Source organism: Flavobacterium sp. PL12, assembly GCF_039123485.1.
GTDB classification, from domain to species: Bacteria; Bacteroidota; Bacteroidia; order Flavobacteriales; family Flavobacteriaceae; genus Flavobacterium; species Flavobacterium weaverense.
Genome location: NZ_JBANDI010000001.1, coordinates 173,015 through 230,685, shown reverse-complemented (window position 1 = coordinate 230,685; position 57,671 = coordinate 173,015). Strand labels below are relative to the sequence as shown.

The window sequence follows — 57,671 nt, the reverse complement described above, 5'->3', positions numbered from 1 at the left end:
GTATTGCTTTCTCCAGCATGTGCTAGTTTTGATTTATTTGAAAGCTACGAAGACAGAGGAAATCAGTTTAAGCAAGCAATTAAGAATTTATAGATTGATTTTAATCTCGAGATATTAAAGTGAATTAGCTTTAAATTTTTCGATGATAAAACGTTAAACAAACAGCATTATGAAACAATTGATAGGTAATTTAAAAGGAGATAAAGGAATATGGTCATTCGTGGCTTTATTAGCCTTGTTTTCGTTTATGCCTGTTTTTAGTGCAAGTAGTAATTTAGCGTATATCGGCCATGGTACAGGAAATACTCTAGGATATCTCTTAAAACATTTAGGTCATATTCTATTTGGTTTTTTGATTATCTTTTTAGTTCATAATGTCCCTTATCTCTATTTTAGATCTATATCGAAATGGTTGTTACCATTGGTGTGGGCAGTCTTAGCTTTGGCAATGATTAAAGGAACGATTGTAGGTGGAGCAAATGCTAGTAGATGGATTCAAATACCTTTTGTGGGAATCTCATTTCAACCTTCGACATTTGCAGCACTAGTTTTGTTCGTTTTTGTGGCTCGTTATTTATCAAAGACAAGAGAACATCCAATTGATTTTGTCGAGTCTTTAAAAGAACTTTGGTTACCTGTTTTTATCACATTAATTCTGATCCTTCCTTCCAATTTTTCTACAACAGCATTGATTTTTTCGATGATTGTAATGTTAACATTTATTGGAAAATATCCAGTAAAATACATAGGAATTATTGTTGGTTCAGGCATACTATTTCTAATGTTCTTTATTTTAGTTTCTAAGGCGTTTCCAGATGCAAAGATGTTTAGTAGAGTTCGTACATGGGAAAGTAGAATTGAAAATTTCAGTACTGATAAACCAGATGAGGACGATTACCAAATTGAGAAAGCAAAAATAGCAATTGCGTCAGGAATGATTTACGGATTAGGTCCAGGAAAGAGTATTCAAAAAAACTTTTTACCACAATCCTCTTCCGATTTTATATTCGCAATTATTATTGAAGAATACGGATTAATAGGTGGTTTAGGAGTCTTATCACTGTATTTATTATTGCTTTTCCGTTTTGTTATTGCTTCTCACAAAGCAAATACACTCTTTGGAAAACTGGTGGTCATTGGATTGGGTTTCCCCATGATTTTTCAAGCCATGATTAACATGGCAGTTGCAGTAGAATTGTTACCGGTAACAGGTCAGACTTTACCATTAATTAGTAGCGGAGGAACATCGATTTGGATGACGTGTATCGCTCTAGGAATCATTATTGGTGTTACTAAAAAAGAAGAGGAAATCACTCAGGAATTGAAAAATGCTGCTAAAAGAGAAGAAGCGCTTCAAAAGCTAATCGATAGAGAATTAGAAGATGAAGATAATGTTGAAGAAGGATATTCAATAGAAGATAAAGCTTCAAATTCTATGAATGCTGTTCTAAACAAATAATAAAAGTTTTAAAATAAAATTAGAAAATGAAACCATACAAATTCATATTAAGCGGCGGCGGAACTGGAGGACATATCTATCCAGCGATTGCTATTGCTAATGAATTAAAGTCTCGTTTTCCAGATGCAGAATTCCTTTTTGTTGGTGCAGAAGATAAAATGGAAATGCAAAAAGTACCGCAGTCCGGATATAAAATTATTGGACTTTGGATTGCAGGAATACAAAGAAGAATGACATTTGATAATGCTTTGTTTCCAATAAAATTACTAAGCAGCTTATTAAAAGCCAGAAAAATTATAAGAGAATTCAAACCGGATGTAGTTATTGGTACAGGAGGTTTTGCTAGTGGACCGCTATTACAAATTGCAGGTTTTGCGGGTATTCCAACTGTTATACAGGAGCAAAATTCATATCCTGGAATTACTAATAAGTTATTGAGTAAAAAGGCTAGCAAAATTTGTGTGGCCTACGAAAATTTAGAAAGGTTTTTTCCAAAAGAGAAAATGATTTTAACTGGTAATCCGGTGCGTCAAGATGTACTAGATATTGATTCTAAAAGAAGTGAAGCGATTTCCTATTTTAATCTAGATGACAATAAAAAAACATTATTGATTTTAGGTGGTAGTTTAGGATCAAGAAGAATCAATCAATTAATTGAAAAAGAGTTGGATTTTTTATTAGCGTTGGGTGTTCAAATATTCTGGCAGTGTGGAAATTTTTATATGGCTGAATATAAAAATTTTTCAGAGCGAGAAGATGTACAAGTAGTTTCATTTATTGATCGTATGGACTTGATTTACGCAGCTGCTGACTTTGTGATTTCTCGTGCAGGAGCATCATCGGTTTCAGAATTATGTTTAGTTGGAAAGCCAACTATTTTCATACCGTCTCCAAATGTTGCTGAAGATCACCAAACGAAAAATGGAAAAGCAATTGTAGATAAAAAAGGTGCTTTACTTATTAAAGAAAGCGAATTAGAGGAAAAATTTGAATCTGTTTTTAATAAGTTGTTATATGATGAAAACTTACAGCGTAATTTAAGTTTAAACATGAAAAAATTGGCTAAGCCAAATGCAACAAAAGACATTGTTGAAGAGATAATAAAATTAATAAAATAGTAATAGTGGTAACAAAATTCGATTTCGAAAAGAACTATAATTTTTGAAATTAGAATACGTAAGTGCTATCAGAAATTCAAACTAAGAATGAACTTAAGTCAAATAAATAACGTCTATTTTATAGGTATCGGAGGAATCGGTATGAGCAACCTTGCGCGCTATTTTAAAAATTTAGGAAAGCAAGTTTGTGGGTACGACAAAACTCCATCTGTTTTGACAAGTGAATTGATTGAAAGTGGAATTTCTATTCATTTTGAAGATGCTATTGATTTAATACCAAAGGATTTTTATACAGAGAATACATTAGTAATAATTACTCCTGCAGTTCCAAGCACGCATTCGCAATGGAATTTTTTCTTAGAAAGAGATTATGTTATTAAAAAGAGAGCAGAAGTACTAGGATTAATAACTAAGGATACGTTTTGTTTTGCTGTTGCAGGAACGCATGGTAAAACTACAACATCAGGGATTTTAGGACATATTTTAAATGAAAGTGGTGCTGATGTAACTGCTTTTATTGGAGGAATAGTAGAGAATTATAACTCAAATTTAATAGGGAGCGGTAAGACAATTACCGTTGTAGAGGCAGATGAATTTGATCGTTCTTTCCTTCACTTATATCCTAATATTGCTTGCATCACCTCTATGGATGCTGATCATCTAGATATCTATGGAACGAGTGAAGCAATCGAGAAATCATTTTTAGAATTTGCTGATAAAATTATTGATAAGCGCAATTTGTTTATTACAAAAGAGTTAGCAATTGAAGGAGTTGTTTGCGCAGTAAATGAGGATGCAATTTATAAAGCATTCAATGTAAGAGTAGGAAATGGTAGTTATATTTTTGATGTGCAAACTCCAAAATTAGTTCTTAAAGATTTACATTTTGGTTTACCAGGAAGACATAATTTAATGAATGCTTTAATGGCTATTGCAATGGCTGACTTATTCGGCACCCCAAACGATGCTATTGCAAAAGCTATCGCATCATTCAAAGGAATAAAACGAAGATTTTCGTACCAAATTAAAACAAACGACAAGGTTTATATTGATGACTACGCACATCATCCTACAGAGATTAACGCAGTGCATCAAGCAGTCACTGAATTATACCCTGGAGAAAAGGTTTTAGCGATTTTTCAACCGCATTTATTTAGTAGAACTAGAGATTTTGCAGAAGATTTTGCTGCTAGCTTATCACAATTTGACGAAGTGATTTTACTTGATATATATCCTGCTCGTGAGCAACCTATGGAAGGAATAACGTCCCAATGGTTGATGGATAAAATGACTAATAATTGTAAAAAATTAGTTTTAAAAAATGATTTGGTTGCAGCGATTTTACAAAGTGATGCAAAGGTTGTTGTTACAATAGGCGCTGGAGATATTGGAGAGTTAGTACCAACTATTAAAAAAGCGATAAATGAAAATCTTTAATCTCACAAATATTCGATTAGTACTGATGTTTGTATTAGTGATTTTTCTATTTTCTTTTACATCAAAGCGAAATGGTAATAGAAAATTAACTAAAACCAACGTTGTATTTGTAGGAGATAACGCTCCTTTTGTACGACAAGAAACGGTTAATAAATTGTTAATAGATTATAATAGAGAGGCCTCTAGCATTCAAAAACTTAATTTAGATTTGAATAAGTTGGAAAAAAGGCTCAATGCACAAGAGATGATTGAAAAATCAGACGTTTTTGTGAGCATTGATGGCGTGTTGAAAGCAGTGGTTAAACAAAAGACTCCTATTGCTAGAATATTTGATAATGGAAGTTCCTTCTATATTGATTACGAAGGAAATAGAATGCCTTTGTCAAGTAATTTTACGGCTAGAGTTCCGCTTGTTTCAGGAGGTGTAAATAAGGATAATAACGAAGATTTATCTGCATTATTTCGTACAATTCATGATGATTCATTTTTGAAAAAAAATATCATTGGAATTGAAATTATGACTGATGGTAGCTTAAAAATGCTCAATAGAAATTTTGATTATCAAATAGATTTTGGTAAATTGAATGATGTGGAGCGTAAGTTTCAAAATTATAAAGCTTTTTTTCAAAAAGCAGTTTTAGATAGTTCGTTGTATAAATATAAAAAAATCGACCTCCGTTTTACGGAACAAGTAGTTTGCACTAAATAATAGATAATGGAAAAAGATAATATTGCAGTAGGTCTAGATATAGGGACAACTAAAATAGTTGCCATGATAGGCAAGAAGAATGAGTATGGCAAACTTGAAATTTTAGGAATTGGAAAATCCAAAAGTTTAGGAGTGTCTCGTGGCGTAGTGAATAATATCACTAAAACCATATTGTCGATACAACAAGCAGTTCAAGAAGCAGAAAATAATTCCGGTTATAAAATTAAAGATGTTGTTGTTGGAATAGCAGGACAACACATTCGCAGTATTCAACATACAGATTATATCAGTAGACATAATCCAGAAGAAGTAATAGGTGGAAATGACATCCAGCTATTGATTGACCAAGTCAATAAGTTAGCAATGTTACCTGGTGAGGAAATAATCCACGTTTTGCCACAAGAATTTAAAATCGATGGGCAATCTGAAATTAAAGAACCGATAGGAATGTATGGCGGAAGACTAGAAGCTAGTTTTCACGTTGTAGTAGGTCAAGCAGCGTCGATTCGCAATGTAGGTAGGTGTATCCAAAGTTCAGGAATTGAATTATCAGGATTAACATTAGAGCCATTATCATCTGCAGATGCAGTTCTAAGTCAAGAAGAAAAAGAGGCAGGAGTTGCTTTAATAGATATAGGTGGTGGAACTACTGATTTAGCAATTTTCAAAGATGGTATTATTCGTCACACGGCAGTAATCCCTTTTGGAGGAAATGTGATTACAGATGATATTAAAGAAGGTTGTTCTATAATCGAAAAACAAGCTGAATTATTAAAAGTAAAATTTGGTTCAGCATGGCCAGGAGAGAATAGAGATAATGAAATAGTTTCTATTCCGGGATTAAGAGGAAGAGAGCCTAAAGAGATTTCTTTAAAGAATCTTTCAAAAATAATTCACGCTAGAGTAGTAGAGATTGTGGACTTGGTTTTTACAGAAGTAAAAGCATACGGTCATGAAGATCCACGTAAAAAATTAATAGCTGGAATTGTGCTTACCGGCGGTGGAGCAGAATTGAAGCACATCAAGCAGTTAGTAGAATATATTACTGGAATGGATACAAGAATTGGTTATCCAAACGAACATTTAGCTGGAAATTCAGACGAAGAAATTTCTAGTCCTTTATATGCTACAGTTGTTGGTTTAGTAATGAAGAGTATAGAGAATAAATCTCAAAGCGCCGTGAGAATGGATCTTGTTGAGAAACCGAAAGCTCCTGTTTACAGAGCGCCAATAGCTCAAGAAACTGCTCAAGAAGTATTTGAGGAAGTGCAAGCAAATAATGATAAAAGCGCGCATGATAAACAAGATTCGACAGTGAATAGAATACAAAGAAATTTCTTTGATCGTTATGTGGACAAGATTAAAGATTTCTTAGATAATGCAGAATAAAAGGCTAGGCCTAAAAAATATAAGAATTAATAATATAACAATTTCAAAAACCAAATAAAATGATGAGCGACTCAGAATTTGGAAGTATTTCATTTGATTTACCAAAGAATCAATCAAATGTGATAAAAGTTATAGGAGTAGGTGGGGGCGGAAGTAACGCCATTAATCACATGTTCAAGCAAGGGATCAAAGGCGTAGATTTTATCGTATGTAATACGGATTCTCAAGCTTTACAGAGTAGTTCTGTTCCTAATAAAATTCAGTTAGGAGTTAATCTTACAGAAGGATTAGGTGCTGGAGCAAACCCTGATGTAGGACAGCAGTCAGCTATTGAAAGTATTGCTGATATTGAGAAAATGTTAGATCGCAATACAAAGATGGTTTTTATCACTGCAGGAATGGGTGGTGGAACTGGAACTGGTGCTGCACCAGTAATTGCACAATTAGCTAAAGAAAGAGATATTCTTACTGTAGGAATTGTAACATTACCTTTCTTATTTGAAGGTAAAGTTCGTCAAGAGCAAGCGCAAATTGGTATTGAAAAATTGCGTAAGCAAGTCGATTCCTTAATCGTTATCAATAATAACAAGTTAAGAGAAGTATACGGAAATCTTGGTTTCAAAGCTGGATTTTCAAAAGCAGATGAAGTTTTGGCAACAGCCTCAAGAGGAATTGCTGAAGTAATTACGCATCACTATACTCAAAACATCGATTTAAGAGATGCTAAAACAGTATTGTTTAATAGTGGAACTGCTATAATGGGTTCTTCTATCTCTTCTGGCGAGAATAGAGCTAAGGAAGCTATTGTTGCAGCTTTAGATTCTCCATTGTTAAATGACAACAAGATTACAGGTGCTAAAAACGTATTGTTGCTTATCGTTTCTGGAACAAATGAAATTACAATCGACGAGATTGGAGAAATCAATGATCATATCCAAGTTGAAGCAGGTCACAACGCAAACATCATTATGGGTGTTGGTGAGGATGAATCACTTGGAGATTCTATTGCAGTAACTATTATTGCAACAGGATTTGATATTGAGCAACAAAATGAAATCGTAAATACAGAGCCAAAAAAAATAATTCATACGCTTGAAGACGAACAAAGAAGTTTTCATAATTTAAGTAGTAAGCCAGTTACGGCTTTTGATTTGAATACTGAATCGCAAGTTTCTAATTCAAATGAAAGAGTAGTTTTTGATTTATTAGAAGATACAGTAGTAACTCCTGAACCAGTTGTCGTTCCTGAATTAGTAGTTGCAGCGCCAGTAAAACATAATGATGAATTGATGGTTATTTCAGAGTATGTTAAAAACTTAGATGTAACTTTCGAAATAGTTTCTCCTATAAGTGATGTTGATTTTACGATCACTTCAGCTGCAGTTGAAACAGTAATCGCTCAACCAAAAGCAATAGAGAAACAAGAGCAAACAGCTTTTTCTTTTGACTTACCGCTTTTTAAAGCAGAGCCAGTAGAGCAAGTTCAAGATAAGAAAGTTGTTTTTGAATTAGCAAATGAAGTGCGTGATATCAAAGTTAATGACGCTATACAGTTTGTTCCTGTTACGGAATTAAGTGATAACGGAATTATTAAATATTCTCTTGAGGAGTTTATGGAACAAGAGCCAGAATTTATGGCTAAACCAGTTGCTAAAGTTCCTGAAGTTGTTATTCCAGCAGAACTTAATATTACAATGAAGCAGGTTGAAAAATCAGCAGATTTACATAATGATTTTGAGCCAATTTCTCCAATGGAAATGACTATTGAAGAGTCAGTGAGAATGAGAGCGGATGAAAGAAGAAAGAAGTTAAAAGAATTCAATTATAAGTTTCATAATAATGTTTCTAAAATTGATGAATATGAAAAAGAGCCAGCTTATAAAAGATTAGGTATCGACATTTCAAATAATCATTCTAATAACACTAATTCAAGAATATCTGTTGGAACAGACAGTAATAATGATTTACAGCTACGTTCAAACAATTCGTATTTACATGATAATGTAGATTAAGTAAATCAAATTAAAGATGAGATAGCCCGAAAATCAAATTGAATTTTCGGGTTATTTTTTTAGTTATGTAGCAGGAGCCGATTTATTGTTATTTCAGTTAATTTTTTTAAATTTGCTGAGCCTTAATCCAGCTATCATTTCAAGCTTTTTATCAAAACAACTTTTTTCTAAAAATTTAAAAGAGCTTCTAAAGTCGCTTTTTAAATTCAAGAAAAAAACGTTGGTTTTTCTTAAAAAGGCTTTTCACTTTTATCTGGGGCAGGAATCAAAATCAAAAAACAGTAGTCATTTTAGCTACTATTAAATAAGAACATTATGAGTTTATCATTACTAATCATGGACGATTTAAAAACAGCCATGAGAGCAAAAGATACAGTAGCACTAGAAGCGCTAAGAGCGATCAAATCTGAAATATTATTAGCGCAAACAGCATCAGGTTCAAAAGAAGAAATTTCAGCTGATGATGAAGTTAAGTTATTGCAGAGATTGGTAAAAACACGCAAGGAAAGCGCAAGAATCTTTACAGAACAAAATCGTATGGATTTGGCTGAACCAGAACTAGCTCAAATTGCGGTGATCGAAAAATTCTTACCAGCGCAATTAACTGAAACTGAAGTTGAAGCAATCATTGCTGAGATCATCGCAGAAACTGGAGCCTCAGGAATAGCATCAATGGGTAAAGTGATGGGATTAGCAGCTGCAAAATTAGGTGGTACTGCAGAAGGAAAAACTATTTCTACTATTGTCAAAAAATTATTGGTTTAAATGATAGTGTTGATAAATAATTTTAAATTATAAATCTAAAATTGTTAATTATCTATCTAAATCAAACGGCTGCGTAGTTCAACTGGATAGAATATCAGATTTCGACTCTGAGGGTTGCAGGTTCGAACCCTGTCGCGGCCACCACTTCTCAATAAGTTTAATCAAAACACTGTAAATTTAATGTTTACAGTTTTTTTTTTTGGATTTATGTATCAAAATGCACAATTATTATCCTTCTTAAGGTGTCCAATTCGGCAGCATTTTTCTAGTTTTTTATGGATGAGTTAGAATTCTTATTCAAACTTGGTTTATAAACATTTTGCATTTTTTTTACAATTACGTTTGTCACGCTGGAAGCGTCTCACTTATATGTGTATTCCAATATTCAAGATAGACGTTTCGCTCAAATAACTCCAAAAAAAAGCCTTTAGATTTCTCTAAAGGCTTTTCTAATTCGAAAACAATTTAATTATGCTTCAACTTCAAATGGAAGTATAGATACATAAGATTTGTTATCTCTTTTCTTTTGGAACATAACAACTCCATCTACTCTTGCGTGTAGCGTGTGATCTTTACTGATGTAAACATTTTCACCTGGATTGTGTTTTGAACCTCTTTGTCTTACGATGATGTTCCCAGCAATAGCAGCTTGACCACCAAAAATCTTAACGCCTAAACGTTTTGATTCTGATTCTCTACCATTCTTCGAACTACCGACACCTTTCTTGTGAGCCATGACGTATTAGTTTATTTTGTTAGTAATTAATTAAACAGCTTTACCACCGTTTAATTCATCTTGTAATTTTTTTAATTCATCCATTTTACCATCTGCAGCTAATTGTGCTTGTTGAGCCCAAGTAGTAGGATCTAAATGAGACAAAGTTGAGCTAGCAGTAGTTAAAATTTCTTTAACTGAATCAGCAGACGCTTTAGCTAATTTAGCAAAAGTGTCAACTCCTGCAGCAACTAATGCTTCAGCAGCTTTTGGTCCAATTCCTTCAATAAGTTTTAAATCATCTGCTTTCTTAGATGCTTTTGGAGCTTTTGCTTCTGTAACTTTTTCAGCTTTTGGAGCCGCTTTTTTTGCACCTACACCAGTAATTCCTTCGATTACAATTTGAGTAAGATATTGTCTATGACCGTTTCTCTTTTTGTATCCTTTTCTTCTTTTCTTTTTGAAAACGATAACTTTATCTCCTTTTAAGTGTTGTAACACTTTAGCTTCTACTGAAGCACCTTCTATAGCTGGGGCGCCTAAAGTGATTGTTCCATTATCATCTAATAAAAGAACTTTGTCAAATGAAACACTTGAACCTTCTTCATTAGTCAAACGGTGAACATAAACCTTTAAGTCTTTGCTTACTTTGAACTGTTGCCCTGCTATCTCTACGATTGCATACATACTGATTGGTTTTAATAATTTTTAAGGTTGCAAATATACAAATATATTTTTAACTCGCAATCTGTGTCGTAAAAAATATCACTACTTAATAGGAGATCACTTTTTCTTGTTCGAAAATACTATTTTAAAATATAAATCAACAATTGTTAAAGTCTATTTTTTCCTATTTAAAATGTAACATTTACGAGGGAAACACTACTTACTATTCATATTAACAAAATTATTAACCCTATGAAAAAATCATTAATGGCTTTAAGCGCTTTGTTTATGCTAGGAGGAGTGGCATCTGCTCAAAAAGTAGCATTTGAAGAATACACATTAGACAATGGCTTACATGTAATTTTACACAATGATCCATCGGCTCCCACTGTAATCACATCTGTAATGTACCATGTAGGTGCTAAAGACGAAAATCCAGAGAGAACCGGTTTTGCACATTTTTTTGAACATTTATTATTTGAAGGTACTGAGAATATTAAACGTGGTGAATGGTTTAAAATTGTAACTAGTAACGGTGGTGTTAACAATGCAAACACGACTGATGATAGAACGTATTACTACGAAGTTTTCCCATCGAACAACCTTGAACTAGGTCTTTGGATGGAAGCTGAAAGAATGTTGCATCCTATTATTAACCAAATAGGTGTAGACACGCAAAATGAAGTTGTTAAGGAAGAGAAAAGACTCCGTGTTGACAATCAGCCTTACGGAAACTTTCTTGCAGAAGTAAAAAAGAATATATTTAAGAAACACCCTTATCGTTGGGCAACTATTGGATCAATGGATCATTTAGATGCGGCTACTTTAGAAGAGTTCCAAGCTTTCAACAAGAAATTTTATGTTCCAAACAATGCTGTGCTAGTTGTGGCAGGTGATTTCAAAAAGGATCAAGCTAAAGAATGGATTCAAAAATATTTTGGACCTATTAATAAAGGAGCAGAAGTTAAAAGAGAAACTTTTGTTGAAGATCCTATCACGCAAACTATCAAAGCTAAATTTGAGGATTCAAACATTCAAATTCCTGCAATAGTTGCTGCTTATAGAACGCCTTCAATGAAAACGAGAGACGCAAGAGTATTAGATATGATTTCGTCAATTCTGACTGATGGCAAAAGCTCTAGATTATACAAGAAAATTGTAGACGAAAAGAAAATGGCATTACAAATAGGTGCTTTTAGTAATAGTCAAGAGGATTACGGAAGTTACATTATTTACGGATTGCCTCAAGCGCCAAATACTCCTCAAGACATCCTTACTGCAATCGATGCTGAAATTGTAGCGCTTCAAACAGAATTAATTTCTGAAAAAGATTTACAAAAACTACAAAACAAATTCGAAAATCAATATGTGGATAGTAATTCAACTATTGATGGTATTGCAGATAATCTTGCTTCCTTTTATTTATTATATGGTGACGTAAACTTAATCAACACTGAGATTGATATCTATAATTCAATCACTCGTGAAGAGATTAGAGACGTTGCTAAAAAATATTTAAATCCAAATCAAAGATTAGTCTTGGATTACGTTCCATCTAAAGAGAAAGCTCAAAACTAAGATATATCATTATGAAAAAATCAATATTAATTTTATCAAGCTTGTTCTTGACTATAATTATGCAAGGACAAATCATCCCTCAACCTAAACCAGGTGTAGCACCTACTGTAAAAATTGGAAAACCTCAAACCTTTGAGCTTAAAAATGGCTTGAAAGTTATGGTTGTTGAAAACCACAAGTTGCCTCGTGTAGCATTCAGTCTTACTTTGGACAACGATCCATATACTGAAGCTGATAAAAAAGGAGTTTCTGATATGACAAGTACTTTGATGGGAAGTGGTACTACTAAAATTTCTAAAAATGCTTTTAATGAAGAAGTAGATTTTCTAGGAGCTAATGTTAGATTTAGTTCGAACGGAGCTGCAGCAAGTACTTTGTCTAAATATTCAAGTAGAATATTAGAACTTATGGCTGACGGAGCACTTAATCCTAATTTTACTCAAGAAGAATTTGATAAGGAAAAAACTAAACTTATCGAAGGCTTAAAAGCGAATGAAAAAAGTGTTTCAGCTGTTGCTAGAAGAGTGGAAAGTGTTTTAGCTTACGGTAAAGATCATCCTGCGGGAGAATTTGTAAGTGAAGCGACTTTGAAAAACGTAACATTAGAAGATGTTAAGGCAAATTACAATACTTATTTTGTACCAAGTAATGCGTACTTGATTATTGTAGGTGACGTAAAATTGAAGGAAACTAAAAAAATGGTTGAGAAGTTTTTTGGCTCATGGAAAAAAGCGACTGCCCCTTCTGTCAAATTTAATGATCCAAAAGATGTTGCAAACACGCAAATCAATTTTATCGATATGCCAAATGCAGTTCAGTCTGAAGTTTCAGTTATAAATATGTCTAATCTAAAAATGACCGATCCTGATTATTTTGCAGTATTAATTGCTAATCAAATTTTAGGTGGTGATTTTAATAGTTATATCAATATGAATTTGAGAGAAGCTCATGGTTGGACTTATGGTGCTAGAACTGCTATTAGCGGAGATAAGCGCATCGGTACATTTAATGCATCTACTCAAGTAAGAAACTCTGTAACAGATAGCACTGTTGTGGAAATCATGAGAGAATATAAAAAGATCAGAACTGAAAAAGTGAGTGAAGATATGTTAGCAAGCGTAAAAGCAGGTTACATTGGTCGATTTGTAATGCAAATTGAAAAGCCACAAACAGTTGCTGGTTATGCTTTAAGAATTCAGTCACAAGGTTTGCCTGCTGATTTCTATGAGAACTATATTAAAAATGTAAGTGCTGTAACGGCTGATGATGTTTTGAGAGTAGCTAATAAATATTTTAAAATTGACAACAGTAGAATTGTAATCGTAGGTAAAGCTTCAGATGTAGCTCCTGGATTAGAAAAATTAAATATGCCTGTTTTCTACTTTGATAAGTACGGAAATCCAACAGCAAAACCGGAACTCAAAAAACCAGTACCAGCAGGAGTAACGGCAAAAAGTGTCATTGATGCGTACATAAAAGCCATAGGAGGAGAAAAAGCAGCTTCAGCAGTGAAAACAATTGTGATGAATGGAACTACTACAATTCCTCAAGCACCATCTCCATTAACTTTTACGTCAAAAATTGATGTTAAAGGAAAGCTTATGGTTGAACTAGCTATGGGGACAATGAGTTTGATGAAGCAAGTTTTGAACGAAAAAGGAGCTTACATAATGCAACAAGGACAACGCCAAAATGTTGAAGGCGAAATGCTTTCTGAAATGAGAGCATCTGCAGTTCCTTTTGAGGAGTTATCTCTTTTTAAAAAATCTGGATTGATTTTAGAAAACATTGAGTCAGTTAATGGAAAAGATGCATATGCAGTTAAAAACGGTAAAACGACTTTATTTTACGACGTAACTTCAGGATTGAAAATTGCTGAATCTAAAGTAATGGAGCAAGGTGGAAAAACGATGACGCAAACTACTTCTTATGGTGATTACAAAGAAGTGAAAGGTGTTAAAGTGCCATTTAATGTTATACACAATGCAGGATTTGAACTAGATGTAAAAATGTCAGAAGTAAAAATCAATGAAGGTGTAACAGATGCTGATTTTAAATAATAGTTACTGATAAGTAATCAAGGCTGTCTTTAAATAGACAGCCTTTTTTTTACCATATTTCGAAAAGTTAAAACTACTAAAAATTTTATCTTTTAGCAGATAAATAAACACCGATTAAAATTATAAAGGCACCGAAAAACTGAATAGGAGTGAGCATTTCATTGTCGAATAATCCCCATCCAAAAGCAACGACCGGAATTAAGTACGTTACCGAAGTGGCGAAAACGGGAGAAGATATTTGAATTAATTTGAAAAATAAAATATTAGCAATACCAGTTCCTACTACTCCGAGAATCATTATAAACAAAACCGACTGCTGCACATTTGCTTCTTGGATCACTTCAAAAAATCCAGAAAAAAATAATATCATAAATGCAGGTATAAATAGAATTGTAAAATTACCTGTGGTTATGCTAAGAGGCGTTAAATCATGTAAATATTTTTTTATCAAGTTGACGTTTACTGCGTAACATATTGATGCGATCAAAACTAAAATAGCGTAGTAATAATTTTGTTCGGGATGATTAGCAGCACCGTTTAAAACTAATAATGCACTTCCCGCTAAACCAATTAGAATACCAAATACCTGATTTCTCTTAAATTGTAATCCAAAAACTAATGCTCCTAAAATCAAAGTATTTAGCGGCGTGAGTGAATTTAAAATGGAACTAACAGAGCTGTCGATTTCAGTTTGCGCAATGGCAAATAGATAAGCAGGAAAAAAGGTTCCAAACATAGATGTCAACGCAATGTATTTCCACTTTTTAGCTGGAATTTTAGCTAAACTTTTATGTCCAATTAGTAATAAAAAAACAGATGCAAAAATAATTCTTAATGACCCTAATTGAAAGGCAGTTAATCCGATAAGTCCTTTTTTTATAAGTATAAAAGAACTTCCCCAAACTAAGGCAAGAGCTAATAAATAGAACCATTTAATCTGCGTGCTTTTCATAGAAATAATTTTGGTTCAAAATTGTAAATATTTTATGAATTAGTCCCTCTTTTTTTGATTAATTTTGCACTATAAAATTTTGCTACTAATCTTTAAATTATAATATAATGAATTTCAAAAAATCAATACTGACTTTAGCGGTTGCAAGTATATTATTTGTAGGTTGTAAAGAGAAATCTAACGAAACAGATTTGAAGGAAACAGCTGTAAATACTGAAGTTGTTGCTCCAAAAGTTAAAAAAGAGATTGCTGCGGCAAATCTACAAACAACAAGTTTTTCTATTGATGGAATGACTTGCGCTATAGGTTGTGCTAAAACTATCCAAGAGGATTTAACGGCACTAGATGGCGTTCAAGATGCTAAAGTTGATTTTGATACAAAATTAGCTACGGTGACTTTCGATAAAACAGTTCAGAACCAGGAAAAATTGACTAAGGTAGTGGAATCAGCTGCTGACGGTAAATCGTACACTGTATCTAATGTGAAGTCGTAAGAATTACTTTTAAATTATAATAAAAGCATTCGTAAGTTTCGAATGCTTTTATTATGTCTTTTTATTTCCATTTTAAAGTTTCCATTAAACGTTGCATGTCGTTTTTTATATAACTTGCGGCGGGCATAATGGAATCGTAATTCGGTTTTGCATAAAAATAAACAGATGCAGTTACAAAATTTTTAGTACTGTCTGTTGCGTAAAATTGAGCATTAGTTGCTGCATTTCCTTCCACTTGATAGAACATACCGTATACTTTTTTATTAGGATTTAAGTAAGGTTGTTCAAGTATATCATCAGCTTTTATTACATGTCCGTACGTTAACTTTTGTGCGTCCTTTAATAATTTTTCTATATTGTTAGTCACGGGTTTGTACGTTAAATAAATAGTGGCCTTCATTTTAGGATAAGTAATCGCGAAGTCACACTCTTTTTCCTTTTTAATTATCGCATCTGAATTTATTTCGAAAGAATACGCGCACTCGTTTTCAAAATTCACATATTTAGCCTCAGGATAATCTAATCTTAAATAGCTAGATGGCTTTGGTAACGCATCGTCCTTGCAGCTAATAGTTAGTAATGAAAGGAAGAGTAATAGTAAAAAAGCGATTTTCTTTTTTGTCATTATAAATTTAAATTATTTAATCTTACTATTTAAAGAATTAGCTTTTTTACAAACTAGTTAAGATTTGGTAAGAGTTAATGCTTATTCAATCGTTACTTTTATTTGTTTGATTCTTTTTTGATCCACTGTTTCAATTGTGAACAAACAATTTTCAAATGAAACTTTTTGATTCTTTTTTGGAAAGTTGCCTAAAATCTCTAGAATGAATCCAGCAAGTGTTTCTGCTTCTCCTTTTCTATTCTCAAACACTTCTTCGTCGACATCGATAATACGGTAGAAATCTTTGAGGTTTATTTTACCTTCAAAAAGAAAATTCTTTTCATCAATTTGTGAGAAGTTTAAATGTTCGTCGTCAAACTCGTCACTGATATCACCTACAATTTCTTCAATAACATCCTCTAGTGACACAAGTCCTGAAGTTCCTCCATATTCATCTACTACAATTGCTAAATGGCTTTTCATGCCTTGGAAATCTTTCAACAAATTGTCTAATTTCTTGTTTTCAGGGACAAAAAATGGCTCTCTCAGCAATAATTTCCAATCAAATTCATTCGTATTAATATGTGGTAGTAAGTCTTTCACATATAGAACGCCTTCTATCTGATCAATATTGTCTCGGTACACTGGAATTCTAGAATACCCCTTATCTATAATTTTCGGACAAATATCAGCGAATGTTTCTGTTATTTCTAAAGCAAAAATATCAATACGCGGACTCATAACCTGTCTGGTATCAGTGTTTCCAAAACTAACGATTCCTTCTAGGATTTTTTGCTCTTCGGTTGATGAGTCTTCTGAAGTTGTAAGTTCAAGCGCTTGTGACAATTGATCCACAGAGAAATTAGTTTTTTGCTTTCCTAACTTATTGTGTAAATAGATTGTAATTGCACGCATTGGAATACTAATAGGAGAAAGTAATTTATCTAAAAAAGCAATAGGGTAGGCAGCTAGCTTAGCAAATTTTATGTTTTTTCTACTAGCATATACTTTTGGTACCACTTCGCCAAAAAGCAATATCAAGAACGTGATTGTTATAATTTCTACAATGAATTTCAAAGTTGGGTTAACTATTGCTGCAAATAAGTTATCGCCAATGAACGAGAAAAATAGTATTATAGTAATATTGACAAAATTATTAGCAATCATAAGCGTTGCTAATAGTTTTTTTGGTTTTTCTAAAAGTTTGGATATTATTTTTCCTTTCGAATTGTTATCTTGATTTATCTCATCGATATCTTTTTCTGAAAGAGAGAATAAAGCTACTGCTGCACCTGAAAGTAATGCAGAACAAAATAGTAAAGCAACTATTGCTAAAAGTCCAAATGCTAGATCAGTATCGATAGCATTTATAAACGGCAAACTGGGCTCTGGGTCCAAATTAAAAAAGATTAGTTAAACATTTAAAATGGCAAGTCGTTAATTGGCAAGTCATTTTTTTCTGGCTCAAAATTAGTGTTTTTTGTATTATCAGTTGCAGGAAATTGTTTGTTACTTTCACTCTCCTTTTTAGTGGTTAGAAAAGTAAATTCAGTGACTTGAATTTCACTAGTATGTTTAGTGCTTCCGTCCTCACCTTGCCATTGTCTTGACTTGATGCGTCCCTCAACATAAATTTTGTCTCCCTTAGAAAGATATTTTTCGCAAAGTTCAGCAGCTTTATTGCGCACCACTAGATTATGCCACTCCGTAGAAGTGATTTTTTCATTAGTAGTTTTGTTGATGTAAACTTCGTTTGTAGCTAACTGAAATCTACCGATACAATTACCTCCTTCAAAGTAATGCATCTTAATGTCATCGCCAAGGAAACCTATTAGCATCACTTTATTTAATGTTCCGTTCATTGTAAATTGGGGTGTTTAATCAAAGATACATTTTTTTAGAATTATTTAATTTAATTCCTTTTCAATAAAATTATGAATAACTATTGGAAAAGGCAAAGTCTTTAAGGTTTCTTGATTTATTCCGTCTTTAATTAATCCTTCAACATTTACCTTCCAGAATTTAATATGTAAGTGTTGATGTGATAATTTGTGAAGGATGCTTTTTTCATGTGTTTCTGATATACTTGAAATAGTATTTTCTTTAAAATATTCGCTTTGTATTTGCTCAGCAACAAAGTTAAAATCTTCTTCTTGATCGGTCTCAAGTAATGGAAACTCATATAAATTATGCCAAATCCCTTTAGAAGTTCGTTTTTGAATTATAGTGTTTTCACTTTCATCAGATGCTACTATATAATTAAAGTAGCGATTTCGGACTTTTATCTTTTTAGACTTTACAGGTAATTGATCTACTTTCTTCTTCTGCAAAGCCGCGCAACTTCCGTTAAAAACGCAAATAGTACAATTAGGACTTTTAGGAACGCACTGTAAAGCGCCAAACTCCATAATAGCTTGATTAAAAATTGCTGGATTATCTTTTGGCATTAGTTCGAAAGCTAAAGAAGCAAATTCTTTTTTGGCGGAAGCCTGAGTAATATCAGTTTCAATGTCAAAGTAGCGTGATAGTACTCTAAATACATTACCGTCAACAACAGGAACCACTTCATTGTAGGAGAAGGAAGCTATTGCGGCAGCCGTATATTCTCCAATTCCTTTCAATTTAAGTAACTCATCATAGTTATCAGGGAAAATTCCGTTTAAATCAGATGCGATATATTGCGCGGTTTTATGTAAATTTCGAGCTCTGGAGTAATAGCCCAAACCTTGCCAGAGTTTTAACACTTGTTCTTCACTTGCCTTTGCAAGGTCAAAAACAGTTGGAAAAGCAGTTGTGAAAGATAAAAAATAAGGCATTCCTTGTGCAACTCGCGTCTGTTGAAGCATGATTTCAGAGAGCCAAATAGGGTAAGGGTCGGTGGTGTTTCGCCATGGTAAATCCCGCTTATTTTGTAAGTACCATTTTATCAGTAAGTTAGAAAAATTCATGTTTAAATATTAGACTGCAAAAGTAAAAGTTTATGTGATTAAAATTTAATGAATTAGCTTGAATAATTGTTTTTTAAATTCATATATTTGCAACCTCAAAAAAATAGTACAACATAATATAATAGGAAAGAAAATGACGAAAGCAGATATCGTAGCAAAAATTTCAGAGAAACTAGGTCTTGAAAAAGGAGATGTTCAGGCAACTGTAGAGACTTTTATGAATGAAGTAAAAAATTCATTAGAGACTGGGGACAATGTGTATTTAAGAGGTTTTGGAAGTTTTATTGTGAAAACTAGAGCTGAAAAGACAGGTAGAAATATCTCAAAAAATACAACAATAAAAATTCCTGCACACAATATCCCTGCATTTAAACCTGCAAAAGTTTTCGTAGAAGGAGTTAAGACAAATAACGAAGCAAAATAATAATATTAATTAATCATAAAATCGACAAGATATGCCAAGTGGTAAAAAAAGAAAGAGACATAAGGTAGCAACTCACAAACGTAAAAAAAGAGCGAGAGCTAACCGTCACAAAAAGAAAAAGTAGTTTATAACTACTTTTTTCTTTTTAAAAGTTCATTGAAATCGAAAATTAGTATTCAGTCTCCAGTAATTAGTGTTCAGTTTACTGGCCACTTACAGCTGCTTACTGCTAGCTAGTTTTCTCCGGGTACAATGCCTGTTAAAATATTGTTTAATCCATCCTTACAATTCAGTTTTAGCTTCAAGCTGTAAGCCATAAGCCATGTTTTGCTTATCGCCTAGTGCTTATTGCCTATTGCCAAAAAGTTCGGATAAAAATTTACAGATGAATAAAGAATTAATCATTAGATCTAGTTCTGAAGCCGTAGATTTTGCCTTATTAAAAGATGGAAAACTAATTGAATTACACAAAGAAGAAGAAGAAAGCAACTTCCAAGTTGGTGATATTTTTATCGCTAAAATAAGGAAGCCAGTTGCTGGACTTAACGCTGCTTTTGTAAATGTTGGCTATGAAAAAGATGCCTTTTTACATTATCACGATTTAGGTCCTAATTTAGCTTCCCAATTGAAATTCATAAAACTTGTAAGCGCAGGTAAATTAAAAGATTTCTCCCTAAAAACCTTTCAGTTTGAAAAAGAAATAGACAAAGATGGTACCATTACTGATGTATTGAGTTCCAATCAATCTGTTTTAGTACAAGTTGTCAAAGAACCTATATCTACAAAAGGACCAAGAATTAGCGCTGAGCTTTCTCTTGCCGGAAGATTTATAGTTTTGGTTCCGTTTTCTGACCGCGTTTCTATTTCACAAAAAATAGAAGACAAAAAAGAAAAGGATCGTTTGAAACGTCTTGTACAATCCATCAAACCAAAAGGATTTGGTGTTATTGTTCGCACAGTAGCCGAAGGCAAAAGTACAGTAGAATTAGAAAAAGATTTGCAGAACCTGCTAAGCAGATGGACTGCAATGTGTAAAAAATTACCAACTGCTCATCATCCGTCTAAAGTATTAGGAGAGCTTAATAGAGCATCTTCAATATTGAGAGACGTTTTTAATGATACCTTTAGTGGTATTCAAATTGATGATGAAGAGTTGTACAACCAAACAAAGGATTACTTGCAAGAAATTGCACCATCCAAACAATCAATTGTTAAGTTTTATCAATCTAAAGACACTCCAATTTTCGAGAAATATAACATAGAGAGACAAATCAAGACTTCTTTTGGAAAAACAGTATCCATGAGCAAGGGAGCGTATCTTATTATTGAACATACTGAAGCGTTACACGTTATCGACGTGAACAGCGGAAACCGTTCTAATAAGGCAACCAATCAGGAAGATACAGCAATGGAAGTGAATATGATTGCAGCTGCTGAAATCGCTAGACAATTGCGTCTACGTGATATGGGTGGTATAATTGTAGTTGATTTTATCGACATGTCTAATCCCGAAAATCGTAAAGTCTTGTTCGATTTCTTGAAAGAAGAAATGAGCGATGATAAAGCAAAACACAAAATCTTACCTCCTAGTAAATTTGGATTGGTCCAAATTACAAGACAAAGAGTAAGACCAGAAGTAAATATTAAAACTAGAGAGGAAGATCCTAACAATGAGAGTGGCGAAATTGAAGCGCCAATTCAAATCATTGATAAAATCAATTTTGATCTAGAAAGAGTATTAAAGAACCATAAAGATGTTGTGCTTAATGTACATCCATTTGTGGCCGCATACCTTACCAAAGGTTTTCCATCATTACGTTCAAAATGGTTTCTTGAACATAAAAAGTGGGTGAAAATCATACCTCGTGATGCTTACACGTATTTAGAATATCATTTCTATGACAAAAAAGAAAATGCTGTTATAGATTAAAACAAAACCGCCTCTCGCAAGATTGGCGGTTTTTTTGTGTCTTGTTGTCACTACTTTTTTTCAACCTTTCAACCTATCGAATGCTATTTCTAAGTTTCTAAAATAAATTATTAGTGCTGTAATTTTTATTTTTAGGAGCTATTTCCAGCTATACACTATATCTTTTCCTTCTCCTAATGAGGCGATGGAAAAGGATGCCGCTTCTATCTGGGCTAGGGCCTAAATTACGCAAAATAAAACTTTTTCTGTATGACGATAATATTTATGCAGAGGTAGCTAACTATTAAGCAAGTTAACAACTGTTGTAAACTAAAAATGGCGCTATAAGCGCCATTTTCTAGAAACTAGTAAGTTCTTTTAAATCGTGTATGGTTTGCGTTGGATTTTCGGCTTTAAATACAAAACTTCCAGCAACTAGAACATCAGCTCCAGCTTCAACGAGTTGTTTTGCATTTTTATTAGTAACACCACCGTCAACTTCTATAAGTGTAGTAGCTCCTGTTCTATTGATTAATGCTTTTAGCTTTTTAACTTTAGCATAAGTATTTTCGATAAAAGATTGCCCTCCAAAACCTGGATTTACGCTCATGATGCAAACCAAGTCAATATCATTTATTACATCCTCTAGTAAATCAATATTAGTATGTGGATTGATAGCAACTCCTGCTTTCATTCTTTCTGCTTTGATTGCTTGTAAGGTTCTATGAAGGTGAGTGCAAGCTTCATAATGTACGCTTAATATATTTGCACCTAATTCAGCAAATGTTTTGATATAACGATCAGGATCAATTATCATTAAATGAACATCAATGGTTTTAGTAGCATGTTTAGTAATTGCTTCTAAAACTGGCATTCCGTAAGAAATATTAGGAACAAAAACACCGTCCATGATGTCGATATGAAACCAGTCAGCTTCAGACTTATTAATCATTTCAATGTCACGTTGTAAATTTCCAAAATCAGCTGCTAATACCGAAGGTGCAATAAGAGTATTTTTCATTTGTGTTGTTGTTTAATCTGTAGTTGAATCAGATTATTAAGTTGTAGTTTCTGCAAAATTAGTTTATTTAAAACGATTGCGAAAGTTTTTTTGTAAAGACAAAAATTTCCTTTATTATAAAAGCTCAATGTTAGTAAGTAATGGCTGATAGGTGCGAAAATTGTTTGTTTTTATCCCAATCAATTAGTATTCGAGGGTTTACCCGAAAGGCCAAGAAATCGTTACAAAAGAGAGCAACAAATGAAGATTCTTCCTTCGTCAGAATGACAAAGTTGGAGAGCTATGATTGCCATAATTACATGGTTTGCGATCCATATTATATTTTCTTGAATCAACTTGATTTTAATAGCAATGTGTTCATAATTCCACCTTCGGGGGCTAGGGGGATAAAAAAGCAAAACTCCGGTAATCAGCCGGAGTTTCAATCATCAATCAAAAAACGAACAGTCAATCAAACTGTTGTTCACTGTAAAAATCATAACATTTAAAATTCCAAATCCCATTAATTAGAATTTGGAATTTAAAAATTTTGATTTTATATTTTTATCCTAAATAAGTTTTAAGAATTTTACTTCTTGAAGTATGTTTCAATCTGCGAATTGCTTTTTCTTTAATTTGACGAACACGCTCACGAGTCAGGTCAAAAGTTTCTCCAATTTCCTCTAAAGTCATTGGGTGTTGATCACCTAAACCAAAGTATAAACGAACAACATCAGCTTCTCTTGGAGTTAATGTCTCTAATGAACGCTCAATTTCAGTACGTAACGATTCGTGGATTAATTCTCTATCTGGATTTGGAGACTCACCTGAACGTAAAACGTCATAAAGGTTAGAATCTTCTCCTTCTACAAGAGGTGCATCCATTGATAAATGACGGCCAGAGTTTTTCATTGACTCTTTTACGTCATTTACAGTCATGTCAAGTTCTTTTGCAATTTCCTCAGCAGACGGTGGACGTTCATTAGATTGCTCTAACAAAGCGTACATCTTGTTGATTTTATTGATAGAACCAATTTTGTTCAAAGGCAAACGAACGATACGAGATTGCTCAGCAAGAGCTTGTAAAATCGATTGACGAATCCACCAAACTGCATACGAAATGAATTTGAAACCACGTGTTTCATCAAAACGTTGTGCTGCTTTAATCAATCCTAAGTTTCCTTCGTTAATTAAATCAGGAAGAGTTAATCCTTGATTTTGGTATTGTTTAGCCACCGAAACAACGAAACGTAAATTAGCTTTTGTCAATTTTTCTAGGGCTTTTTGATCCCCAGCCTTAATTTTTTGAGCTAATTCTACTTCCTCGTCAGCTGTAATAAGATCAACTTTTCCAATTTCTTGTAAATATTTGTCTAATGATGCAGTTTCACGATTCGTTACCTGCTTGGTGATTTTAAGTTGTCTCATGTTTTTGTGTCCTCAATTTTTAAGTGTACAAATAGTTATACGTACAGAGTTGCAAAAAAGTTACAATAATTTGAAAAGAATTTTTTAATTTTTAATTGTAGTGAGTTTAAGTATGGGCATTACCTGCGGCCCGGGCTATGCGCACTCGCTTTATTGTTTCGCTGCGCTTCACAATAAGAGCTCAAACAATTGCTTCTATCCCTAATGCAAAATAGAGATGTGATCATGTTTTTTTTTATTCGAAGTCTTGCCGGTATTTTTTAAATCTTTTAAATGTGAGAATGCTTCTTGTTACCGACAGTTTTATTTCAAAAATACCATCTTGCTATTGTTCTTTTTCCTCAATTAAATTATGGTCTAAAAGTTTTTTTGCTGATAAAGCACTCACTACTTTTTTGCCTGTTCTAGATTCTAATTCTTTTAAAGCTACTTTAGCGACATTACCGCCTTGTTGGGCTACTTTTTTGCTTTCGCCAAAAGTTTCTGGATTTACTGCTTGGGAAATATCTTTGGTTGAAGCTTCGGCTAGCATGTTTAAGATCAATTCAGTGTTGGTCATATTATCACGAAGATTCTCTTTTTTCAAACCTTTAAGGATTTTATATTCTTTGGTTGTTTTATCTGACCAAGCTTTGGTAATAATATCAGTTAGAATGGCAAATTGAGCTCCTTCTTTTAATCCTTTACTTTTCCATTCATCAGTTAATTCTTTTCGAATTTCAATACTCTTTAAGCGTTGATTAATCCAGTTTTCAGAATAACCTAATTGTAGATAATACTCTAAAGCACGATCTATTGAAAGTTCCGGGTCTTGCATTTCGTCTAATCTTTCGCTGCCGACTTTTGCTAACCAAAGCTTAAATGGCTCTGCTTTAGGAGATGGAATGGACTGTATTAGTCTTAATAGATTTGTAGTATCAATACAATCAGTTGCATATTTTTTCCCATCTTTCGCTGCAAATTTCAGTTGTACGATATTTTCGTACAACTGACTTCCTTCTTTAGTAAGTTTCTTTTTTAAATCTGTCCAGTATCTTTTTGGGATAGTACTTTCGGTCAATATTTCTACAACATCCACAATAGAAAAATACCATTTTTCATCCTCTTCATTCCATATTGAACGTATTTGTTTCTCTTCAAATAATTTCAAGGCAGTTTCTTTTGTCATGTTGTTGCAATTTTGAATAGTAAATATAATAAATTATCATGCAGTTTTATACATAAACGAAAACCCCAATTCAACTAAATGAATTGGGGTTTTCTATAAATAAACCTTTAGTAAACTTAAGATCTGATTACTCTTTTCTTTCCTCACGTGGAGGTCTTGGTAAAAGTGCTTTTCTTGACACTTTTTCTTTTCTAGTTTTTGGATCCATACCTAAGTACTTCACTTGGAAAACATCGCCCATATTTACAACATCAGCAACATTTTCTGTGCGTTCCCACGCTAGCTCAGATACGTGTAACAAAACTTCATTTCCTGGAGCTGAAGTATATTCTACAACTGCACCAAAATCTAACATTTTGATTACTTTCACTTCGTAAGACTCATTCATTTGAGGTTTGAAAGTGATTGATTTAATTTTAGCTAATACTGCTTCAATTCCAGCAGGATCAGTTCCTAAAATTTCAATAACTCCTTCTTCAGTAATTGGATCTTCGTTGATAACAATAGTAGTTCCAGTAGCTTTTTGTAATTCTTGAATTACTTTTCCACCAGGTCCGATCAATGCACCAATGAAAGCATTAGGAATTCTTCTTGTAATAATTTTTGGAGCGTAAGCTTTAACATCTGCTTTAGGAGATGCTAAAGTTTCGATTAATTTTCCAAGGATATGCAAACGACCATCACGAGCTTGCGCTAATGCTGCTTCCATAATCTCATATTTCAATCCGTCAATCTTGATGTCCATTTGACAAGCAGTGATACCTACAGAAGTTCCAGTTACTTTAAAGTCCATATCTCCTAAGTGATCTTCATCACCAAGAATATCAGACAATACAGCATAACGATCTCCGTCAGTAATCAATCCCATTGCAATTCCAGAAACTGGACGTATCATTTGAATACCAGCATCCATTAATGACAATGTTCCAGCACAAACAGTTGCCATTGAAGAAGAACCATTAGATTCTAATACTTCAGAAACAACACGAATAGTATAAGGACAATCAGCAGGAATCATATTTTTTAACGCTCTTTGCGCTAAATTTCCGTGACCAACTTCTCTTCTTGAAGTTCCTCTTAGTGGACGAGCTTCTCCTGTTGAAAATGGCGGAAAGTTATAATGCAAGTAGAATTTTTCTTCTCCTTGTTGAGATGGTGAATCAATTTGGTTTGCTTCTCTAGAAGTTCCTAAAGTTGCTGTTGCCAATGCTTGAGTTTCTCCACGAGTAAACAAAGCTGAACCGTGAACAGATGGTAAGTAATCTACTTCACACCAGATATCTCTAATCTCAGTAGTTTTTCTTCCGTCTAAACGAGTTCCTAAATCTAAAGTTACATTACGAACTGCTTCTTTGTTAGTTTTGTAAAAGTATTTAGAAACTAAATCGCCATCAACTGCTAATTCTTCTTCTGTGAACAATGCTTTTACTTCTTCTTTCACTTCTGCAAATGCAGCAGTACGTTCTTGTTTAGAAGAACCTTTGCTTGCAATAGCATAAATTTTATCGTAAGATGCTGCTTTTACTTTAGCGTACACTGCTTCATCTTCCCTTTCTCCTTCGTAAGTACGAACTTCTTTTTTACCAAAAGCACCTTGCAAACGCATTTGTGCTGAAATTTGGTTTTTAATGTGTTCGTGTGCAAATTTAATTGCTTCTAACATTTCAGCTTCTGAAATTTCTTTCATTTCTCCTTCTACCATTGCGATAGAATCCATAGAAGCTCCAATCATCATATCGATGTCAGATAATTCTAATTGAGCGCGACTTGGATTGATGATGAATTTTCCATCAACTCTTCCAACTCTAGCTTCAGAAATTAAAGTTTCAAAAGGAATGTCAGATAATGCTAAAGCTGCTGATGCTGCTAATCCTGCTAATGCATCTGGCATAACATCGTCGTCATGAGACATTAATTGAATCATAACTTGTACTTCAGCGTGGTAATCACTAGGGAAAAGTGGACGTAAAACACGGTCAACTAATCTCATTGTTAATACTTCGCTATCACTAGGTCTTGCTTCTCTTTTGAAAAAACCACCTGGAAAACGACCAGCTGCAGCAAATTTTTCACGATAATCTACCGTTAAAGGTAAAAAATCAATTCCTGGACTTGCTTTTCTTGAAGAAACTACTGTTCCTAGAATAACTGTTTTTCCAATTCTAATTACTACAGATCCATCAGCTTGTTTTGCTAAACGACCTGTCTCGATTGTGATGTTTCTGCCATCACCTAAATCGATACTTTCTACAAATAATTGTGGAATCATAAATTTTAATTATTAGTTAAACATGGGTTTTAGTTGTGTTGTAGTTGTTGTTTTGCGTAGTTAATGCCTAAAACCCAATGAAAAACCAAACTTTTTTTTATTTGTCACTTCTGTAAAGATAATGACTTTGCGGATGAGCCTGAAATATAATCCCTTTTGTGTCAGGACTTAAATTGTATTATTCGACTCTAAATTTTAAAATAAAAAAGAGGCACTTACGCACCTCTTTTTTTATTGATTATTTTCTGATATTCAATACTTTGATAATTTCACGATATCTGTTGATTTCAGTCTTTTTCAAGTAATCCAACAAAGATCTTCTTTTACCTACTAGCAATACTAACGAACGCTCTGTATTATAATCGTGACGATTTTTTTTCAAGTGCTCAGTTAAGTGGCTAATTCTGTAAGTAAACAAAGCTATTTGAGCTTCTGATTTTCCAGTGTTTGTTTTTTCTCCGTGTTTAGCGAAGATCTCTTCTTTAATCTCTTTAGTTAAATACATTCCAATATTTGTTTAATGATTTTTATGTATGTCATACAGCTATTGTAAGACGGATGCAAAAGTAATACAAAATTTTGAATTGACAATTACAATTAAAGAGTTTTACTTGGTTTTTCTAATTAGATGCTGTTACAGTAATTGGTAAGCTGTGTTCTATTGCTGTGGGTATGCCTCTAATTTTTGCAGGAATCCAAGAGCCACAGTTTTTTAATACGTTTAGAACCTCCTTGTCAATATTTTTATCAAGTCCCTTGAGAACTTTTAAGTTGCTCAAACTTCCGTCCTTTTCAACTGTAAATGAACAGTAAATATTACCTGAGATTTTATTTACTTTCAGAGCTTGTGTTTTCATCAATGCTTTATAAATAGCATTCTGAAAATCTTGTTTTCCTTTTTTTGGTTTCGCTTGTTCAAGCAATAGCTTATACGATACTGATTTTCCAGTTGAGTCAACTATTTTACCAGAAATAAATTTATCATTCTTGTATGAATCACTAAACTTTAAGCCATCGTACTGCGCAGAACCAGTCCATTCGCCATCTTTTAGTCCGTTTTTAACTTGTCCTATTATATGAATTCCTGTTATGTCAAAGGTTTGGTATTCCCCATTTCCATCAATTACTTTATGTTGACGCTCTTTATTCCAAAATTGAACTATCTTATAATCTTGTTCAAAACCTCCGCCATTGTCAATATGTTCAATTTCAGATTCAATAGTTCCGTCGTCAAAAAATCGAAATTCTTTTCCAATTATTCTATTGCTTTTGTAATTTGAAATTGATTTTCTAGAACCATTTTCGTAATAACTTATCGATGTTCCGTCTATTTGAAGCGTGTTTTTACTACTAGAGGAGCATTTCATTTTGATGTTTCCAGATTTGTAGTAATCATTTATTTCATAATGATCGCTGTCAGAGGAGTAGTTTCTAATAATTCTATACGAAGTATGATGATCCTCTACTGTTTCGTTTCCAGATGAATCGAGGAAGATTTTTTTACTTAAAATTTTAGGTGCTTGCGAGAATGCTAAAATTGTACTGAACATTAGTATAAATATATAGAGCTTTTTTTTCATATTCAGTTATCAAAAGGACTATAACAAGTTAATAAAGCTCTGCGATCTCTTGATTAACAAATTCTAAGAAACGCTCATCTTCTTCTGTGAAAGGATTTATAACATGGCTATCAATATCGATTTGCCCTATATTTTCACCATTTACAAATAATGGAACCACAATTTCAGACTTTACCGTAAAACTACACGCTATATAATTGTCTTGAGCAGCCACATCCGGCACAACAAAGTTATTGTTAGAAATTGCCACTTGTCCGCATATTCCTTTTCCAAAGGGAATCACAGTATGATCTGTTTCTGCTCCTACATATGGTCCTAGATGCAATGTTTTTGTTTCGTGATTAGCAAAATAGAATCCCACCCAGTTATAATAGGAGATAGAATCACTTAATAGTTGGCAAATGTTTAGAAGCTTTTCGTCACGTGAAAGGCTGGTGTTTAAAGTTATTTCGGTTACTTTTGGTTGTAATTCTTGAAATGTCATCGTTTTGTTTTTATTTTGTAAAAGTATTTAAAGTAATTTCAAATAATAAATAAATTCGTTTAAAATAACAGCCTTTGAAAAAATATTTTATTCAATATAAACCTTTTTTAATTTTTCTCTTTAGCTTTTTTTTGACTTACATCATTCTCACTGCTATTTATCAAAAGTATCTAAATAGTTTTGACGAAAATCAAACAGATTCTATTACTAGTATTGTCGGAAAAAATACGGAGCAAGTGTTATTGTTTTTTGTAGCTGATTCTTCAGTAGAGCAAAGCATTGGAAATCCGTATATGAAGTTGTTTTTTAAACAAAAGTATGTCGCTAGAATAGTAGAGGGTTGTAATGCCGTAAGTGTTATTATTTTATTTATCTCTTTTGTGATTGCTTTTTCAGGAAAAATAATTCAAACTGCGCTTTTCGTTTTTGGCGGAAGTCTTCTCATTTATATTTTAAATGTAATTCGAATAGCCGCATTAAGTGCTCTCATTTTTTATTACCCTGAACATAAATCGGTGCTGCATGAAGTGCTTTTTCCGTTGTACATTTATGGTGTAGTTTTTATTCTGTGGCTTATTTGGGTCCGTAACTTTTCTAAATATGCTTCAAAAAATAATAAATAACAAATTCAGAATTCTACAACTCCTGGCTCTGGTTTTTTTATTAGTGCTTGTTCGCGCTTTTGAAAACGAATTGTTTTACGATCCCCTTTTAAATTTTTTCAAGAAAGATTTTACAAATTTAGATTTACCACAATTTGATTTCGCCTTATTGATGGTAAACGTATTGTTTCGATATGCGCTTAACACCGTTTTCTCACTTGGTGTCATTTACATTCTATTCAAAGATATTTCGATGATAAAGTTTGCGCTTTTTGTTTATGTTTTTTTCTTTGTCATTTTTGCGATTGGTTTTTTCTACATCGTATATTTTAGTGGTGAAAACCAGAATTGGATTTTGTTCTATATTCGAAGGTTTCTCATTCAGCCTATTTTTCTACTATTGTTTATTGCAGGATTTTATTATCAAAAACAGAGATAAGCAGCTTTTAAATTGTATCTTTATTCCGTATAATTTGCTTATTATCAAATTTATAAAAGTATGAAGATAGTTAAACATTCAGGTCTCATTGTCGAGTTCAATCCATCAAAACTTAAAAAATCGCTCTTAAAATCTGGCGCTAATTCAAAAGTAGTGGACGGTATCATGAAACAAATTGAAGGCGAGATTTATGAGGGAATTTCCACAAAGCAAATTTATAAAATGGCATTTGCCTTGCTAAAGAAAACAGCTAATTCGCATGCAGCACGTTATAATCTTAGAGAAGCAATACGATTATTAGGTCCGGCCGGTTTTTTTTTCGAAAAGTATACAGCGCGACTTTTTGCCTCTGAAAATTATAAAACTTTGACTAATATGACCTTGTTTGGTAAATGTGTTTCGCATGAAATAGATGTCGTTGTTAAAAAAAGTGACATCATTTCTATGGTAGAATGCAAATTCCATATGGGAAGGGAAGCTGCTTCTGATGTAAAAGTTCCTATGTACATCTTGTCTCGATTTAACGACTTGAAAGATAGACATCATCCTATTTTTACAGAAAGAGATATGATTTCAAAATGCTGGATTGTTACTAATAATCGATTTACTAAAGATGCTCTAGATTTTGGTAAATGTTCAGGATTAAATTTATTAAGTTGGGACTATCCGCCTGATGATAATTTAAAAACTAAGAACGATTCTAATGCTCTTTATCCTATCACGTGCTTGACTACATTGACGCTCGCTGAAAAAGATAAGCTTCTTGTGTTAGACATTATTTTAGTTCGAGAAATAGTTGCTAATTCTCAATATTTGGATAAAATAGGGTTAAGCCCTAACCGAATTAAAAACGTTTTACGTGAAGCTTCAGAGTTATGTCGATACATTTAAAAAAAAAGTAAATACTAATTTGTTTTAATAAAGTCAATACTATGAAAGTTACATTTATAGGTGGTGCAGGAACTGTAACCGGTTCAAAAACGTTAATAGAAAGTAAAGGAGTTCGTATTTTAATCGATTGTGGACTATTTCAAGGAATAAAACCATTGCGAGAAATGAATTGGGATCCGTTACCTGTTTTACCATCTACAATAGATTTTGTCTTATTGACACATGGTCATTTAGATCATTGTGGTTGGCTGCCAAGGTTAGTTCATCAAGGTTTTAAGGGGAAAATTTATTGTACCAGTCCTACTAAAGATATAACCAAACTTATTCTTCTTGACAGTGCTAAAATTCAAGAGGAAGAAGCTGAGAAAGCTAATAAAGGAAAGTATTCTAAACACGAAACTGCTGAAGCTTTATATACCGTAGACCAAGCAGAGAAAGTATTTCCTCTTATTAAAATAGCGAAACTGAATGAGCCAATTCCTTTAGACGCAGAAATTGAAGCAACATTTACTACTGCAGGACATATTCTAGGTGCATGTACGATTGCATTGACGCTCGAAAATAAAACACTAGTTTTTTCAGGAGATGTAGGTCGAGATGATGACGTTCTTATGTTTGCGCCAACTAAGCCAAAAAAAGCCGATTATGTTTTTCTCGAAAGTACGTATGGTAATAGACTTCACCCACATTCAGATACTAAATTAGAATTAGAAAAGTATATTAATAACGCAATCGATAGAGGCGGAACTGTTATTATTCCAAGTTTTGCAGTAGAGCGTGCGCAAACAATTATGTTTTTACTATGGCAACTAAAACAAGAAAATAGAATTCCTAATGTTCCCTACATTATAGATACTCCTATGGGAATTAGTGCATTGGAGATTTTCAGAGATAATCCAACTTGGCATAAATTGTCTCCTGCTGAATGTGATAAAGTGGGTAAAATGTTTTTATTAGTTTCTGATTACAAGGAAACAGATGAAATAATTTTAGACAACCGACCAAAGGTTGTTATTGCGGCGAGTGGTATGATTACTGGAGGTAGAGTTTTAAGCTACTTGACTCATTACATCGTAATTCCAGAAACAACTATAATTATGGTTGGTTATCAAGCAGAAGGAACGCGAGGAAGAAAGTTACTAGATGGAGCAGAGGAAATAAAAATTTACGGTCAGTACTATCCTGTAAAAGCCAATATTGTAGAAATTGGAGGATTATCAGCACATGGAGATCAAAAGGATTTACTGAATTGGTTGTCTAAATTAGAAAATAAGCCAACTAAAGTTTTTCTTGTTCATGGCGAAAATCAACCTGCAGATGAATTGCGTATAAAAATTCAAGAAAAATATGGCTTTGAGTGTAAAATACCTTTAATAGGCCAGGAATTTGAATTGTAATTTTTAACAATGTTTTTAGTTTTGGAAATCACTTAAATGATTAATTTTGTAAAATGAAGTTTAAAAAATGCACTAGTTTATTTTTAGCTTTCCTACTATTGGTTTCCAATATAGGACTAGCTTTTAATGTGCATTATTGTGGTGGAGAAATTGAATCCATTTCGGTAAAAACCGCCATTCTTCATAAAGCTAAAAAATCGTGCTGTGTAGAGAAAGCTATTGAAGACGAAAGTTGCTGCAAGGACAAAGTAGTAAATTTTCAAAAAAAGTCGGATAACACTATTCTAAAAGTCTTTTCATTTGACGCTCCTTTTACTTTTCTATTTAGGGAATCACAGCTTGTTGGTTTTGCTTTTGTAGAAGATAGTAAAATTGCTAAAGTTACCTCTTACTTTTTTGAGGCTAATGCACCACCACTTTTTAAGTTGTATAGCCAATATATTTTTTACGCCTGATTTTAATGTTTTTAAAAGCTAAATCACCAATTGTGGTTTAAATCTACTTTTTATAAACATTAAATAATTTTAAAATGAATAAAATAGCAATGCTTTTCATTGTGATTTGTGTGTCTATTCCTGCGTTCTCTCAAGAAAACTTGAAAGAGGTAAAAATCACAAAAAAGCGAAAAGGAATTCAAAAATCATTTACCGTAACAGGCAATACTACAATTATAACAAGTAAGGAATTGCTGAAAGCAGCTTGTTGCAACCTAGCCGAAAGCTTCGAGACAAATCCGTCGATTGATGTCAACTTCACAGATGCATTGACGGGAACTAAGCAAATTAAAATGCTTGGACTTACAAGTCCTTATTTGATGATAACGGAAGAAAATGTTCCCGCAGTTCGTGGAGCATCTCAGGCCTATGGATTGTCATTTACGCCCGGAACGTGGGTGGAAAGTATCCAAATAACAAAAGGTGCTGGAAGTGTGGTTAATGGTTATGAAAGTATTTCTGGCCAAATCAATACTGAATTAATTAAACCTATCAATGACATTCCTTTTTTCTTGAATGCTTACGGTTCTACAGATTCTCGTTTTGAATTAAATACTCATTTCAACACTAAAATTTCTGAAAAATGGAGTAGTAGCTTATTCCTTCATGGAAATACCAGAGTTGCAAAAACAGACATGAACGATGATGGATTTTTAGATAATCCTCTAGCGAAGCAAATTAACGTTCTTAATAGATATCAATATTACGATGAGGAGAAAGGATTGGTAAGCTTTATCAATTTCAAGTATATGAATGATAAAAAACAAACTGGTCAATTAGATTTCGATAAGAACAGAGATAGAGGGACAACTAATTTCTGGGGTTCTGAAATTAATACGGAACGATTTGATATTTCAACAAAGGTTGGTTATGTTTTTAAGGATCTGCCGTATCAAAGCATTGGATTTCAGAATGCATTTAATATTCATGATCAAAACTCTTACTTTGGATTAAATCAATACAATATAAAGCAAAGTAGTTATTATTCGAATTTAATTTTCAATTCGATAATTAGCAACACAATGAACAAATTTGCTACGGGTTTGAATTTCACGTATGACAAATACCAAGAATTTGTAAATGTAAATGACTATAGTAGAACAGATAATTCTGTTGGAGCTTTTTTCGAATACACCTATGATAATGATGATGATTTTAGTTTAATTTTAGGAGGGAGAATTGATAATCACAATCGTTTAGGAACATTTATAACCCCGAGACTTCATGCGCGTTACAATCCTTGGGACAAGGGCGTCTTACGATTTTCAGCTGGAAGAGGAAAACGATCTGCTAATATTTTTGCTGAAAACCAACCTTTATTTGCAAGCTCTAGAGTCTTTGAAATTTTAGATTCGAATGGAAAAATTTATGGATTAAATCCTGAAATCGCGTGGAACTATGGACTGAGTTTTGCTCAAAAGTTCTCACTCTTTGGAAAAAATGCAGATGTTGGTTTTGATTTTTATAGAACAGATTTTCAAAATCAAGCGGTAGTCGATTTAATGCAAAGTCCACAGCAAGCTTTATTTTACAATTTGAAAGGAAAATCGATCGCTAATACGATGCAGCTTGAATTTAATTATGAATTAGCAAAACACTTTAATTTGCGTTCTGCTTATAAATTTTATGATGTGACAACTGATTATCTTTCTGGAAATTTTCAAAATCCATTGCAGGCAAAACATCGCTTTTTTGGAAATTTAGAATATGAAACTCACATTGGTAAAAAAGGGAAACAGTGGAAATTCGATTATACATTTAATTGGATAGGAGAGCAGCAGTTACCTAACACCATGTCAAACCCAATAAATGATCGTCTTCCAGAATTTTCGCCTTCATTTTCGTTGATGAATGCTCAAATTACTAGAACATTTTCGTCAACTTTCGAAATGTATGTTGGTGGAGAAAATATTGGAAACTACCGACAAGAAAAGCCAATTCTAGGTAGTGAGAATCCTTTTGGCTCCACTTTTGATGCTACAATAGTGTATGCACCAGTTTTTGGTCAAATGTATTATGCTGGATTGCGATTTAAAATAAAGTAATAAGAAAAGTTCAATTATAAATAAGTAAAATAAGTAAAAAAAGTAAAAAAAAGATGAAAAATTTAATAGTAGTATTGTTAGTGTTCTTAGCTGGATTTTCAGCTCAAGCACAAGAAAAAAAGAATAAAAATGCGAAATACGTTACCGAGGTAAATGGTAATTGCGAAGATTGCCAAAAACGAATTCAAAAAGCTGCTTATACAGTTCCTGGCGTAAAATCAGCATCATGGAATATTGAAACGCACGAGCTGAGTTTGATAATTAACGAACAAAAAACGACGGCTCTGGATGTGAAAAAAGCAATTGCAAATATTGGTCACGATACTGATGAAGTTAAGGCATCCAATGAGGTTTATGAAAACCTGCATGAGTGCTGTAAGTATGAAAGAGATTAATTTTTAATCATAAAATAGTAGTAAAACCTACTTACATTTCCATTTGGTTATGAAGTAGGTTTTAAACTACTTTTCTTTGATTTTTTTTAAAAGTTAGGGAGAATTTAAAATTTACCGATTAGCACTATTTAAGTATATTTAAAAGTTCGATTGTTCAATATTTGTCTAGACAAGTATGAGTATTCTTAACTTTATAGCGTTAATTAAATTTTAAAATAGAGTATTAAATTGTTGATGAGGTAAATAATTCTTACTTTCACACGCGAATAAATTTTGCTTAAAAAACCTTAGAATGAACGATTTTGATTGGAAGAATTTAATAGACCCACTTTTTTATATTCATTTTGATGTTAATGGAATTAAATTGGGCATTTATATAGTTTTATTTATTGTATTTGCTGAAACTGGGCTTTTTGCAGGTTTCTTTCTGCCAGGAGATAGTTTGTTGTTCTTAGCTGGAATTTACAGTCGTGAATTAATCGAGAATATTTTAATAATTGAAAATGATTTTCTTAATGTATTACTTCTTGCTACGCTTGTAGCTTTATCTGGTATCTTAGGAAACATTGTTGGTTACTGGTTTGGATCAAAAAGTGGTTATTATTTATACAATAAGGAAGATAGTTTTTGGTTTAAGAAAAAATACTTAGTTCAATCAAAAGATTTCTTTGAAAAGTATGGTGGTAAAGCGATAATTTTCGCTCGTTTCCTTCCAATATTTAGAACTTTTGCACCTATAGTTGCAGGGATTGTTTCGATGGATAAAAACAAATTTATGTTTTACAATATATTAAGTTCTTTTATCTGGTCATTCACTTTAATTTTTGCTGGACATTATTTGTATGGCTTTTTACTTGAGAACTACGAGATTGATTTAAAAAAGCATATTGAGTTAATTGTTTTGATCTTAGTTGCTATAACAATTTTACCAGTGATTTATAAGTTTAGTAAAAAATCTAAAACGCAAGATCTGGAAAATTAAAAATTATAAAATATTGAAAAACCGTCTTAAATTTCTTGAGGCGGTTTTTTTTTGTGGCTTGTTTTTAATTTTCAAATGGTGATAAAAACAACGTTTTTTTTTTAGGTTAATAACGGGTTAATGTTTAACGGATTAAAAGAGCTATATCTTGTTATAAATTTGGCTTTTTGTTATTTGTCTGCTTTCATTTTTGGTCACGAATCGCAAATCCACGGAATATTGAAGGAGATATTTCTTGTAATTCCGCGCCATAGTTAATTTTTTATTTATCTTCTAAATATGATAAGTGATGATAATCTAAACAAACCTATCATCAAAAGTAAGTAGCCAATATTTTTTCAAAACCATAAGATCGCTAAATAACCTTGGAGGTTTTTTAGAAAATCTAATCACTAATCCTATAATAATCAATACAATGGAAAAAATAAAACTGACTATCATAATACCAAATTTATATTTATTTAAAAATTAAACGAAACGCCTCCAAAAAAGTTCCTATTGCAAAAATCGCTACTATAAACGTCACACAATAAAGAGAGATTCTGTTTCCCCATATTTTCCATTTTGTATAGTCTGTATCTCCATATTTTTCTTTAAGTATTTCCAAATTATGAGAACTTAATTTGTGAAATAAATATATAAATCCTACGAATAAAAAACCTTTAAATAATAAGAACATTATATATTTCATAATTTAGATACTTGTTAGTGAGTACATTGGATAGAAAAGACTTTTGATAGAATGATTATTTATATTACCTCGATCGCTGAGATATTTTCACAGTGTGGCTGATGGCGAAGAATTATCCTGGTAACTTTGGAATGTGCCCGCTCCAATTATTAACCAAAAAAAATTTAATATAACAAATTCCAAGTGATACTCTAATCTAACATAATTTCTTACAGGACTAAAAAAATAATCTATCGTTGAAAAAAACGCACAAAAAAAACCGTTCTGATAGAAAATCAGAACGGTTTTGTATGAAAATTATAAATAATATTACATCATTCCTGGCATACCTCCACCCATTGGGTTTCCGCCACCATTATCTTCTTTGATGTCAATTAACGCACATTCAGTAGTCAAGATCATTCCCGCAACCGAAGCAGCGTTTTCTAAAGCTACGCGAGTAACTTTTTTAGGATCAATAATTCCTGCTAAAAGCATATCTACATATTCATCAGTTTTTGCATTGTATCCAAAATCTCCAGTTCCTTCAGCTACTTTTGCAACCACAACTGAACCTTCAAGACCTGCATTTTCAACAATAGTTCTCAATGGTGACTCTACTGCGCGAGATACAATTTGGATTCCTGTAGCTTCGTCAGCATTATCAGGCGTAATGCTACTAAGGGCGTTTTTAGCTCTTAAAAGTGCAACACCACCACCAGCAACAATTCCTTCTTCAACTGCAGCACGAGTTGCGTGAAGTGCATCGTCAACTCTATCTTTTTTCTCTTTCATTTCTACTTCAGAAGCAGCACCTACATAAAGAACAGCAACTCCACCAGCTAATTTAGCTAAACGTTCTTGCAATTTTTCTTTGTCATAATCAGAAGTTGTAGCATCCATTTGACCTTTAATTTGGTTTACACGATTTTTGATCATGTCAGCCTCACCAGCACCGCTTACAATTGTAGTATTGTCTTTGTCGATAGTTACTTTTTTAGCAGTACCTAACATTTCGATAGTTGTGTTTTCTAAAGTATATCCTCTTTCTTCAGAAATTACAGTTCCACCAGTTAAGATAGCGATATCTTCTAACATTGCTTTTCTTCTGTCTCCAAAACCAGGTGCTTTTACAGCAGCGATTTTTAAAGCTCCACGTAATTTATTTACTACCAATGTAGATAATGCTTCACCATCAACATCTTCAGCAATAATTAATAATGGTTTTCCAGATTGAGCAACCGGCTCAAGAACTGGTAATAATTCTTTTAATGAAGATACTTTTTTGTCATATAAAAGGATGTACGGACTTTCAAGTTCTACTTCCATTTTTTCAGAATTGGTAACAAAGTAAGGTGAAAGATATCCTCTGTCAAATTGCATACCTTCTACAACATCAACGTAAGTGTCAGTTCCTTTAGCTTCTTCAACAGTAATTACACCTTCTTTTCCAACTTTCGCGAAAGCAGTAGCGATTAATTCACCAATTACTTCGTCATTATTAGCAGAAATAGAAGCGATTTGTTTGATTTTTTCAGAATCGCTTCCTACTACTTTAGCTTGTTTAGCTAAGTCAGCAACAATAGCCTCGACAGCTTTGTCAATTCCGCGTTTCAAATCCATTGGATTTGCTCCAGCAGCAACGTTTTTTAAACCTTCTTTTACAATTGCTTGCGCTAAAACTGTAGCAGTTGTAGTTCCATCTCCAGCTAAATCATTAGTTTTTGAAGCTACTTCTTTAACCATTTGAGCACCCATGTTTTCCAATGGATCTTTCAATTCGATTTCTTTTGCAACAGTAACACCATCTTTAGTAACATTTGGTCCACCAAAAGATTTTCCAATAATTACATTACGACCTTTTGGTCCAAGAGTTACTTTTACTGCATTTGCTAATGCGTCAACACCACGTTTTAATCCGTCACGTGCTTCAATATCAAATTTTATATCTTTTGCCATTTTTTTTTCATTGTGAGGAGTTGCGAGGCACGAAGCAAAGCAATCTCATTCTCATTATTATTTTAAACCTTAATTCTCCAATTATTTTATTTCTTAGATAATAGCAAGAATATCATCCTCACGCATAATCAAATAATCTTTTCCTTCTAATTTCAATTCAGTTCCAGCGTATTTTCCGTAAAGCACAGAATCTCCAATTTTTACTGTCATTGTATGTTCTTTTGTACCATTTCCAACTGCAACAACAGTTCCTTTTTGTGGTTTCTCTTTAGCTGTATCTGGAATAAAAATCCCTGACGCAGTTTTTGTTTCAGCCGCAACCGGTTCGATAAGAACTCTGTCTGAAAGTGGTTTGATGTTTAAAGCCATGATTTTATGATTTATTTTATTGTTTTATAACTATTAATGAGGTTTCAGAAATTGTGCCACCCTGCTAAAACTGACACAATTACTTAAAAAAAATGCCAGCTTTGACAAGCTGGCATTTTAAAATTTTGAATTATATTTTTATTTTGCTGCGTTTGGTACAGCAGGAGTATTTTGTACAGGAGCTACTGGTGCAGTAGAAGTTGTATTATCAATAATTTTAGAATCATTATCACTTAACGATCCAGTAAAACTTAAAGCAGAAAAAAGAATTAGAGCAATTAAAATCGTTGCTAATGTCCAAGTGCTTTTATCTAAAAAGTCAGTTGTTTTTTGTACCCCGCCCATCATTTGAGAACCACCTAATGTAGAAGATAATCCGCCACCTTTAGGGTTTTGAACCATTATAACTACGATTAATAGAAAACAAACTATAGTTATTAAAACTAAAAAAATTGAAAATGTGCTCATTGTTTAATTATTGTTATGTTGTAAAATCTTAATATCCGTTATGCGGTCTGCAAAGAAACTACTTTTTTCTGGATATTTCAAAATTAATATTTCATATGCTTGAATCGCTTTTTGATATTTTTTTTGTTCCAAATAAACGCGTGCTAGTGTCTCTGTCATAAGATATGAATTGTCCTCAGCATTTAAGTCAAAACTAACTGTAGAAGGCACTCCGTGCTTTACAGGGGAAATTTTTGGGCTGGTTTCAATAAATTTATCTATGAGTTCTAATTTCTTTCTTTTGTCAGCATCTATAATAGGAACAGGTGGAGTAACTTGAGTTTCCTTTTCTCTTTCTATAGGTTGTGTGCGCGACAATTGTAACCACTCTTGGAATGAATGTTGTTCTTTTTTCGAAAAATCTAATGGTTGTCCTATTTCGAGTTTCTCTTCTACTGCTTTAGAACTTTCATCTGTATTAGATGGTGAGGCTTCTTTTATAGAAGTTAATATCGACTGTTCAAGTTTATTAATTTTTAAATCTACTTTTTGTTCTGGAATTACTATTTCGCTGTCTGTAACGTAAATATCCATTATCTCTAGCACTTTTCTTTCGTACAAACTTTTGTCAATAGAAGTAAAGGTGTCCGATGTGATGAAATCAAATAGAATAGATCGATCAGTAGTATGAGCCGCTGTTGTCTTTAAAGCAGAATTATATTTGAAGCTACTTTGACTGTATAATCCTTTTAATTGAATAGCTCTTGCACTTTGAAAATATGGAAATTCATCCAATACCTTCTGTAAAGCATCAGTTTGCTTCTCATGAATTACGTCCGGTTTGTTAATTAAATATATATAATCAGTAACATTCATTTTTTGAGTATTCAAAGTTCGATAATCTGTAATCAATATTCTACTTCAGAAAGTCATTTATACTATCTAATTCCTTAAAAATGAAAAGAAGCAATTGCTAACTGAATAATCATTTACCATTTAGCTAATGATTCATTAAAAATATCTTGAGTAATTCTTTCAAAGATATCTTTTAGAGCCGAGTTTAAAGTTGCTCCTGCTAATTGCTGTTCCCCTGGATAATCATAATAGAAAGAGAATGATTTTTCAAAATCGTCTGTTTCTTTATTCTTATTGATGAAACGTACATTAATTCTTATAGTGAGTCGGTTTTGAGCAGCTCGTTGATCTGCTGTAGCTGTCATCGGGCTTATTCGGTAATCGACTATTTCTCCTTCATAAGATAAATCAGCGCCATTTTTAACTAAGTTTAGATTTGTTTGATTTTGTATTAAATCTTGAAGTTCTAGCGTGAATCGTCTATCAATTCCGGGTTCAATTAATTCCGCATTATTTTGGAAAAAACCAACTTGGAAAGTTTTTGCATCAATTTTACCTGTTCCGGTAAAGTTATAAACGGAGCAACTATTTGTCGCTAACGCAATAAAGATTAAGAGTAATAAATGTATTTTTTTCATAAAGTTTGGTAAAATCTTTCATTTTAAAACTATTAGTTCTACTTATCGATTTAATTTTAAGCAGTCTAAAATTGTACTTATTTCCAAAAGTAATCTTTTTTAATATTTCTAGTTTTATAAATCGAATTGCTTAATTTTTCTATATAAAGTCCGTTCAGAAATTCCAAGCTCATCAGCAGCGGCTTTTCTTTTTCCTTTATTTTTTTCTAATGATTTTTTAATCATCTCAATTTCTTTTTGTTCCAGTCGTAGAGTTTCTTCTTCCTCTATTGTTTCTGCAAAAAGGTAATTGTCATCATTCTCCTGATACAAATTATCGTTATGCTGAGCAGTAATTAAAGCGCCTCTTGGTTCTTCTTCGAAGTCGATTTCGCTATCATTTTCTTTAGAGCCATATATTTTTTTGATCAAGTTCTGATTTGTTTCCTGAACTTTAGAACTGCCGTTTTGAATCAGTTCCAATGTTAATTTTTTCAAATCATTCAAATCACTTTTCATATCAAAAAGTACTTTGTACAAAATCTCTCTTTCAGTACTAAAATCGCTTTCGCTCTTTTTATCTTTTATAACAGAAGGTAAATTACTTCCTTGCTCTGGTAAATAAGATTGCAATGTAGCAGCAGATATATCTCTATTGGTTTCTAATACCGAAATTTGCTCGGCTACATTTCGCAATTGACGAATATTACCTCCCCATCTAAATTTTTGCAACAGCGGAACTGCGCTCTCGTCTAATTTTAATGGCGGCATTTTATATTTGTGTGCAAAGTCGGCTACAAATTTTCTAAATAATAAATGTATGTCGTCTTTTCGTTCCCTTAAAGGAGGTAATACAATATCGACAGTGCTTAAACGATAATATAAATCCTCACGAAATTTCCCTTTTTCGATAGCATCAAACAAATTTACATTTGTCGCAGCAACGATTCGCACATTCGTTTTTTGAACTTGTGACGAACCCACTTTTATGAATTCACCATTTTCAAGAACACGAAGCAAACGTACTTGAGTTGTAAGCGGCAATTCACCGACTTCATCTAAAAAAATCGTTCCTCCATCAGCCACTTCAAAATAGCCTTCACGCGTATTAGTTGCACCAGTAAAAGCTCCTTTTTCATGTCCGAAAAGTTCGCTATCAATAGTTCCTTCAGGGATGGCACCGCAGTTTACTGCAATGTACTTGCCATGCTTTCTATGCGAAAGAGAATGGATAATTCTAGGAATATTTTCTTTTCCCACACCGCTTTCTCCCGCAACCAATACCGTAATATCAGTAGGAGCAACCTGAATGGCTTTTTCTATCGCACGATTAAGTTTTGGGTCATTCCCAATAATCTCAAACCGTTGTTTTATGTTTTGAACTGTTTCCATATGTCATTGCGAGGAGTTGCGCGGCACAAAGCATAGCAATCTCATTATTATTTCTTAACCACAAATTACACAAATCTTCACAAATTATGTTTTAAGTGTTTATCAGTCTTTTATGAACTAAAGATTTGTTTTGAAAGTTTGCTATTATTCCAATTGGAGTATCTGCTAACTTCATATAATTTAGGGTTTGCGCAAGATGATCATTACTAATCTCTTTTACTGATTTTACTTCTAGGATTATATCATCGTAAACGACAAAATCAGCGTAAAATTTATGAGGTAAAATAATTCCTTTGTACTCTACATTATATTCTTTTTCTCTTTTGTAAGGAATATTGTTGTTTTTAAACTCTATTTCTAAAGCGTCTTTGTAAACAATTTCTAATAATCCAGGACCAAGTATTCTATGCACTTCCATGCAAAGACCTACTATTTCATAGTTTTCATTTTTCTTGTAGTAATATTCATTAGTGTCGCTCATATTCAATTTGTATTCGAATGAATTTGCGGAAATTTGCGCAATTTGTTGTTGATTTTTTTAATTCATTTCACTCAATCCAACTGCTTCGCCCTTTAAAGTTCCGCTAGTACAACTTGTAATTTTGACATTTACAAAGTCACCAATTTTATAATTCTCCTTCGGGAAAACTACCGTAATACTTTGCGAATTCCTTCCAGAAAACTCCTCAGTTGATTTTTTCGAAACTTTCTCCACTAAAACTTCTACTGTTTGTCCGATAAATTCTTCAGAGCGGAACCAAGCGTGTTTTTGTTGGAGATCCACAATTTCTTGTAATCTACGTGCTTTCGTTTCTTCGGGCACGTCGTCCTCCATTTTTCTTCCTGCCAATGTTCCCGGACGTTCCGAATACGAATACATATAACCAAAATTATATTTCACGTATTCCATCAAACTCAAAGTGTCTTGGTGATCTTGCTCCGTTTCTGTTGGAAAACCAGAAATCATATCTTGTGAAATGGAACATTTAGGAATAATATTTCTTATTTTATCTATCAAAGTCATGTATTCTTCGCGACTGTGCAAACGATTCATTTCCTTCAAAATTCGATTACTTCCGGATTGAACAGGTAAGTGAATGTGCTTACAGATATTAGGATGCTTTGCGATAACATGCAAAATGCTTTCGTGCATATCTTGTGGATTCGAAGTTGAAAATCGGATTCTCATTTTTGGAAAACCCACAGCAACCATTTCGAGCAATTGATCAAAATCTACTGCTGTAGCTTTTTGGATTTCAGATGCATTTGTAAAATCTTTTTTCAATCCGCCACCATACCATAAATAACTATCAACGTTTTGACCTAAAAGTGTAATTTCCTTAAAACCTTTGTCCCACAAATCCTGAATTTCTTTCATTATACTTTGCGGTTCGCGGCTGCGTTCTCGACCGCGAGTAAAAGGCACTACGCAAAATGTACACATATTATCACAACCACGTGTGATGGAAACCAAAGCTGTGATTCCGTTGCTCATTAATCGAACAGGAGAAATATCGCCGTACGTTTCGTCTTTTGACAAGATCACGTTTATTGCGTCTCTTCCTTCTTCAACTTCACTCAATAAGTTTGGTAAATCTTTGTAGGCATCAGGACCTACAACGAGATCTACTATTTTTTCTTCATCTAAGAATTTTTCTTTCAAACGCTCTGCCATGCAACCTAAAACTCCAACTTTCATTTTTGGATTAATACGTTTTACAGCATTGTATTTTTCAAGTCTTTTACGAATTGTTTGCTCTGCTTTATCTCTTATGGAGCAAGTGTTTACTAACACTAAATCAGCTTCCTCAAGTTTTTGCGTAGTATTGTAACCATTGCTCGATAAAATGGAAGCTACAATCTCACTGTCCGAAAAATTCATCGCACAGCCGTAACTTTCTATAAATAGTTTTTTAGTATTCTCCGGTTTATGTTCTAGGACGAGACTTTCGCCTTGTTTGCTTTCTTCAATAATCTTTTCCATCCGCTAATTTAAAGTGCAAATATAAGCGAATTCAAATAAATATGACAAGATGTCAGACTAAGAATTAACAAAACTTAAGGGAATTGATTAGGTGCCGCTGTAAAGGATCGATAATCATAAATTGTTAATCAAAAACTTAAAATAATTTGTTCCTATTTTAAGCTTTCTGCTTCAATCTTGACCTTTGGCGGCTCAATAAAAAATTATGTCTCCAAAGTTCCAGATATAACTTTCTTGATTTGATTTTCTAAAACAGTAAATTTTTACTTTTTAGTTTTGGACTTTTTACTTAAAATGAAATTCAATGAACTCTTATGAAAATAAATGCAGAGTGAAGTAATCTGGGCTATAAAAGTTGTATCGGTATAGAATTAGAAGTTCACAAGTATTTTTCGTAAACCTATAGTTATAGGTTTAACTATTTCAAAAAAAATTTTGAATTTAATACATCTTAAACCATCATTTCAGGGCTTATTTTGACTTTTAAAATTTTAAAAACTCAAAATTTAAAAAAATCATATACTTTTGCGGACACAAACAAAAGGGATATGGCAAAGAATTTAGTAATAGTAGAGTCACCAGCAAAGGCAAAAACAATCGAGAAATTTTTAGGAAGTGATTTTCAAGTGGAGTCCAGTTATGGACATATTGCCGACTTGCCTTCAAAGGAAATTGGGGTGGATGTGGAAAATGGTTTCAAACCTAAATACGAAGTTTCTGCTGATAAAAAGGCTTTGGTTACTAAATTAAAAGGACTAGCTAAAAAAGCCGATATGGTTTGGCTAGCAAGTGATGAGGATCGCGAGGGTGAAGCTATTTCTTGGCATTTAGCCGAAGAATTAAAATTAGATAAATCGAAAACAAAACGAATTGTATTTCACGAAATTACAAAAAACGCTATTCTAAAAGCGATTGATAATCCACGTGAAATAGATTATAATTTAGTAAACGCACAACAAGCACGACGAGTGCTTGACAGATTAGTGGGTTACGAATTGTCTCCAGTTTTATGGAGAAAAATTAAAGGCGGACTTTCTGCAGGACGTGTGCAATCCGTTTCTGTTCGCTTGATAGTGGAGCGTGAAAGAGAAATACAGAATTTTATTGCTGTAGCAACTTATTCTGTTGTGGCTGAATTCACTAATGAAGCTGGAAAGTCATTTAAAGCAAAATTGCCAAAGAATTTTAGCACTAAAAAAGAAGCTGAAGATTTTTTAAGTAAAAATATTGGCTCTACATATAAGGTAGCGGATTTAGAAACGAAACCTACTAAAAAATCTCCAACAGGACCTTTTACAACTTCGACTTTGCAACAAGAAGCAGCACGTAAATTGTATCTTCCGGTTGGAATTACGATGCAATTAGCCCAACGTTTATACGAAGCTGGACTTATTACGTATATGAGAACGGATAGTGTAAATCTTTCTAAAGATGCTATGGAGGCGGCTCAAGCTGAAATTATTAAATCTTATGGTAAGGAATTTTCTAAGCCAAGAACTTTTGTTAATAAAAGTAAAGGTGCTCAGGAAGCGCACGAGGCAATTCGTCCTACGGATATGTCACGTCATACTGTAAATATCGATAGAGATCAAGCACGTTTGTACGACTTGATTTGGAAAAGAACATTGGCTTCGCAAATGAGTGACGCCCAATTAGAACGTACAAACGTGAAAATTGAAGCAAATAATCATGGAGAAATATTCTCAGCTTCTGGTGAGGTTTTACTTTTTGAAGGTTTCCTAAAAGTATATCTTGAAGGAAACGATGATGACGATGAAGAGCAAGAAGGAATGTTGCCAGCGATGAAAGTTAATGAAAAGTTGCAAAATAATTATATTACGGCTACCGAGCGTTATTCTCGTGCAGCAGCAAGATATACTGAAGCTTCTTTAGTGAAGAAGTTAGAGGAATTAGGTATTGGTCGTCCTTCTACTTATGCGCCAACAATTTCTACGATTATCAATAGGAATTATGTCGAGAAAGGAAATCTTGACGGTCAAGAACGTAATTACACCCAACTTACTTTGCAATCAGGAAAAGTAGGAGAGAAGTTGTTAAAAGAAAATACAGGTTCTGATAAAGGAAAATTAGTTCCTACAGATATTGGAACAATCGTTACTGATTTCTTGGTAAAGAATTTCGGAAATATATTAGATTACAATTTCACTGCTAAGGTCGAACAAGATTTTGATGAAATTGCTGAAGGAAATGTAGACTGGGCAGTGATGATGAAAGAGTTTTACGATCAATTTCATCCAAATGTAAAAGATGTTGAAGCAAACGCTGAAAGAGAAAGTGGTGAAAGAATTCTTGGGACAGATCCGAAAACAGGGAAGCCTGTTTCAGTACGTTTAGGGAAGTTTGGACCTATGGCTCAAATTGGAGCAGCAGATGACGAAGAGAAAAAATTCGCTAGTTTGATGAACGACCAAAATATTGGAAACATCACTTTAGAAGAAACTTTAAATTTATTTTTGTTACCAAAGAATCTTGGAAACTATAAAGAGGAAGAAGTTGAGGTTAGTAATGGTCGTTACGGTCCTTACATTCGTCACGGAGCAGCTTTTGTTTCTTTGCCAAAAGGGGAGAATCCTTTGGATGTAGATTTTGATCGAGCAAAAGAGTTAATTGATGAAAAAGCACTTGCTGACGCACCAATTGCTATCTATAAAGGAGAAGGAGTTCAAAAGGGTGTGGGTCGTTTTGGCGCGTTTATCAAATGGGACGGTTTGTTTATAAATGTGAGTAAAAAGTACGATTTTGATAATTTATCGCAGTCAGATATCGAGGCGTTAATCGAAGATAAATTGCAGAAAAATATTGATAAGGTTTTACACAACTGGGAAGACGAAGGAATTTTAGTTGAAAAAGCACGTTGGGGACGTTCTGTAATTACTAAAGGTAAAATCAAAATTGAACTTAGCAAAGAAGTTGACGCTGCAAAATTAACACTTGAAGAAGTTCAAGAAATGATTGCTAAGAAAACACCTGCTAAAAAAGTAGCTGCTAAAAAAGCGCCAGCAAAGAAAGCAGTTACTAAGAAACCAGCAGCAAAGAAGGCTGTTGCAAAAAAGAAGTAGTAATTCATCGCTCAAAACATCTTGTCATATTAAGCTAGCCCAAGGTTTGCTGACTGGATAAAAAAATAACTAAATGGAATTTGATTTTCTACAACCTATTGACGACGAAATCCTAGAATATATAAGTGGATTGACTTCTCAGCAATTAGGAAGCAAAATTGTTCTGCACACCGATGAACAATTTCCTGATTTAAACAAAATTAAGATTGCAATTGTGGGTGTTTTCGATAATAGAGGAGATAAAAACGCAATCTCGGATATCGATTTAATCCCTATTCGAAAAGAATTGTACGGTCTGTTTCCTGGAAACTGGGACTCGTCTATCGCTGATTTAGGAGATATTTTAGCTGGTGATTCTATCCAAGATACTTATTTTGCAGTTAAAAAAGTTATTGCAAGTTTAATTAAGAAAAAAATTATTCCAATCGTAATTGGCGGTTCTCAAGATCTAACTTATGCTATTTATAGAGGTTATGATGACCTAGAACAGATGGTAAACTTAGTTTCTATTGATAATAAATTTGATTTTGGTAAAGAAAATGAAGATGTTTCTGCAACTTCTTATTTGACGCAAATAATTATTGACGAACCTAACAATCTTTTTAACTACTGTAACATCGGTTATCAAACCTATTTTAATTCGCAAGAAGAAATAGATTTAATTGAGAAGTTATATTTTGATGCTTATAGACTAGGCGAAGTTTCAAATAATATTTCCATTTCAGAGCCCGTTTTTAGAGACGCTGATGTTGTTAGCATTGATTTAAACTCCATTAAATCCTCTGATTCTGGTAATTTTGTTTTATTTCAACCTAATGGATTTAACGGTAAAGAAATATGTTCTTTAGCTCGTTATGCTGGAATTAGTGATAAAGTTTCCTCTTTTGGAATATTCAACCATAATAATTTAGCACAAGAATCAGTCATTATTGCTCAGATAATTTGGTACTTTATTGAAGGATATCATTATCGTTCGAATGAATATCCATTTGGAAGTAAAGAGAATTATTTGAAATACATTGTGCCTCTAGAAGAGCAGGAACTTGTTTTTTATAAAAGCGACAAAACGGATCGCTGGTGGATAGAAATTCCATTTATTTCAAATGTTAATAATAAACTAAAAAGAAATACGTTATTACCATGTTCTTACGATGAGTATTTATTGGCGTGCAATCAAGAATTACCTGAAAGATGGTGGAAAGCACAAAGAAAAAACATCGTTTAGAGCAGTTTTTTGCTTATTTATTACTCTTTTATAAAAAATATTTTGTTTACTTCAAAAAAATTGTTTTTTTAAAAAAAAATAAATAGGTTTACAGCCTTAAAAATAATGAATAGATAACCAAACTTACATGAAGAAGTTCATAGCTTTTGCGACAATTTTAACCCTTATAATTGGCTGTGGTAAATCAAGCGATAAAGGAGAATTAGTTGGTATTAATGGAGGAAAATGGCATCCTGAAAAGCCATACGGAATGGCATTAATTCCAGGTGGTGCTTTTATTATGGGTAAATCAGATGCTGATTTAGCTAACGTAGAAGATGCTCCTACTAAAACTGTTACTGTTCGTGCATTTTACATGGATGAGACAGAAATCACTAATAGTGAGTACCGTAAATTTGTGGAATGGGTTAAAGATTCAACGATAAGAGTTCGTTTAGCTATTCTTGCTGACATGAATGGAATGACACCGGGTACAGGAAAAGGTAAAAATGCAGCCGGTATTGGTGATTTTGCTTTTGATGATTCTGATCCTACTAAGATGACTCCATACGACAAATACATGTATGACAACTACTATAGTATTGGAACCGCAGATGATGAATACGCTGGTAGAAGGTTGAACAAAAAGATAAAATTAATCAAGGATACTAAGTTATATCCTGATGAATATTATACGGAAGTGATGGATTCTATGTATATTCCTATTGAAGAATCATACAATGGTTTACGTACAATTGACGTAAATAAATTGAAGTTTAGATATTCTTGGATGGATATTCAAGCTGCTGCTAAAGCAAAAGTAGGAAAGAGAAAAGATTTTATTAAAACAGAAGAAGTGAAGATTTATCCTGATACAACAGTTTGGATTAAAGATTTCTCTTACTCTTATAATGAGCCAATGCACAACGATTATTTCTGGCACCAAGCATATGGTGATTATCCAGTTGTAGGTGTAAAATGGACTCAAGCAAAAGCTTTTTGTTCATGGAGAACCTTGTACAAAAACTCATATATCAAATCAAAGAAAAAAGGACGTGATTTAGTAAATAGCTTCAGACTTCCTACAGAAGCAGAATGGGAATATGCTGCTAGAGGCGGATTAGAGTCTGCGACTTATCCATGGGGTGGTCCTTATACTAAAAATGATAGAGGTTGCTTTCTTGCCAACTTCAAACCAAACAGGGGAGATTACGCAGCTGATGAGGCTTTATACACTGTAGAAGCTAAATCGTATGATCCTAATGGATACAATCTGTATAATATGGCAGGAAATGTCTCAGAGTGGACGGATTCTTCTTATGATTCAAATGCTTACGAATATGTTTCTTCAATGAATCCAAATGTTCAGGATGCTTCCAATAAAAGAAAAGTTCTTCGTGGAGGATCATGGAAAGATGTTGCTTATTTCCTACAAGTAAGCACTAGAGATTATGAGTATGCTGATTCAGCGAGAAGTTATGTTGGTTTTAGGACAGTTCAGGATTACATGGGAGTTCAAACTACTGGAAACGGAAAAAAGAAGAAATAACAAACCAAATCTATTAAAATAAAAAAACACAAACTATTATGGCATTATTAAGCAAAAAAGCGATGAATTTCGCGTACGGTATGGGAGCGGCAGTTGTTATTATTGGAGCTTTATTCAAAATTACCCATATTGAATTTGGAGTCTTAACAGGAAACTTAATGCTTACGATAGGATTGGTTGTTGAAGCGGCAATTTTTGCTCTTTCTGCTTTCGAACCTGTTGATAAAGATTTGGACTGGACTTTAGTGTATCCAGAATTAGCAAATGGTCAAGCTAGACCAGCGGCTAAAAAAGTTGAAGCGGTTGCTGAAACTCAGGGAATGTTGTCTCAAAAATTAGACGCAATGTTAAAAGATGCTAAAATAGACGGTGAATTGATGGCTAGTTTAGGAAATAGTATTAAAAACTTTGAATCAGCTGCTAAAGGAATTGCTTCAACTGTTGACTCAATTGCTTCTACAAAAAAATACAGTGAAGAATTGACTTTGGCTGCAGCCCAAATGGAATCTTTAAATAGCTTGTATAAAATACAATTACAAAGCGCTTCAAGAAATGCTCAAATCAATGAAGAAGTTGCTGAGAATAATTTAAAATTAAAAGACCAAATGCAGTCTTTAACTTCTAACTTATCGTCTTTAAACAACGTGTATGGTGGAATGCTTTCTGCAATGAATAACAAAGGATAATTAGTTTCAAACTATAATTAAACAATAAACTAATTACTTAGAAAATATGGCAGGAGGAAAACTAACCCCTAGACAGAAGATGATAAACCTAATGTACTTGGTTTTTATCGCAATGTTAGCATTAAATATGTCCAAAGAAGTTTTGTCAGCTTTTGGATTAATGAATGAAAAATTTGAGAGTTCAAACTCTTCAGCTGAATTATCAAACATGCAAATGTTAGCTGGTTTAGATGCTAAAGCTGCTGAAGCAGGTGGAGAATTTACTGCAGCTTCAGCTACCGCACATAAAGTCGAAACAATTACTAAGGACTTTTACGACTATATCGCTAAAATAAAAGCAGATGTACTAGTTGGTACTGAAGTTGATCCTGAAACTGGTAAATTACCTTACGAGGCAATGGATAAAGGTGATAATATCGATAACTTATGGTTTAGTCCTGCGGGATATTCTGCTAAAGGGAACGAAGTTATAGCTACAATTGAAAAGTACAAAGCAGATATGAAGTCGGCTTTAGGTGATAATAAAAAATTGTCTGCAATTATTGCAGAAGTAGAAAGCAAGTTTGACCTTTCTAAAGTTAAAAATAAAGATGGTGTAGCTATTGATTATTTAGATTACCATTTTAAAGGTTTTCCAGCTGTAGCTTCATTAGCGAAATTGTCTGCTTGGCAAAATGATGTTAAGAAATCAGAGACTGATGTTTATAATACTTTATTAGGTAAAGCTGCTGTTGCTGCTGCATCTTATAGTAATTACGAAGCAATCGTGGTTCTAGATAAAAGTGCTTATTTTCAAGGGGAAAAAGTTACGGGTAAAGTGGTTTTAGGTCGTTATGATAAAAATACTAAACCAACTTCTTTTTCAGGTCCTGGACAAATTGTAAACGGCCAAGCTGTTATTGCAATGACTGCTGGAAGCGTGGGTGAGCAAACAATAAATGGTCAATTCACTTTTATGGAAGATGGAAAAAATATTCCATTAAAATTTAAAGGAAACTATGTTGTTGTTCCTAAACCAAATTCTGCAACTATTTCTGCAGATAAAATGAATGTAGTGTATAGAGGTGTTGTTAATCCAATGACAATTTCTTTTGCTGGTGTTTCAAGTGATAAAGTTAGTGCTTCTGCTCCGGGATTAAGTTCTGCAGGTGGAGGTAAATATAGAATGAGTCCTGGTGGCGGAGATGAAGTTATTATCAATGTAAGTGCAACTCTAAACGACGGTTCTAAAGTATCGGATAGAAAAGCATTTAGAATCAAAGGTATTCCTGGTCCTACTGGAACAATTAGAGGCGAAATGGGTGTTGTAAAAGGACCTAAATCAAATCTTGAAATTGCAACTATTGGAGCTAAATTGGTTGATTTTGATTTTGAAGTTGGCTTAGATGTTGTTGGATTTAATCTTAAAATTACTGGCCAACCTACTGTTGTTGTTCAAGGCGATAGATTGAATGCACAATGTAAAGCGGTACTGTCAAAAGCAGGAAGAGGAGACCAAGTTACTATTTCTGAAATTAAAACAAAACTTGTTGGAGCAGGTAGTTATTTACTGCCACGAACTGCACCGGTAATTTTTGAAATACAATAATTAGTAGATTTTTAAATCTACTTAACTATCTTATAAAGATAAAATGATGAACGTAAGAAACTTTTTTATTGCTATTATCTCCATTACGGGAAGTTTAGCTTCATTTGGGCAATCAAATTTGCTTAATGCAAAAACTCCGAGCGAAATAGGGATTAAATCTGCTGCACAACTTGATGCTGATAATGATAAGCCATTAGCTTATGGTTATGTTGAAGATCGAGATGTGTTGATGGGTAAAACAGTTTGGGAGATTATTGACTTAAGTGAAAGAATAAATTTTGCTTTATATTTTCCAATCGATGCTGCAAATATCGGTCCAGATAGAAGGTCGCTGTATGACGTTTTAACTAAGGCAATGAAGAATGGTGAAATTACAGAAGTTTATACTGATAGTTATTTTAACACTAAAAAATCATTACAAGATATTGAAGGTTCTCTATCACGAATCGATACTACTGATGCAGGAAGAGAGCAAATTAATGCAGGAAAAAAAGTTTCTGAAGAGTACGTTTTGAGACAAGATTTGACTGCTGCAGATGTTACTCAGTACAAGATAAAAGGATATTGGTATTTTGATAAACGTCAAAGTGAATTAAAATATAGATTATTAGGTATTTGTCCTGTGACTCCAGACGTTTATTCTATGAATAGTGAGGAGAAAGATTATATCGAATTGTTTTGGGTGTTTTTCCCAGCCGCAAGAGATGTTTTACATACTGCAAAAGCATTTAATGACAAGAACTCTGCGATGCCAATTTCATTTGACCAAATCCTTAATTCTAGACGTTTTAACAGTGTTATTTATAAAGAAGAAAATGTATACGGAGATAGAAGTATTGATGAATACATGAAAGATAATGCTCAAAATCAGCTATTAGAATCTGAAAGAGTAAAAGATAAAATTAGAAACTTTGAATCTGATATGTGGAATTACTAATGTAGTTTCAGCAATTATAAATTAAAGCTCTTACTGTTGCAGTAAGAGCTTTTTTATTTTAATAAACTTACCTTTGTCTCTCTCTAAAATATAGTATTAAAAATGATTGATTATTTAATTGTTGGTTGCGGTTTAGCAGGAATTTCTTTTGCAGAGATGGCTTTAGAAAATGGAAAATCAATTTTGGTTTTTGATAATGACTCTCAAAATTCTTCAAAAATTGCAGGTGGATTATATAATCCAGTCATCTTAAAACGCTTTAGTGAGGTTTGGAAAGCGCAGGAGCAATTAGTTCTAATGGATGATTTTTATCCTCGGATAGAGAAAAAAATTAATTGCACAGTTGATTTTAAAACTCCGATCCTTAGAAAGTTTTTCTCAGTGGAAGAACAAAATAATTGGTTTGCTGCTTCTGATAAAATTGCTCTAGCACCTTTTTTATCTACTGATATAATCACAAAAAAGTATAAAGGTATTGATTCTCCTTTTGGATATGGAGAAGTGCTACAAACCGGATATGTGGATACTGCATTACTTTTAAAAAAGTATAAAGAATACTTGAAGGAAAACAATTGGTTACAGCAAGAAAGTTTCAATTACGATTTATTACATTTTGAGGAAGGTTATGCTTCTTATAAAGACATCAAAGCTAAACATATTATTTTCGCAGAAGGTTTTGGTATGCATTCAAATCCATATTTTAATGAATTGCCTCTAGATGGTACTAAGGGCGAACTTTTCATTATAAAAGCGCCACAGCTATCTTTAGATATCATTGTCAACACTAGCGTTTTTATTCTCCCTTTAGGCAATGATTTATTTAAAGTTGGAGCTACTTATAATTGGCAAGACAAAACTGACTTACCCACAGACGAAGGCAAAGCGGAATTAATTGATAGAATAAAAGAGATTATCACTTGCGACTTCCAAATTATTTCGCACTTTGCAGGCGTTCGACCTACTGTTAAAGATAGAAGACCTTTGATAGGAACGCATTCAAAATATAAAGCAATGCATCTTTTAAATGGCTTAGGAACAAGAGGAGTGATGCTAGGTCCAGCGATGGCCAAAGCATTATTTGATTTTATTGAATATCAAACACCATTAGATATTTCGGCTGATATAAATCGCTTTTTAAATAAGAAGACTAAAAAATAATCTTATTTCTTATTTGTTTTTGGATCATAAGATACAAACATGTTGATGTATATGTTTCTTGCCCAACGTAAAACGATTGGAAATGATAAAATCATTGAAGCAACAATTGCGATAAACGCGACTTTCAGGCTTGAGCCAAAGATTAAAAAAGAAATAATAAAAGCTGCGATTCCGATACCAACATTTAAACCATAACTAACATACATCGCGCCGTAAAAAAAGGAAGGCTCGATCTGGTATCTTAAACCACAATGACTGCAATTTTCATGCATTTTTAATATTTTACCCAAATGAAGTACGTTTTGATCTAAATACATACTCTCATTCTGACATTTAGGACAAGTTCCTGTTAAAATACTATTTAATTTGGATCCTTTTTTTAACATTTGCAAAAAATTTAATTTTTCCTTTTTGGAGTTACAAATTTACGGATTCAAAAAGGAATAAAATCACAATACATGCTTAATATACACAATTTATCTGTTTCTTTTGGTGGTACTTATTTATTTGAGGAAGTTACCTTCCGATTGGGTGCCGGAGACAGAGTTGGTCTTGTTGGAAAAAATGGAGCAGGGAAATCTACAATGCTTAAAATATTAGCAGGAGATTTCAAACCTGATTCAGGTCAGATCGCGACTGAAAAGGAAGTTCGTATGGGATTTCTTCGTCAAGATATCGATTTTGAGCAAGGTAGAACTGTTTTGGAAGAAGCATACGAAGCTTTTACAGATATAAAAATTGTTGAAAATAAATTAGCAGAAATAAATCACTTGTTAGTTACTCGTACCGATTATGAGAGTGAGGAATACAGTCAAATTATTGAAGATTTATCTGATTACACACACCGTTTTGAACTATTAGGTGGATACAATTATGTGGGTGATACGGAAAAAATTCTTTTAGGTTTAGGATTTAAAAGAGAAGTTTTTGATAATCAAACAGAAACTTTTTCTGGAGGTTGGAGAATGCGTATTGAATTAGCCAAGTTATTACTTCAAGCGAATGATGTTCTATTACTGGATGAGCCTACGAATCACTTGGATATTGAGAGTATAATTTGGTTAGAAAGCTTCTTGAGAAACTATGCAGGAGTTGTTGTCATCGTATCGCACGATAAGATGTTCCTAGATAACGTTACAAATAGAACAATCGAAATTTCTCTTGGTAAAGCATATGATTTTAACAAGCCTTACTCTGAGTATCTAGAATTGCGCCATGAAATTCGTGAAAAGCAATTAGCAACACAAAAGAATCAAGCTAAAAAGATTGAAGAAACAGAAAAATTAATTGAGAAGTTCCGCGCTAAAGCTTCCAAAGCTTCTATGGCACAGTCTTTAATCAAGAAATTAGACAAAGTGGAGCGAATTGAAGTTGATGAAGACGATAATTCTGTTATGAATATTACTTTTCCAGTTTCTAAGGAACCAGGAAGAGTTGTAATCGAAGCAGAAAATGTAACAAAAAGTTACGGTGATAAAACGATATTAAAAGATATTAATCTTTTAGTAGAACGTGGAAGTAAAATTGCTTTTGTTGGCCAAAATGGTCAAGGAAAATCGACTTTTATTAAAGCGATAGTTGATGAATTTGAATATCAGGGAAATATTAAACTAGGACATAATGTACAGCTAGGTTATTTTGCACAAAATCAAGCAGAGTATCTTGATGGTGAAATAACATTGCTGCAAACAATGGAAGATGCAGCAGCAGATACGAACCGTATGAAAGTTCGCGATATGTTGGGTTCTTTCTTATTTAGAGGTGATGATGTTGAAAAGAAGGTGAAAGTGCTTTCTGGAGGTGAAAGAAACCGTCTAGCGCTATGTAAGCTTCTGTTGCAACCTATTAATGTATTGTTGATGGATGAGCCTACGAATCACCTAGATATAAAGTCTAAGAATGTTTTGAAAGCGGCGCTACAAAAATTTGGTGGAACATTACTTCTAGTTTCGCACGATAGAGATTTCTTGCAAGGAATGTCAAATCTAGTATATGAATTTAAAGATCAAAAAATAAAGGAATATTTAGGAGATATTAATTACTTCTTAGAACAACGCAATATGGAAAATATGCGCGAAGTAGAGAAGAAAGATGCTCAAAAAGCAGCTTCTCCAAAGGAAAGTAATAAGGCTTCATACGAAGAGCAGAAAAAAGGTAAAACACTGCAAAATAAATTGAGTAAAGTAGAAAGTCAAATCAAACAATTAGAAAGAGACATTCAACAAGATGATAAAATGCTAGCTTCAAACTATGATAAACATATTGAGGATGCTAAATTTTTCACTGCTTACAACAAGAAAAAAGCAGAATTAGATAAATTACTTCTCGACTGGGAATTAGTTCAAGAAGAAATAGAAAATGCATAGTAATTAAGAGTCCTAAAAGGGACTCTTTTTTTTTATTCTATAATTCCAATAGATCTTGAGTGTTCGATTGCTTCACTACTATCTTTAAAGTAGCAAACGGAAACATTAAGAGACTCTAAATTTTCTAAAACTGTTATAACTTTTTCTTTCCTTGTACTTCCTGTTTGTCTAATGTAAACGGCCTTCACCGTGACAGGAAATATTTTGCAAATTGCTTCGTATAGAAATGCGTCCTGCTGAGAGTCATCACCTAAAAGTATATATTGTAAATTAGGATAAAATTCTAGTAAGTGTTTTACCTTTTCAAATTTGTGATTGTGATCTCCTCTGCCAGTCCATAAAAAATCTTTTAAGCTTGTTTTAATATCTTTAAGTAATAAAACCGCTTTTGGAAGAT

At 33.1% G+C, this 57,671-nt stretch carries 53 protein-coding genes and 1 tRNA gene (2 of these 54 running past the window's edge); 30 read left to right on the top strand and 24 right to left on the bottom strand.

All coding sequences use genetic code 11. The annotated features are described in order from the left end of the window. The 9 genes from murD to RCH19_RS01005 form a co-directional block, all read left to right on the top strand. Positions 1-93: the 3' portion of a UDP-N-acetylmuramoyl-L-alanine--D-glutamate ligase gene (murD, locus tag RCH19_RS01045; RefSeq protein WP_343021679.1), read on the top strand. The gene continues 1,239 nt to the left of window position 1, outside the view; only the last 93 of its 1,332 coding nucleotides appear in the window; the start codon falls outside the window, past its left edge; it ends in the stop codon at positions 91-93. A gap of 76 nt (positions 94-169) precedes the next feature. Then, positions 170-1,459, top strand: a complete 1,290-nt coding sequence (locus tag RCH19_RS01040) for an FtsW/RodA/SpoVE family cell cycle protein (protein WP_343021678.1) — start codon at positions 170-172, stop codon at positions 1,457-1,459. A 26-nt stretch (positions 1,460-1,485) separates the two neighbouring features. After that, on the top strand, positions 1,486-2,577 hold the full coding sequence (murG, locus tag RCH19_RS01035) for an undecaprenyldiphospho-muramoylpentapeptide beta-N-acetylglucosaminyltransferase (RefSeq protein ID WP_343021677.1): 1,092 nt from the start codon (positions 1,486-1,488) through the stop codon (positions 2,575-2,577). A gap of 87 nt (positions 2,578-2,664) precedes the next feature. Beyond that, positions 2,665-4,014: a UDP-N-acetylmuramate--L-alanine ligase gene (gene murC, locus RCH19_RS01030; protein WP_343021676.1), complete on the top strand. Its 1,350-nt coding sequence runs from the start codon at positions 2,665-2,667 to the stop codon at positions 4,012-4,014. Then, positions 4,001-4,723 carry a cell division protein FtsQ gene (locus RCH19_RS01025; RefSeq protein ID WP_343021675.1) on the top strand — a complete coding sequence of 241 codons (723 nt, stop codon included), beginning with the start codon at positions 4,001-4,003 and terminating at the stop codon, positions 4,721-4,723. The genes murC and RCH19_RS01025 overlap by 14 nt, the downstream gene beginning before the upstream one ends. Before the next feature lie 6 nt (positions 4,724-4,729). Continuing rightward, positions 4,730-6,112 (top strand): cell division protein FtsA, encoded by a 1,383-nt coding sequence (ftsA, locus tag RCH19_RS01020; protein ID WP_343021674.1) that lies wholly within the window; start codon positions 4,730-4,732, stop codon positions 6,110-6,112. Between the two features lie 59 nt (positions 6,113-6,171). Further along, on the top strand, positions 6,172-8,124 hold the full coding sequence (gene ftsZ / locus RCH19_RS01015) for a cell division protein FtsZ (protein WP_343021673.1): 1,953 nt from the start codon (positions 6,172-6,174) through the stop codon (positions 8,122-8,124). A 315-nt stretch (positions 8,125-8,439) separates the two neighbouring features. Then, positions 8,440-8,889: a GatB/YqeY domain-containing protein gene (locus RCH19_RS01010; RefSeq protein WP_343021672.1), complete on the top strand. Its 450-nt coding sequence runs from the start codon at positions 8,440-8,442 to the stop codon at positions 8,887-8,889. A 67-nt stretch (positions 8,890-8,956) separates the two neighbouring features. Beyond that, positions 8,957-9,033: transfer RNA gene (locus tag RCH19_RS01005), tRNA-Arg, on the top strand. A 325-nt stretch (positions 9,034-9,358) separates the two neighbouring features. On the opposite strand, the gene rpmA is transcribed toward RCH19_RS01005, so the two are convergent. Both rpmA and rplU read right to left on the bottom strand, forming a co-directional pair. Then, positions 9,359-9,625: a 50S ribosomal protein L27 gene (rpmA, locus tag RCH19_RS01000; RefSeq protein ID WP_121924086.1), complete on the bottom strand. Its 267-nt coding sequence runs from the start codon at positions 9,623-9,625 to the stop codon at positions 9,359-9,361. 30 nt (positions 9,626-9,655) lie between these two features. Then, positions 9,656-10,291, bottom strand: coding sequence for a 50S ribosomal protein L21 (gene rplU, locus RCH19_RS00995; protein ID WP_343021671.1), 636 nt, complete (start codon positions 10,289-10,291; stop codon positions 9,656-9,658). Positions 10,292-10,522: 231 nt separating this feature from the next. Here rplU and RCH19_RS00990 point away from each other — a divergent pair, with 231 nt between their 5' ends. Both RCH19_RS00990 and RCH19_RS00985 read left to right on the top strand, forming a co-directional pair. After that, positions 10,523-11,848 carry a pitrilysin family protein gene (locus tag RCH19_RS00990; RefSeq protein ID WP_343021670.1) on the top strand — a complete coding sequence of 442 codons (1,326 nt, stop codon included), beginning with the start codon at positions 10,523-10,525 and terminating at the stop codon, positions 11,846-11,848. A gap of 11 nt (positions 11,849-11,859) precedes the next feature. After that, positions 11,860-13,908 (top strand): pitrilysin family protein, encoded by a 2,049-nt coding sequence (locus RCH19_RS00985; protein WP_343021669.1) that lies wholly within the window; start codon positions 11,860-11,862, stop codon positions 13,906-13,908. 85 nt (positions 13,909-13,993) lie between these two features. Here the strand turns inward: RCH19_RS00985 and RCH19_RS00980 are convergent, their stop codons facing one another. Continuing rightward, positions 13,994-14,860, bottom strand: a complete 867-nt coding sequence (locus tag RCH19_RS00980; protein WP_343021668.1) for a DMT family transporter — start codon at positions 14,858-14,860, stop codon at positions 13,994-13,996. Between the two features lie 107 nt (positions 14,861-14,967). On the opposite strand from RCH19_RS00980, the gene RCH19_RS00975 reads away from it, so the two are divergent. Beyond that, on the top strand, positions 14,968-15,354 hold the full coding sequence (locus RCH19_RS00975; protein WP_343021667.1) for a heavy metal-associated domain-containing protein: 387 nt from the start codon (positions 14,968-14,970) through the stop codon (positions 15,352-15,354). A 61-nt stretch (positions 15,355-15,415) separates the two neighbouring features. On the opposite strand, the gene gldD is transcribed toward RCH19_RS00975, so the two are convergent. The 4 genes from gldD to mutY all read right to left on the bottom strand — a co-directional run bounded on the left by gldD (position 15,416) and on the right by mutY (position 18,906). Further along, entirely contained in the window at positions 15,416-15,979 is a 564-nt protein-coding gene (gldD, locus tag RCH19_RS00970; RefSeq protein ID WP_343021666.1) for a gliding motility lipoprotein GldD, read from the bottom strand. An 81-nt stretch (positions 15,980-16,060) separates the two neighbouring features. Continuing rightward, positions 16,061-17,356, bottom strand: a complete 1,296-nt coding sequence (locus tag RCH19_RS00965; RefSeq protein WP_343021665.1) for a gliding motility-associated protein GldE — start codon at positions 17,354-17,356, stop codon at positions 16,061-16,063. Between the two features lie 23 nt (positions 17,357-17,379). Continuing rightward, the gene (gene ssb / locus RCH19_RS00960) at positions 17,380-17,820 is read right to left on the bottom strand and encodes a single-stranded DNA-binding protein (protein ID WP_343021664.1); all 441 of its coding nucleotides are present in this window, start codon (positions 17,818-17,820) and stop codon (positions 17,380-17,382) included. 45 nt (positions 17,821-17,865) lie between these two features. Beyond that, positions 17,866-18,906, bottom strand: coding sequence for an A/G-specific adenine glycosylase (mutY, locus tag RCH19_RS00955; RefSeq protein WP_343021663.1), 1,041 nt, complete (start codon positions 18,904-18,906; stop codon positions 17,866-17,868). Positions 18,907-19,009: 103 nt separating this feature from the next. Here mutY and RCH19_RS00950 point away from each other — a divergent pair, with 103 nt between their 5' ends. Then, entirely contained in the window at positions 19,010-19,330 is a 321-nt protein-coding gene (locus tag RCH19_RS00950; protein ID WP_262706551.1) for an HU family DNA-binding protein, read from the top strand. Between the two features lie 385 nt (positions 19,331-19,715). After that, on the top strand, positions 19,716-21,260 hold the full coding sequence (locus RCH19_RS00945; RefSeq protein ID WP_121924501.1) for a ribonuclease E/G: 1,545 nt from the start codon (positions 19,716-19,718) through the stop codon (positions 21,258-21,260). A 337-nt stretch (positions 21,261-21,597) separates the two neighbouring features. Here the strand turns inward: RCH19_RS00945 and rpe are convergent, their stop codons facing one another. The 7 genes from rpe to RCH19_RS00910 all read right to left on the bottom strand — a co-directional run bounded on the left by rpe (position 21,598) and on the right by RCH19_RS00910 (position 29,168). Beyond that, positions 21,598-22,260, bottom strand: a complete 663-nt coding sequence (gene rpe / locus RCH19_RS00940) for a ribulose-phosphate 3-epimerase (protein ID WP_343021662.1) — start codon at positions 22,258-22,260, stop codon at positions 21,598-21,600. Between the two features lie 543 nt (positions 22,261-22,803). Next, a complete protein-coding gene (locus RCH19_RS00935) occupies positions 22,804-23,667 on the bottom strand; it encodes a sigma-70 family RNA polymerase sigma factor (protein WP_007137700.1) in 864 nt (287 codons plus the stop codon). Positions 23,668-23,992: 325 nt separating this feature from the next. Continuing rightward, positions 23,993-24,835 (bottom strand): Bro-N domain-containing protein, encoded by an 843-nt coding sequence (locus tag RCH19_RS00930; RefSeq protein WP_343021661.1) that lies wholly within the window; start codon positions 24,833-24,835, stop codon positions 23,993-23,995. Positions 24,836-24,962: 127 nt separating this feature from the next. Further along, positions 24,963-27,104 (bottom strand): polyribonucleotide nucleotidyltransferase, encoded by a 2,142-nt coding sequence (locus RCH19_RS00925; RefSeq protein WP_343021660.1) that lies wholly within the window; start codon positions 27,102-27,104, stop codon positions 24,963-24,965. A 238-nt stretch (positions 27,105-27,342) separates the two neighbouring features. Beyond that, positions 27,343-27,609 (bottom strand): 30S ribosomal protein S15, encoded by a 267-nt coding sequence (gene rpsO, locus RCH19_RS00920; RefSeq protein WP_121924099.1) that lies wholly within the window; start codon positions 27,607-27,609, stop codon positions 27,343-27,345. Between the two features lie 115 nt (positions 27,610-27,724). Continuing rightward, positions 27,725-28,654, bottom strand: coding sequence for an energy transducer TonB (locus RCH19_RS00915; protein ID WP_343021659.1), 930 nt, complete (start codon positions 28,652-28,654; stop codon positions 27,725-27,727). Between the two features lie 58 nt (positions 28,655-28,712). Next, positions 28,713-29,168: a GAF domain-containing protein gene (locus RCH19_RS00910; protein ID WP_343021658.1), complete on the bottom strand. Its 456-nt coding sequence runs from the start codon at positions 29,166-29,168 to the stop codon at positions 28,713-28,715. Positions 29,169-29,242: 74 nt separating this feature from the next. Between RCH19_RS00910 and xrtF the strand changes: the two genes are divergently transcribed. The 8 genes from xrtF (at position 29,243) to RCH19_RS00870 (ending at position 36,413) form a co-directional block, all read left to right on the top strand. Continuing rightward, on the top strand, positions 29,243-29,791 hold the full coding sequence (gene xrtF / locus RCH19_RS00905) for an exosortase family protein XrtF (RefSeq protein ID WP_343021657.1): 549 nt from the start codon (positions 29,243-29,245) through the stop codon (positions 29,789-29,791). Continuing rightward, positions 29,769-30,209: an exosortase F system-associated protein gene (locus tag RCH19_RS00900; RefSeq protein ID WP_343021656.1), complete on the top strand. Its 441-nt coding sequence runs from the start codon at positions 29,769-29,771 to the stop codon at positions 30,207-30,209. Before xrtF ends, RCH19_RS00900 begins: the two co-directional genes overlap by 23 nt. A 60-nt stretch (positions 30,210-30,269) precedes the next feature. Next, complete coding sequence (locus RCH19_RS00895) at positions 30,270-31,100, top strand: ATP cone domain-containing protein (protein ID WP_343021655.1); 831 nt, start codon at positions 30,270-30,272, stop codon at positions 31,098-31,100. Between the two features lie 41 nt (positions 31,101-31,141). After that, positions 31,142-32,497 carry an MBL fold metallo-hydrolase gene (locus RCH19_RS00890; RefSeq protein ID WP_343021654.1) on the top strand — a complete coding sequence of 452 codons (1,356 nt, stop codon included), beginning with the start codon at positions 31,142-31,144 and terminating at the stop codon, positions 32,495-32,497. A gap of 53 nt (positions 32,498-32,550) precedes the next feature. Then, positions 32,551-32,952 carry a hypothetical protein gene (locus RCH19_RS00885; protein ID WP_343021653.1) on the top strand — a complete coding sequence of 134 codons (402 nt, stop codon included), beginning with the start codon at positions 32,551-32,553 and terminating at the stop codon, positions 32,950-32,952. Between the two features lie 74 nt (positions 32,953-33,026). After that, the gene (locus RCH19_RS00880) at positions 33,027-35,036 is read left to right on the top strand and encodes a TonB-dependent receptor plug domain-containing protein (protein WP_343021652.1); all 2,010 of its coding nucleotides are present in this window, start codon (positions 33,027-33,029) and stop codon (positions 35,034-35,036) included. A 53-nt stretch (positions 35,037-35,089) separates the two neighbouring features. Then, positions 35,090-35,431: a cation transporter gene (locus tag RCH19_RS00875; RefSeq protein ID WP_343021651.1), complete on the top strand. Its 342-nt coding sequence runs from the start codon at positions 35,090-35,092 to the stop codon at positions 35,429-35,431. Between the two features lie 292 nt (positions 35,432-35,723). Then, entirely contained in the window at positions 35,724-36,413 is a 690-nt protein-coding gene (locus tag RCH19_RS00870; protein WP_121924109.1) for a VTT domain-containing protein, read from the top strand. 1,000 nt (positions 36,414-37,413) lie between these two features. Here RCH19_RS00870 and groL read toward each other — a convergent pair. The 8 genes from groL to miaB all read right to left on the bottom strand — a co-directional run bounded on the left by groL (position 37,414) and on the right by miaB (position 44,706). Beyond that, positions 37,414-39,042 (bottom strand): chaperonin GroEL, encoded by a 1,629-nt coding sequence (gene groL / locus RCH19_RS00865; RefSeq protein ID WP_343021650.1) that lies wholly within the window; start codon positions 39,040-39,042, stop codon positions 37,414-37,416. Between the two features lie 93 nt (positions 39,043-39,135). Beyond that, positions 39,136-39,411 (bottom strand): co-chaperone GroES, encoded by a 276-nt coding sequence (locus tag RCH19_RS00860; protein WP_007137725.1) that lies wholly within the window; start codon positions 39,409-39,411, stop codon positions 39,136-39,138. A gap of 138 nt (positions 39,412-39,549) precedes the next feature. After that, entirely contained in the window at positions 39,550-39,879 is a 330-nt protein-coding gene (gene secG / locus RCH19_RS00855) for a preprotein translocase subunit SecG (protein ID WP_121924111.1), read from the bottom strand. A gap of 3 nt (positions 39,880-39,882) precedes the next feature. Further along, positions 39,883-40,734, bottom strand: a complete 852-nt coding sequence (locus RCH19_RS00850) for a tetratricopeptide repeat protein (RefSeq protein WP_343021649.1) — start codon at positions 40,732-40,734, stop codon at positions 39,883-39,885. Positions 40,735-40,847: 113 nt separating this feature from the next. After that, positions 40,848-41,351: an LptE family protein gene (locus tag RCH19_RS00845; protein ID WP_343021648.1), complete on the bottom strand. Its 504-nt coding sequence runs from the start codon at positions 41,349-41,351 to the stop codon at positions 40,848-40,850. A 114-nt stretch (positions 41,352-41,465) separates the two neighbouring features. Further along, entirely contained in the window at positions 41,466-42,722 is a 1,257-nt protein-coding gene (locus tag RCH19_RS00840) for a sigma 54-interacting transcriptional regulator (RefSeq protein ID WP_343021647.1), read from the bottom strand. A gap of 91 nt (positions 42,723-42,813) precedes the next feature. Beyond that, positions 42,814-43,203, bottom strand: a complete 390-nt coding sequence (locus RCH19_RS00835; protein ID WP_343021646.1) for a GxxExxY protein — start codon at positions 43,201-43,203, stop codon at positions 42,814-42,816. Positions 43,204-43,260: 57 nt separating this feature from the next. Then, positions 43,261-44,706, bottom strand: a complete 1,446-nt coding sequence (gene miaB, locus RCH19_RS00830) for a tRNA (N6-isopentenyl adenosine(37)-C2)-methylthiotransferase MiaB (RefSeq protein ID WP_343021645.1) — start codon at positions 44,704-44,706, stop codon at positions 43,261-43,263. A gap of 548 nt (positions 44,707-45,254) precedes the next feature. Here miaB and topA point away from each other — a divergent pair. From topA to RCH19_RS00795, 7 genes are all read left to right on the top strand, one after another. Then, positions 45,255-47,786, top strand: coding sequence for a type I DNA topoisomerase (gene topA, locus RCH19_RS00825; RefSeq protein ID WP_343021644.1), 2,532 nt, complete (start codon positions 45,255-45,257; stop codon positions 47,784-47,786). A 73-nt stretch (positions 47,787-47,859) separates the two neighbouring features. Further along, a complete protein-coding gene (locus RCH19_RS00820) occupies positions 47,860-49,011 on the top strand; it encodes a formimidoylglutamase (RefSeq protein WP_343021643.1) in 1,152 nt (383 codons plus the stop codon). Between the two features lie 127 nt (positions 49,012-49,138). After that, positions 49,139-50,539 (top strand): gliding motility lipoprotein GldK, encoded by a 1,401-nt coding sequence (gene gldK / locus RCH19_RS00815; protein WP_121924119.1) that lies wholly within the window; start codon positions 49,139-49,141, stop codon positions 50,537-50,539. 38 nt (positions 50,540-50,577) lie between these two features. After that, positions 50,578-51,225, top strand: coding sequence for a gliding motility protein GldL (gldL, locus tag RCH19_RS00810; protein ID WP_343021642.1), 648 nt, complete (start codon positions 50,578-50,580; stop codon positions 51,223-51,225). A 46-nt stretch (positions 51,226-51,271) separates the two neighbouring features. Next, positions 51,272-52,813, top strand: coding sequence for a gliding motility protein GldM (gene gldM / locus RCH19_RS00805; RefSeq protein ID WP_343021641.1), 1,542 nt, complete (start codon positions 51,272-51,274; stop codon positions 52,811-52,813). 46 nt (positions 52,814-52,859) lie between these two features. Further along, positions 52,860-53,750, top strand: coding sequence for a gliding motility protein GldN (gene gldN / locus RCH19_RS00800; RefSeq protein ID WP_343021701.1), 891 nt, complete (start codon positions 52,860-52,862; stop codon positions 53,748-53,750). 102 nt (positions 53,751-53,852) lie between these two features. Then, the gene (locus RCH19_RS00795) at positions 53,853-54,908 is read left to right on the top strand and encodes an FAD-binding oxidoreductase (RefSeq protein WP_343021640.1); all 1,056 of its coding nucleotides are present in this window, start codon (positions 53,853-53,855) and stop codon (positions 54,906-54,908) included. Between the two features lie 2 nt (positions 54,909-54,910). Here the strand turns inward: RCH19_RS00795 and RCH19_RS00790 are convergent, their stop codons facing one another. Beyond that, positions 54,911-55,294: a DUF983 domain-containing protein gene (locus RCH19_RS00790; RefSeq protein WP_121924123.1), complete on the bottom strand. Its 384-nt coding sequence runs from the start codon at positions 55,292-55,294 to the stop codon at positions 54,911-54,913. A 72-nt stretch (positions 55,295-55,366) separates the two neighbouring features. On the opposite strand from RCH19_RS00790, the gene RCH19_RS00785 reads away from it, so the two are divergent. Then, positions 55,367-57,274 carry an ATP-binding cassette domain-containing protein gene (locus RCH19_RS00785; protein WP_343021639.1) on the top strand — a complete coding sequence of 636 codons (1,908 nt, stop codon included), beginning with the start codon at positions 55,367-55,369 and terminating at the stop codon, positions 57,272-57,274. Between the two features lie 32 nt (positions 57,275-57,306). On the opposite strand, the gene RCH19_RS00780 is transcribed toward RCH19_RS00785, so the two are convergent. Further along, positions 57,307-57,671, bottom strand: partial view of an App1 family protein gene (locus tag RCH19_RS00780; protein WP_343021638.1) — the end only. The gene runs 604 nt beyond the window's last position; 365 of the gene's 969 nt are visible here — the last part of the coding sequence; its start codon lies beyond the right edge, outside the window; it ends in the stop codon at positions 57,307-57,309.

Bases quoted from the DNA above. Each gene is read 5' to 3' on its own strand.
- RCH19_RS01040 (WP_343021678.1), top strand. From the start codon at position 170: ATGAAACAATTGATAGGTAATTTAAAAGGAGATAAAGGAATATGGTCA.
- murG (WP_343021677.1), top strand. From the start codon at position 1,486: ATGAAACCATACAAATTCATATTAAGCGGCGGCGGAACTGGAGGACAT.
- murC (WP_343021676.1), top strand. From the start codon at position 2,665: ATGAACTTAAGTCAAATAAATAACGTCTATTTTATAGGTATCGGAGGA.
- RCH19_RS01025 (WP_343021675.1), top strand. From the start codon at position 4,001: ATGAAAATCTTTAATCTCACAAATATTCGATTAGTACTGATGTTTGTA.
- ftsA (WP_343021674.1), top strand. From the start codon at position 4,730: ATGGAAAAAGATAATATTGCAGTAGGTCTAGATATAGGGACAACTAAA.
- ftsZ (WP_343021673.1), top strand. From the start codon at position 6,172: ATGATGAGCGACTCAGAATTTGGAAGTATTTCATTTGATTTACCAAAG.
- RCH19_RS01010 (WP_343021672.1), top strand. From the start codon at position 8,440: ATGAGTTTATCATTACTAATCATGGACGATTTAAAAACAGCCATGAGA.
- rpmA (WP_121924086.1), bottom strand. From the start codon at position 9,625: ATGGCTCACAAGAAAGGTGTCGGTAGTTCGAAGAATGGTAGAGAATCA.
- rplU (WP_343021671.1), bottom strand. From the start codon at position 10,291: ATGTATGCAATCGTAGAGATAGCAGGGCAACAGTTCAAAGTAAGCAAA.
- RCH19_RS00990 (WP_343021670.1), top strand. From the start codon at position 10,523: ATGAAAAAATCATTAATGGCTTTAAGCGCTTTGTTTATGCTAGGAGGA.
- RCH19_RS00985 (WP_343021669.1), top strand. From the start codon at position 11,860: ATGAAAAAATCAATATTAATTTTATCAAGCTTGTTCTTGACTATAATT.
- RCH19_RS00980 (WP_343021668.1), bottom strand. From the start codon at position 14,860: ATGAAAAGCACGCAGATTAAATGGTTCTATTTATTAGCTCTTGCCTTA.
- RCH19_RS00975 (WP_343021667.1), top strand. From the start codon at position 14,968: ATGAATTTCAAAAAATCAATACTGACTTTAGCGGTTGCAAGTATATTA.
- gldD (WP_343021666.1), bottom strand. From the start codon at position 15,979: ATGACAAAAAAGAAAATCGCTTTTTTACTATTACTCTTCCTTTCATTA.
- ssb (WP_343021664.1), bottom strand. From the start codon at position 17,820: ATGAACGGAACATTAAATAAAGTGATGCTAATAGGTTTCCTTGGCGAT.
- mutY (WP_343021663.1), bottom strand. From the start codon at position 18,906: ATGAATTTTTCTAACTTACTGATAAAATGGTACTTACAAAATAAGCGG.
- RCH19_RS00945 (WP_121924501.1), top strand. From the start codon at position 19,716: ATGAATAAAGAATTAATCATTAGATCTAGTTCTGAAGCCGTAGATTTT.
- rpe (WP_343021662.1), bottom strand. From the start codon at position 22,260: ATGAAAAATACTCTTATTGCACCTTCGGTATTAGCAGCTGATTTTGGA.
- RCH19_RS00935 (WP_007137700.1), bottom strand. From the start codon at position 23,667: ATGAGACAACTTAAAATCACCAAGCAGGTAACGAATCGTGAAACTGCA.
- RCH19_RS00930 (WP_343021661.1), bottom strand. From the start codon at position 24,835: ATGACAAAAGAAACTGCCTTGAAATTATTTGAAGAGAAACAAATACGT.
- RCH19_RS00925 (WP_343021660.1), bottom strand. From the start codon at position 27,104: ATGATTCCACAATTATTTGTAGAAAGTATCGATTTAGGTGATGGCAGA.
- rpsO (WP_121924099.1), bottom strand. From the start codon at position 27,609: ATGTATTTAACTAAAGAGATTAAAGAAGAGATCTTCGCTAAACACGGA.
- RCH19_RS00915 (WP_343021659.1), bottom strand. From the start codon at position 28,654: ATGTTCAGTACAATTTTAGCATTCTCGCAAGCACCTAAAATTTTAAGT.
- RCH19_RS00910 (WP_343021658.1), bottom strand. From the start codon at position 29,168: ATGACATTTCAAGAATTACAACCAAAAGTAACCGAAATAACTTTAAAC.
- RCH19_RS00900 (WP_343021656.1), top strand. From the start codon at position 29,769: ATGCTTCAAAAAATAATAAATAACAAATTCAGAATTCTACAACTCCTG.
- RCH19_RS00895 (WP_343021655.1), top strand. From the start codon at position 30,270: ATGAAGATAGTTAAACATTCAGGTCTCATTGTCGAGTTCAATCCATCA.
- RCH19_RS00890 (WP_343021654.1), top strand. From the start codon at position 31,142: ATGAAAGTTACATTTATAGGTGGTGCAGGAACTGTAACCGGTTCAAAA.
- RCH19_RS00885 (WP_343021653.1), top strand. From the start codon at position 32,551: ATGAAGTTTAAAAAATGCACTAGTTTATTTTTAGCTTTCCTACTATTG.
- RCH19_RS00880 (WP_343021652.1), top strand. From the start codon at position 33,027: ATGAATAAAATAGCAATGCTTTTCATTGTGATTTGTGTGTCTATTCCT.
- RCH19_RS00875 (WP_343021651.1), top strand. From the start codon at position 35,090: ATGAAAAATTTAATAGTAGTATTGTTAGTGTTCTTAGCTGGATTTTCA.
- RCH19_RS00870 (WP_121924109.1), top strand. From the start codon at position 35,724: ATGAACGATTTTGATTGGAAGAATTTAATAGACCCACTTTTTTATATT.
- groL (WP_343021650.1), bottom strand. From the start codon at position 39,042: ATGGCAAAAGATATAAAATTTGATATTGAAGCACGTGACGGATTAAAA.
- RCH19_RS00860 (WP_007137725.1), bottom strand. From the start codon at position 39,411: ATGGCTTTAAACATCAAACCACTTTCAGACAGAGTTCTTATCGAACCG.
- secG (WP_121924111.1), bottom strand. From the start codon at position 39,879: ATGAGCACATTTTCAATTTTTTTAGTTTTAATAACTATAGTTTGTTTT.
- RCH19_RS00850 (WP_343021649.1), bottom strand. From the start codon at position 40,734: ATGAATGTTACTGATTATATATATTTAATTAACAAACCGGACGTAATT.
- RCH19_RS00845 (WP_343021648.1), bottom strand. From the start codon at position 41,351: ATGAAAAAAATACATTTATTACTCTTAATCTTTATTGCGTTAGCGACA.
- RCH19_RS00840 (WP_343021647.1), bottom strand. From the start codon at position 42,722: ATGGAAACAGTTCAAAACATAAAACAACGGTTTGAGATTATTGGGAAT.
- RCH19_RS00835 (WP_343021646.1), bottom strand. From the start codon at position 43,203: ATGAGCGACACTAATGAATATTACTACAAGAAAAATGAAAACTATGAA.
- miaB (WP_343021645.1), bottom strand. From the start codon at position 44,706: ATGGAAAAGATTATTGAAGAAAGCAAACAAGGCGAAAGTCTCGTCCTA.
- topA (WP_343021644.1), top strand. From the start codon at position 45,255: ATGGCAAAGAATTTAGTAATAGTAGAGTCACCAGCAAAGGCAAAAACA.
- RCH19_RS00820 (WP_343021643.1), top strand. From the start codon at position 47,860: ATGGAATTTGATTTTCTACAACCTATTGACGACGAAATCCTAGAATAT.
- gldK (WP_121924119.1), top strand. From the start codon at position 49,139: ATGAAGAAGTTCATAGCTTTTGCGACAATTTTAACCCTTATAATTGGC.
- gldL (WP_343021642.1), top strand. From the start codon at position 50,578: ATGGCATTATTAAGCAAAAAAGCGATGAATTTCGCGTACGGTATGGGA.
- gldM (WP_343021641.1), top strand. From the start codon at position 51,272: ATGGCAGGAGGAAAACTAACCCCTAGACAGAAGATGATAAACCTAATG.
- gldN (WP_343021701.1), top strand. From the start codon at position 52,860: ATGAACGTAAGAAACTTTTTTATTGCTATTATCTCCATTACGGGAAGT.
- RCH19_RS00795 (WP_343021640.1), top strand. From the start codon at position 53,853: ATGATTGATTATTTAATTGTTGGTTGCGGTTTAGCAGGAATTTCTTTT.
- RCH19_RS00790 (WP_121924123.1), bottom strand. From the start codon at position 55,294: ATGTTAAAAAAAGGATCCAAATTAAATAGTATTTTAACAGGAACTTGT.
- RCH19_RS00785 (WP_343021639.1), top strand. From the start codon at position 55,367: ATGCTTAATATACACAATTTATCTGTTTCTTTTGGTGGTACTTATTTA.